Origin of the sequence: Prevotella sp. oral taxon 306 str. F0472 (assembly GCF_000257925.1) — a bacterium.
GTDB classification, from domain to species: domain Bacteria; phylum Bacteroidota; class Bacteroidia; order Bacteroidales; family Bacteroidaceae; genus Prevotella; species Prevotella vespertina.
In genome coordinates, this window is sequence record NZ_AJIN01000061.1 from 1 (window position 1) to 57,671 (window position 57,671).

Here is a 57,671-nt window from a genome sequence, read left to right on the forward strand (position 1 = left end):
GGGGGCAGGGGTGAGGCTGTTTTTCGCTTATGTTACAACTTTACAACGATCTTCTCCGCCTCCCACTCTTCCTCGGTATAGGTTCAAGTGAGCTTTCTGAGATTGTAGGGAACACCAAGTTCGGCTTTCACAAGCTGTTGGCAGGACAATTATTGGCGGCAGAAGGCGACCGATGCACGCAACTCTTCTTTCTCATGGCAGGGTCGTTGAGCGTGGAGAGTCATGCTGATAACCACCGATATAGTATTGTCGAAGAGTTATCAGCACCGGCTGTCATACAACCAGAACACCTCTTCGGACTCATGTCGAGATACTCCCGTACCTTCTCCGCACAGACTGATTGCAGTCTATTGGCACTCAGTAAAGAGGAGATTCTACGCCTCCTTGACTCCTATCTCATCTGTCGTTTGAATTTTCTTAATATCCTTTCCATGCAAGCGCAACGGCAGGGTCGCACTCCATGGAGGCAGAATCCAACGGATATTCGCCAACAGTTCTTTGCTTTCCTGCGCCTTCGTTGCATTACACAAGCTGGTAGGAAGGTATTGAAAATAAAGATGGAAACACTCGGACATGAGCTTCATCAAAGTCGTCTGAACGTCTCTCACATGCTGAATCAGTTGCAGGAAGAAGGACTGATAAGTATTACTCGTGGTTTAATCACTATCCCACAATTAGAATTGTTACGATAGGAAACAAGCCTCTCCAAGCCTTTCTGTAGGAGAAGATGCAGCTTCGTGGGGCATAGAAAACGATTATCTGCTTGCCTTTCGTTAGGCACACTCCCCCTTTCAGAGGGTGCAAGTAAGGTTGTCAAAGAAATCATTTCCAATCAAACAAACGCTTCTCATGAAACAAAGAGAGCCTCCCTTCACCGCAAGGAGAGGCTCTTCTTCATGTAACGAAACGCCTTCTTCAAATGGAAAAGGGCGTTTCGTTCTTTTTTTCTTATTGCTTGCTACAAAAGAATTAACGAGGACTTCATCTGCAAGTAAGCCTTTGGCTCTATGCTTGCGCCTATCATAAGGATGAGAGCGATTTATCTTTTATAAAACTTCTCATACTCTCGTGCTACCTTGATATGGTCATGGTGCTTGCGAACATAGGCGTAACTCTGGTGGCGAAGGGCTGGGATTTGATCGAGATGGGTGACAAGCTGCGTGAGAGCTGACACACAACTCTCATACGAGGGGAGGACATTAATGATTGGGCGAAGCGTTGTCTCATGCAGAAGAGCATAGTGTTCGGGTTCGCCCCCACCAATACATATAATGCCATGTGCCATCGCTTCGAGTGGATTCATTGATGGAGTATAGCTGTAGAGTTGGTCCATGATAGCATCAGAACCACGCATCGTCCGCACATACTCATCGAAGGGTAAGCCCGTAACAACCTTCAGATTCAATCGGTCGGGATAGTCAGCTTTCACCTTCTCAGCCGCTCGCAACATGATATCCGTGCCTTTATACACTGACCGGTTACGGCTGATTCCGATAAAGAGATTTAATTGTTTGGGGGATTCAGGGGCTATCTTCGGTTCGTCCCCCACAACGATTGGAAAGGGAATAAAGGTTGTCTTTGTGGGAAAAAACGGCTGATAGCAACACCAATATTCGTAGAGTCCAGTGATAATACCGTCACATTCCGCTGCCATCAGGCGGTTCAAGCGTTCCTTCTCAGTGCCAATCCAATCCTTCCGCTCGCTTACTGCCTCTTCATTCTGGCGCAGTTTCGTACCGAAATTGAAGTCGCTATACCGCAAGGGCATCGTCGTGGAACAGGTATGCACCCAATAGTAATCCATGCCGAAAGCCCCCAGAAAGAGCTTTTTATTGTGCTTTTTGAGGTAACGAAAGATGTAGAAAAGGCGTTCGGCACGCAGTTCAAAGAAGATAGGGTTGATGAATTGCACCACATCATAGCCTCTCAAACGTGGCAAAAGAGCGTATATCTTTGCCAAGAGGCGCACTCCTCCCAGTCGTCCTGTTGGTCGGCTCACATCAATGTCACGTGGATAATCCTTCCAAAAGTCGCCATTTGAGACCACAGTCACTCGATGTCCAAGTGCGCGCAAACCCATTGCCAGTGTGTTATGAACATTGCTGTATTCGCCTAAGAGGAGGATTTTCATTATTCTATCAGCGCTTTTTTACCAGTAAAAACTATCTCTTCAGCGTCAAAGCCAACAGCAAGATCTTACGTCCCCAAGCGGTGTTGATGAGTCTTCGGAACAGTTTATAGTTACGCGTGTAGTCCTTTTCTGGCAATGGGAAGAGCCCTTGGTCGGTCAGTCGTAACAATACTTTCTCCAAGTGACCAGCGTCATGAGTGAGGCGAATAACATTATATAGATAGTCCATCGTTAGTTGCGCAATGCGTCGCTCCATAGCTATTCGATCCTTAACAGGCAAGTACTCCACCTTATCCTTCAGTCGGTTGATAATCTTCTCGAAGTCTGATAGACGCTTCAACTTGCTCTTCAAGTCCCGAGAATGGGTGATGGAACCCTCGTGTTGACGATAGTAATAAGCCTTGTTGTTGCTTACGTAAAGTTTTTCAATGCGTAACATGAGCTGCGGAGTGAACTCTTCATCCTCATGCACAAAGCCCTTTGGGAATCGTAACTCATGTAGACAGCAACGGCGGAAGAGGTATCCCCAGGCACTGGCGTGTATGTTGTTATGCGTCATATAGTCCGTTCCGCTCACCGGACCAGTCCAGTCTGGACTTGGATTAGCCGTTGGCTTGTCCGAAGGAAAGAACATCACCATGTCTGCATCCTTGTATCTTGCGATGTCAAGGCACTGCTCGTAAGGGCTAATAAGCAGATAGTCGTCAGCATCAACGAACTGAATAAAGTCGCCTTCAGCCAATGTTATGCCTCTATTTCGAGCCTGACTCAACCCTTGATTGTCCTGTCTTAGATAATAGATAGTCGATGACAACTCCATGAGTTCAGCGATGGGTGAGCGGTCAGAACCATCATCTACGACAATAATCTGGCGTTCCGTCTCAGCGAGCGAGAGCGCAAGAATACTGTTGATACACTCTCGAAGCATCTCAAGAGGCTCATTGTGATAGGTCACGATGAAGCTAACTAGCGGTTTCGTAAGCCCATTTTGTGTATAAATTGATTGAGTTGACATAAGCGTTTAAGCCCTATTAAATGAAGAATCAATAGTTTCATTGTACCCTTATAAGGGAGTATTGGGAGCACTGGAGCAGCCTTCGTTGCCTCATAAACATCCATTTGAATGTTCAAAAGTGACTCATAATAAGCTGCTGTCAACGTCCCCCATTGTGCGAGATGACGCAAGTGAGCCTCCAAAAGATGGGTCAGCTCTTGTCCTCCAGCACGTGCAGTAATGCCTTGAGGGTTATCTGTGTAGTAATAAAGACCCCGTCCCGTCGTCCCTATCACACCCGCTTTTGCGAGTAAGAAAGGCAATGTATAAGTATCTTCAAACACCTTTCCAACAGGATAGCGAACGCCCTCGAAGAGCCGTCGACGATAGTATTTATTACAGGCGTAAGTATGCAGGTAGCCCCCACCAAGCCAATAGTCTCGAGCCGAGGTGAATACCTTTTCGGAGAAAGTAAGCAACTTCTCGCATTGCTTATTGCCGTGATGTTGCATCACAGGATACTCCAGTATGTCATATTCCGGGTGCATATCCAGCACTGCAAGTAACGCCTCAATCGTACCTTCTTGGATAAAGTCATCCGAGTCAATGAAGGTCACATACTCCCCTTGCGCATGCTCCAGTCCCGTGTTGCGAGCAGCCGATAAACCTTGATTCGATTGATGAATAAGCGTGCAATTCGCCCGTCCTTGAATCATTCTTGAGGCTATCTTTGCCGAATCATCGGGGCTTCCATCGTCAATGATAATCAGTTCCATCCTATCGTCCAACTGCATGAGCACACTCTCCAAACAGCGTTGGATGGTGTCTTCAACACGATAGATTGGAATGATAATAGACAGTAACATGTAATATTATTTGGTGCAAATATAATAAAAAAGAATGGTTTCCGTTCATATAGAAGATGAAAAAAAGCACTAATACCGATGGTTATCTCCATGTCTTGAAGTATATCAGCTTGTTTGGTGGTGTACAAGGACTTAATGTGCTGATAGGCGTTATTCGCAACAAAATCGTGGCTTTGTTGTTAGGTCCACAAGGTGTTGGTCTCATCTCATTATTCAACTCTTCGATTCGATTAGTTAGTGATTCCACCAACTTCGGCATAGCGATAAGCGCCGTGCGAAACCTCTCCAGCGATTATGACAATGGTGAGGACGAACGTTTACAGGCTGATATTCGCATCGTGCGGTCGTGGAGTTTGCTTACAGCTGTGCTCGGAATGGTGGTCTGCATAGCCTTGAGTCCATTGTTGAGTCACTATTCCTTTTCATGGAATGGTTATACTTTCGATTTCATCCTACTCTCTCCTATCATCGCATTGACGGCTATCACGAATGGTGAAATGGCTATTTTGAAAGCCGTCCGACGCCTCCGACAGCTGGCAGAACTATCCGTTTATAACGTTCTCGGCACTTCCTTGCTCACCATCCCATTATATTACTTCTTTGGAGAACGTGCCATCGTCCCCTCTTTACTGCTTGCTGCTGTGGTGCAAGTGGTGCTCACCCTCAGTGCTTCTTGGCGTCTCTATCCGTTCAAACTATCCTTTTCACGTTCCGATTTGAGTGCTGGCTTGGGAATGATTCGGCTCGGTGTGGCGTTCGTACTGGCTGGTGTATTGGGTTCAGGAGCCGACTTCATCATCCGAAGTTACCTCAACAACGTAGCCAATACAGCGACTGTCGGCTTCTATAATGCCGCTTACATGATGACAATGGTATATGCAGGAATGATCTTCTCTGCCATGGAAACCGATTATTTTCCACGTCTCTCGGGGGTCAATCAGCTGTCGTTTACTTTCCGTCAGACCGTCAATCGCCAGATTGAAGTGACCCTTTTGCTCGTTTCCCCACTGCTTGCTCTCTTCCTTCTGTTGCTTCCGCAGCTCCTTGAAGTGCTCTATTCAGGGCGTTTCCTACCTGCGCTTGGCATGGCACAAGTGCTCGTCTTGGCTATGTATGTGCGTGCCGTGCGCTTGCCGATGGAGTATATTAGTTTGGCAAAGGGCGCTTCTCGTGCCTATCTCATCCTCGAATCGACTTACGATCTATTGTTAGTAGCATTGCTCCTCACGTGTTTCAACAAGTGGGGAATTACTGGTGCGGGTATCGGAATAGCCCTCGCTGGTACGCTCCACCTGCTCATTGTCTATGTTTATATGGCTCGCAAGTATCGTTACCGACTGTCGGCTGATGTAGTGAAACTCGCTGCTTTCCAGTTTACATTGGGTATTCTCACCTTCTTCTGCGTACGTTCTGAACTCTGGCAATGGCGTTGGTGCGTGGCAAGTGGACTTTGCCTCGTGAGTGCGATAGCGTCCGTTCGGGTGTTAAGGAGTAAGACCGACCAGCAGTGGAACAGCCTTCGTAATAAGATAAAAGATAAGTTTATACGCCATGATAAAGGTTAGTGTGATTGTAGCCGTGTATAACACAGCACCTTATTTACGCCAGTGTCTCGACTCATTAATGCGTCAGAGCTTACGAGACATTGAAGTGCTTTGTGTTGACGATGGCTCTTCTGATAGCTCACCCGCCATACTTCGAGCGTATGCCGAGCGTGACGCACGAATCAAACCCACCTTCTTAAAGGAGAATATGGGCTTGGCGCATGCCCGAAATGTGGCTCTTGCACAAGCCACGGGAGAGTATGTTTGCTTTTTGGATAGTGACGATTGGTTTGCTGATGATGCCCTTGAGAAAGTCTATAAAGCGTTCACGGCTGATATAGACACGGTTCTTTTCCATCTAGTGCTGCACTATGAAGATGGGAAAGAGCAAGATTTTCAAATGCAACCTTTCGATACTTTGTCGGGAGAGGAGGCTTTTAAAGAGAGTTTGACATGGCAGATCCATGGCGTATATGCCATTCGCAACACAATCCATCAAGCCTTTCCTTACGATGAAACACAGAAGACTTACACGGATGAGAATGTAACACATATTCATTACCTAAGGTCTCGGAAGGTGGCACTTTGTAGTGGTACTTACTTCTACCGACAGCGTAGTAGTTCCGTTACTCATCAAGTGAGTGGACAGCGATTCGACTTCCTTTTAGCGAATGAACGTCTACATCAACAACTCTTATCGTTGCGTGTTTCCGATGAAATAATCGCCTTTTATGAAACGAAACGATGGTTGAATCTCGTGGGACTCTACTTCTTTTACTATCGTCATCGCCGTTCGCTCTCCCCATCCGACCGCCATCGTGGACTGGACATCATGCGTCATGTGTGGGCAACGATCAACCTTTCTCTTGTCCGCCCCAGCCTTCGTCGCAAGTTTGGCTATTGTCCTCTTCGCCGTTCCTGGCTGCTCTTCCGACTACAAGAAGAGCTGTATTTCTGGTTGAGAGGAATCATTAAAGGCAATGAATAAACCTCCCGAAGAAAGGAATCTACCTACGGGAGTTCGTTAGAAAGAGGTGCGAACGGATTGTAACGAGGTAGTGCCTTATTAGTTGGAACAGCAGGATAAAAAACGAGGAAACGCTCTTCTCCATTTGAGAAGGGCGTTTCCTTGCATGAAGAAGAGCCTCTCCTTGCAGTGAAAGGAGGCTCTCTTTATTTCAAAAAAGGCATTTCCTTGCTTCCACTACTCCTCTATCTCCGACAGACTACGCACGAAGTTGCTGAAGAAATTACTAACCGTCTCCACAGGAGCATAGCCCACATAACGCACACTGCGACGCAGGTTACGACGCAATACAGCCCCATTATTCTGTACGAAACCAGCCGAGTTCTGTTTGAAATGCCACTCTTGAGCCGTGTCTTTAGCCAAGTCGGAAACACTACGAAGCGTCAGTTCATAGGCTTTCTTATCAATTTTATTAACGAAAGGGAGTTCCTCTTCCTCAAAACCAAAGACTGATATAAGGATGTTCCCTTGCAGTTCTGCCATCGACTGAAGCTGTAGGTTAGCCAGCCAAGAGTCTAGTTTCACAAAGTCCACCTTGTCTCCTCGCACCCTCAAGTACTGTCCGATGGTGATAATCCCACCTAGATTCATCCCCCGATTGAGCATTGTTTCAGAGTTAGAGACGATGAGTTTCAGTATATCCAAAGCCTCAACGGAGGTGTCAATACTATGTAATTCGTCATGGATGAGCTTCTTCAATCGCCTATTCAATAGAGAGTTACTAAGGCGAACAGACTTCGGAACTTTTGCTGTTAACGCCTTGTTATCCCCCATCTTGGTCCTCAGTTCGGCAATGATAGCGTCAGGGAGGTTCAGACCCTCATCCATGCTGTGGGCAGCAATACCATTAACAAAGATGGAAGTAACCTTTTGTGCCTCCACCATCTGCATGAGTCTGCGCCATTTGAAAGGCGACATCGGCTCAATACTCGACTGGGTTCCGAAGGCACCAGAGCTTAGAATACGAAAGAAGTTACGCTGTATGACGTCCATAATAAGCGAATAATATTAACATTAAGAATACCTCCTTGGATAACGGAAGAAGATAGATAGCAAAGCAAACACACCTATCAAGAAGGGGTAATAGAGGTAAGGCACAATGCTCACAGGGTTTATCTTTGCCAGTCCAGCAGCCATTAAGAGCTGTGCACCATAGGGTATCAAGCCCTGAACACAGCATGAGAAGGTGTCGAGGATACTTGCTGCTTTGCGCTTATCTACCCCATACTTATCGCCAATCTGCTTCGATATGCCTCCCACAGTGAGGATGGCAACGGTGTTATTTGCCGTACAAATATCAACAAGAGACACCAAGAAGGCTATCGTGAGTTCTGCTCCTCGCTTGCTACTAACGTGCCGTGTGATGATACTAATGATGTAGTCAATGCCACCATTAGCCCTTATCATCTCGAGCAAACCGCCTGCCATCATCGTAATGATGATTAACTCGCCCATACCAGTGATTCCGTTACCCATACTAGAGAACCATCCATAGATGTCGTAGGTGCCATCTGCTATGCCAATAACGCCTGTTAAGATCAAACCAATGGTCAGTACCGCCATCACATTCATACCCAATACGGCACAGATAAGCACTGCCATGTAAGGTATTATTCGATAATAACTAACCGAAGGTGGGGCTGATAGCGTGTGAACATCCCATCCCATAAAGACATAAGCAGCAAGGATAAGGAAGGCGGCAGGGGCTACGATGAAGAAATTAACACGGAACTTATCAGCCATCTTACACTCTTGTGTACGCGTGGCAACGACCGTTGTATCACTGATAAACGACAGGTTATCACCGAAGAAAGAGCCTCCAACGACCACAGCAACGACAAATGGCATCGAAGAACCCGTCGAACTCGCTACGCCAGCAGCAATTGGTGTAAGCGCAACGATGGTTCCCACACTCGTACCAATGCTTATTGAGATGAAGCAAGAGGCAAGGAATAAGCCTGCAAGGAGCATGTTGCTCGGTAGAACTGACAATGTCATGTTCACCGTGGCATCGATACTTCCCATCTGTTTAGCGGCATTTGCGAATGCTCCCGCTAGTACAAATATCCACAACATCATCATCATGTTATCCGTACTTGCGCCTTTGCTGTATATCTCGATACGCTTATTAAGAGGAAAGCCACCCGACATTATGATAGCAAAGATGCTTGCCACCATAAAGGCAACAGTAATTGGTACCTTATAGAAGTCGCCTGATACAATCGAAGTGACTAGATAAAGTAGGATGAAGACAAGTAGTGGACTGAGTGCAAGAAGTCCTTTTTTATGATTAATCATTCTGTTTTTAATTTAACAAAAAGCTCTCCCTTACAGGTCCCAAGAGCGCAAATAGAAGTCGATGTTCTCCTTTGTAAGGAGGTCAATAGGCATGTAGTTCGTTTGTTCAACCTTCTTCTTCAATACGATGGCACGGAAGAGTGTGTCGATACTAAAGAACCCTTGCTGGTAAGCATGCTGTGCGATGAGGAAAGAGATGCTCCCTGCTCTGAGACATTCAGCATTCTTATGCACAATATCATAGCCCATGATCTGTACGTCGTGACGCTTAGTTTTGAGCAAGAACTCGCCTACGATGTGCGCTTTCGAGTTCACTGCAAGGCAATGATGCACCTCTGGATGGGCTGTAAAGAACTTCTCTAAGATACCATCATAGCGTTTCCTCTCTTCGTCAAGTGGTAGATTCACGTCGAGAATATCCACTTCTGGGAAGTGCTTAGCCATGTAGTTGCGGAAACCAACCTCTCTGTTCTCCTGCTGTCTACTTGCCATCTTGCCGTCAATCGTTTGTTTCATCAGCATAATAGAACGCTCATTTCGTGCCAAAAGCATAAGCATTCGAGCTGCAAAATGCCCACTCTGGATAGAGTCCTGACCAAAGAAAGCAAGTGGCTGAAGGCTCGGCATATAGGAATCAAGCAGCACAAAGGGGATGTTACGCTCGTGTAACTCGTCAGTAAACAGGCGTGTTCTCTCAAGCGTGGTAGGTACGAGAATAACTCCATCAGGGTTCTTCTTCAAGCATTTCTGGTAGGTATCGACAAACGACTGAGGGTTCAGTCGACTGTAATACATAATTTCCAGGTCGATATAAAAGTCCCTTCTTCGCTCGACAGCCTTCATTGCGCCCATCTCAATCTCGTCCCAATAAGCCTCGCTGGCATGCTTTGGTATGAGACAATAAAAGGTATAGCTCTTGTTATGAGCCAGTGCGCTAGCATACATATTAGGCTGGTAATCCATCTCTTTCAGGGCTTTCTCAACTCGCTCAAGAGCCGATTTCGACACGTTCGGACGCTTATGAAGAACGCGGTCTACCGTACCCACACTTACACCAGCACGTTTTGCTATATCCTTGATTCTAATTTTCTCCGCCATAGAGGATGCTAAACAATTTCATTATTCAGTGCAAATTTACGAATAATTGTTGGATTGTGTAGCATGGACAGGGTGCTTTCTTACAATTCAATAAAGACTCTCTAAAAAGGAGGAAAGAGCCTCACCCCCATCCTATCTACAGCCTCACCCATCCCAACTACAGCCTAACTCCCATCCCAACTAAAGCCTCACCCCCATCCCCTCTCCGAATGGAGAGGGGAGTGAAGACTGTTAGTTGGAAGAGAGAGGATTGTTAAGAGAAATAGAGATAGTTGTATTTTTGAATAAAAGAAGAGCTTTTAGGAATAACATCCCCTCCATCGGAGGGGCTTGGGGAGGCTTTTAGTTAAATAAAAATGGGCGTCAGCTTCTGTGGATTCCCATGTTCCTTTAGGAACTCTGTGTCCCTTTTAGGCTCTGTGCCATCCGTGTATTCCGTGTTAAAAATGTCCCAGCAAAGAATTTATTAATGCCTTTCAACAACAGAACTAATCACATTTTTGAATTGTGAACTTTGCATTTTGAATTAAAGAAAGGTTTTTAGTAGAATTAAGGAAACGCCCTTCTCGATTTGAAGAGGGCGTTTCCTTGCAATGAAGAGGGCGTCTCTTCACATCGAAGAGACGCCCTCTTTGAATTTAAGTAAGCCTCCCCTAACTGGCTCCCGTTAGGCACTCCTCCCCTTGGGGGAGGCTGGGTGGGGACGGGGGAGAGGCCTCTCCTCCCTATTTAAACGTGCGCTTTCCCTCATGAACAACGGGCTTGACGATAATCTCACGTTGCTTAGCTTGCGTGAGAATCTTCGTTGCGACCTGCGCAATATCTTGTTCCGTGAGAGTCTTGAAGATAGGTTCTGAACTAGAGCTATCCGATGGTGACAACTCTTCACCAGTCTCTGCATAGACATTCAGAAGTCCCATCCACAATGAAGGATCAGCTGTATTCTGTTGTGTATTAGCATCTTCCTCTTGTACAGCTAATGGTACCATCGCTGCCTTGAAATCGTCAGCACTTATGCGACCAGCCTTCACATCCTCAATAAACTGATATACTAACGTGAGGACACGATCGATATGCTCCGCTGCAGTAGAGAGGTGGATACTTAGGTTCTCACTTGCTTCTGGCTGCGAATTATAAGTACTTTGCACACCAATCGTATAAGTGAGATGTTCCTTCTCACGCAACACATCGAAGTAACGACGCTCCAACAACGCACGCAACACCTCTAGTGCTGCCTGCTCACGATCAGTTAGTTTCTGCTTATTGGAGTATGAGATTTCAATCTCAGCCATGCCTCCGTCGGTCTCAGTCTCAAAGGTATGCTTGATGACAGGGGCACTCGCAGCAAAGTCAAGTGGCGTCACTGACGTTACAGCTGGCTTACCCGACCCCTTGAGCGAAGCGATATATCGTGTGATTAACTCCCGTGCTTTCGCCTCTGGAATATCGCCCATCAGACAATAAGTGAAGCCTGATGCATCGCCTAAATGCTTTTGGAACTGCTCTGCGAGTTGGTCATATTGCATTGAATGGAAGAACTTTTCATCCTGACGAGGGTTCAACGCGCTCACTGGATAGAGCAACTGACGGATGGAATCCTGCACTGCCTCCATACCACTCAATGGTCGGTTGTCATAGAGATAAACGCTGCGTTGGATGTACTTATCGAATGCTGCCTTTGAAAAGTTCTGTTTCGACAGAACGAGATGGAGGTATCCAAAGAAGTCATCAGCGTTTGCAACAGCCGCAGAACCGCCTATTCCGTCACTATAATCCTCGAGTGATAGGGATAGATTTAGGTCTTTCCCTTGTAGCCATTGGGCAAGTTGATTGCGGTTGTAATTATATACTCCCGACTGCATCAAGAGCGAGCGCATAGCCGTATAGTTGGCTAACTCTGTTGCAGGAACAACCGATTTACCACCGATGGAAGAGCCTGCAAAGAAGAAACGACCCTTTGCTTCAGGTACATACTTATAGATGACTCGTGCGCCATTACTTAGTTTCCACACCTTCGACTGGAGCTTCTTTAATGTCGTCTCACTGGTTATCTTCCCTGGAACGAGATTATAATCAATGAGGTTCGTGATAGGTTTCACGTTGGCAGCCTGCGCCAAATCGTCGTTGGAAGAGGCATTCTTTAGAGCAGTGTTAAACTCGTCTTCGGTGATATTCATCTCTTCCTTCGACTTTGAATAAGTAACGAAAGCAAGGTTCTTATCATCGAGTAAGGTTTTCAACCACGCATTGATATCGCTCACCTCAAGCTCTACTAAGGTCTCAAGGTTGCGACTAATCTGTGAACGGAAGTCTTTCATAGGAATACCATAGAGGTAGTTTTGGCGGAAGAGCATTAAGGCATTATCAGGAGTTCCTAGTCCCTTTGCCTCCAAGACATCCTTCATTCCGTTGTACATCGCCTCTTTCTCGGCATTAAACTCCGCCTCGGTAAAGCCCTTGTCACGAAGGTTAGCACGCACGGCAAGCAACTGCTGCAAAGCAGCTTGCGCCTCCCCCTGATATGGAACCATGTCCCATGCCATTTGCGAATAGTCTCTCACCAATGGAGAAAGGCTCAAGTCAGCAGCAATAAACTTCTCTTTATCCGCATTCTTCAGCATTGCGAACCGCTTAGGAGCAAGTGTATTGAAGAACTTAGTGAAGATGAATTGACGGATGCGAGCCTCTTCTTGGATATTACCTGGCGTCTCATAGCGTTGGTAAAGACCGAAGGAAGCACTCTTATTCTCGGGGTCGATGAATCGAAGATAGAGTGGCTTGTCATTCACGGGGATGTTCCGAACCTGCGCATCAACGGCTGGTGCGAGCTTATTCGGTAACGTTTTGAAGATCGACTGAATCTTTGCTTCTGTCTTATCAAGGTCGACATCGCCAATAACAGCTATGAATTGGAGGTTAGGACGATACCACTTATCATAGAAAGCCTTTACCTGCTTCTGCTGAAAAGACTGTAAGAAATCAATCGAACCAATAACATTGTGCGTTGCATAACCCGACTGGTTATAAACGACAGGAGCAATGGCATCCGTCAAACGGCGGTTCACTCCAGCACGATGTCGCCACTCTTCAAGGATGATACCACGCTCCTTCTCCACATCTTGTGGCGTGATTTTAATACCATGACACCAGTCACGAAGAATCCACAATACCTTGTCATTGAGTTCGTCGTTAGTGCTTGGTACGTTGTGAATAGCATATCTCGTATCATCAACACCCGTAAAGGCTTCGAAGTCATTGAGGTTATTCTTGCGGAGAAAAGACATCACTCCAGTAGGGAAATGATCGGTTGTGTTGAAGGCTAAATGCTCCAAGACGTGAGCCAACCCCATCTCATCTTTATTCTCCATGATGGCTCCCACGTTTTGATAAAGATAATATTGAGCATCGCCACTTGCCGACCCGTCATTATATATATAATAGGTAAGCCCATTCGGTAAAGAGCCTTTCCTCAAGCCCTTCATCTGCGCATGTGCAGGCGAAGAGAGTAAAAACAGAAAACTCACGAGTAGGCACATTGGCACACTCGTGAGGTTCTTTATGATGTTTCTAAACATATACATTCTTATTTTTCAAGTAGTTCGAGGGTAGAGAGCTTATGCTTAATTGCACTTTGCAACATCGCTTGTGGCATCTCCATATTCTGTAGTGTGAGGGTCTCAGCAAAGGCTTGGTTGTAATACTCGCGAGCCTTCGCATAGTTCTTCAACTCACGATATGAGTCGCCAATCATTACCATGTAATTGACGCGATCCATAACTGCATTCTCCTTTTCGAGGGCTTTCTCTGACCACTGAATAGCTACTTCATGGTGCTTAGGTTTCAACACCTTGCCTGCAGCCATGTATAGATTCTGGGCAGCCTTACCATAGTCAGCAGCTTGAACATTGCCCTTCATCTTGTCAAAGTAAGTCTGCATAGCCTTGATATAACCATCGACATCCTTGTTCTTATATAGGTTGAAGAGGGCATCATTGTAGAGTTTTGTCTTGTCATAAGGTGTGATACCCGTCAAGCCAATTACCTCGTAAGCCTTAGCATACTTGCCTTTTACATTCTCAACATAGTCCTTGTACTTAGCATTACCATCCTTTGCTAAGTCTTCAGCAAAGCCATCATTCGCCTCAACGATATAGTAGGCAGGAGCCTTACCAACCGCTTTTGTCCAATCATCGAGATGGTCATTGATGAGGTCAACTATGTATTGCTTGTGTTCCTTATCATCGTCTCCCTCAAGTGCAAGAATAATCTTGTAATCATTCTCATTGATAAGTTTTAAAGGTGCTTTAGCGGTGATGTAGCTCTTATATAACTTCTGCAAACGGGTAACCCACTTGTCGGCTTCCATTCCTTCTTGCGCTTGTAAGAAGGAAGGAGCTTTGAGAAGGAGTTGCTGCTGGACGTCGAGATCATTGTTATCTGCCTTATATTTCTCATAAAGAGCTTCAAAGCTCATACTCTGACCAGCGGCTATCTTCGCTGCATCCAATAGCTCATCTTTGTTCATTGCACCTGTATTCACTGATATAGCTTTCCCATCAGGTGAGATGAAAGCAACCGTTGGGTAAGCAACGACCTTATAGCTTTTTGCGATGTTAACATTGTCTCCCTTCTCTGCATCCAGCTGTATGCTAACGAAGTGTTCATTGAAGAACTTACCCACTTCCTCTTGTGTGAATACAGTCTTAGCCATCTTCTTACAAGGTACACACCACACTGCATAAAAGTCGACAAAGAGCACTTTATTCTCTTGCTTTGCCTTTACAAGAGCTTCATTGAAGGTTCCTTGAAAGAACTGAATACCCGTTGTACCCTCCTGCGCAAAGCTTTGCAGGGTGAAAGCAATCAGTGCTACTAGCACTAAGAAATATCTTTTTATTCTCATAATCTATGGTATTTTAAAACTATACAATTATATGTCTACGATTAATTGACAGCTAACTCATCATCCGTCACAACGACTGTGAAGATGTTTTCTAACAATGCTTCGTGATCCTCGTTATAGACCTTCAAGGTGAGACGATAATGTCCATTGGTCAACTGTTGAGTTGCTTTTAAAGAGACAATGACCTTTCCGCCCACAACAGAAATCTCTCCTTCTTTATATAACTTCATAAAGAGTTCGCCGGCTGCAGGCGTATCTGCCTTCACACTGGCTAGCTCGAAGTTAACGGGATTGGTACCTGCAACACCCTGAATACTCGTTGATACGAAGGGTTGTTGCTCTATATATCGATCAGAGGTAGGGTCGATATTATGGAAAACATTGATGGAGTCTGGTGCAAAAGAAGCCCCCGCAGTACGGAGATAACCCACTTTCATCTTGCTACATGATGCCATAAAGCCTACAGCAAGTAAGGTTAGACATACTAACGCTATACTATTTTTTATTCTTCTCATACCTTAAAAGTCTGTTAAACTAAAGTTATATTCAAGTGAATGAACCACTCCTGTTTGGGTTTCTATATTACAAGAAGCAACGCGAGTGGTCTTTGTTGTGGTGGGAGAAACCAAATAGATCTGTAATGGACCAGCGTTTGGTACACCATCGTAAGACTCACGGAAGGTATAAATCCATAGTTTCTCACCTGATGCCATAGTGAATGTTTCACCACCTTTACCTATTGGGCTAGAGGGATCAGAAGACTTAGTACCAGTCTTAAAGTCGTCGAGCATTATGCGTTTGTGTGGTAAGACGCAATTCAATATAAACTTCTTACAATCACTAACAGGCATCTCTGAGACGCTTGTCATACCATTCTTATAGAGGTAACGACGAATGCTATGACTCGTTGGACCAAAGAAGGTGAAGTCCTTACCATACTGACTTGTACCCTGGAAGAGCCCTACAAGCTGTGCCCGCTCTGCCATTTCGCATAACAAACTCCAGTTGTAAGTATCGGTTTTGAAGTAGTCCCACATGGTAGTCTCATGCTTACCATTAGCAAGACCAGTGTCATCAAAATTGTAGTCGGTACAGCTTGACATCATTCCTAACGTCAAGCAGAGTACCACAATATAAATTATCTTTTTCATTATTCAACCTTTTTAGAGTTCGTAATAGAACCTATTTACTTATAAGCCTGCCAATAAGGTTTCTGTCTCAACTTGTTGTTTATGATGTGACCATCCTTATCTTGCCATGAATCAGCAGGTAATGGCAAGAAGAGAGCACCACCTTGAATGTCTTGATTGGTCAATAGTTTGAACTTACCATTGAGCTCTTCTTTGACATAACCATTGCGTATGATATCGGCATAACGAGCATCATTCTCACCAATAAACTCTTTTTCTCTCTCAAGGAAGATAGCCTTCTTCAAGCCTTCTGTATCATAGGTTGAAGGATAGAGAAGAGCACCCGCACGAGCACGAATAACATTCAGGTCGGCAATTGCATGTGCCTCATCACCCAACTTCTGATAGCATTCTGCACGCAAGAGATATAAGTCTGCCAAACGCCAATAGACGTAGTCTGCATCAATGGTACGGTAGCTGTAACCACTTGGCGAGAACTGGTCAGGATCCATGATGGCTTTACGGAACTTGTACATAACGGCATATTCTTGTCCATCAACCTCATGGCTTGTATCCCATTCATAGAAGAATGCGTGCAAACGCTTATCTGTTGCATCAGGGAAGAGAGCCTCAATAGTAGACTTATAAAGCTGACATGGCGTCTCTGATGGTAGGTCGGCTAAGGTCTGATCACCCCTCACTGGCCAACTAACAAAGTTACGTGCTATCTCATTAGGAGAGGCTACATTCTCTGAACGAGTCTTATCGAAATAGAGGCTAAAGATGGCTTCTGGGTTCGGACTCTTCTCATTGGAAAGATACTCACAAAGCTCCTCTGGCGTACTACACAAGCGATAAACACCATCCTTCCCAGCTATGACATCGGAAGCATACTTGATAGCATTCTGATAGTCAGCCTGTGCATCGTTATTGAGGTGATAAAGCCCCGTTATACTTCCTCTCCAGGCATAGATCTGTGCTAATAAAGTTGCAGCAGTACCCTTTGAAGCTGTCTGACGCTCGGTGATAGCCACTCCGTTGATATCAGTTAACTTATCCCATGTTGGCAGAAGGTCTAACGCTTTCTTCGCATGATCAATCGCTGTGTTGAGGACTTCAGCCTGCGAAGACAGGCCATAAGCCTTAATAACAGAAGAGTTCTCTGTTATAATGGCATCCCCATAACGCTGTGCAAGAAGAAAATAAGCCAATCCTAATGCAAATTCAGCTTGTCCCTTGTGATAGTTAGCACGCTCTTCTGAGAGGTCCTTTGTGCGATAGATATTATCCAGCAACAGGTTAGACTCAAAGATAAGATCGTACAATCCCTTCCAAGAATAGTCGTTTGAGAGAACCGTACGAGGGTTCCATTCACGCAACTGAGTGTTCGACTGCACATTATCTGCTAGAACTCCAGCCATTGACAAAACGAAGTTGCTGCCAATAGTTGAGTTGATATAATATTGTATGGAGGTCGTTGTTGCATTCAACTCTTTCTCTGTGTTGAAAGAGTTTCGGTATGTCATACTATTCTCTGGCTCGATATCAAGATTACATGATGAGAGCAGCGAACATACAAGAACAGACCCTAATATGATTTTACGCATCGTCTTTAGAATTTTAAATTAACACCCAGAGTAATCTTTCTATTCAATGGATATTCACGTCCATCGTCCTTTCCTGTATAAGGATCTATCACTTCAGGATCTACTCCCGAATAGTTAGTTAGGAGGAAGAGATTCTCTCCGCTAAGGTAGAGATTAGCCTCTTTTATAAAGGTCTTCTTCAACCAGTTCTGTGGGAACTTATACCCCAACACGAGTTGCTTTAGGCGTAAGAAGCTGATTGTCTCTATGTTTGAATCAACGTTACCATCAAATTGTCCGATGTAATCCTTATCTGCGAACTCCAAAGAAGGATATTTCGCATTACGGTTGTTGGTGGTCCAGAAGTCATGAATATTAAACTTATTCATGATAACGCCAAACTCCTTTGTGAAGCTAAAGGCACTGTTCTTGACCATATTCATTACCTTACGACCAAGGGTGTAACTGAAGAGTAAGTCGAGACTAAAGCCGTTCCATTCCAAATGACTATTGAGACCACCATAAGCAGCAGGGAGTGTGCTGCCAGCATAATAGAGGTCTTTATCATCGATAACACCATCATAGTTCTGGTCTTTAATCTTTCTTCCACCTACACGCAAAGGGTTATTTGCTGATTGGAAATACAATGGCATCAACTTACCAGAGGCGTTACGATACATTGGAATATCCTCTTCACGCTGCACTATTCCCTCATCCTTGTAAGTATAAATACCATAGACTGGACGACCAAGCACCTTATCGTTCAAGTCTTCTCCATTATAGGTTTTACGCAACATATTGCGGTTATGTGAGAGATTGAAGCCCACCGTCCAGTTCCACTTCTTATTGCGGATGACATCATAAGAGGCTTCAAACTCAATTCCCTCATTAGAGATTGCAGATGCATTATCCCACATACGTGATGCAAGGAAGACGTTACCAGGGAGGTAAGACTGCATCAAGAGTTTGCTTGAATACTTATAATAATAATCGAGCTTGAGCTTCAAACGATAGTCTAACATCTGAAGATCGAGACCAAGGTCATACTGATCACTCTCCTCCCAAGTCAACTTTGGATTCGCCATGTCTTGTGGTATCAATCCGAGAGAACCATTAAAGACGTTACTTTCTGACATAATACCTAAGGCTAAGTAAGGCTCTTGGAACTTCTGTCCTGACTTACCCCATGAGGCGCGAACCTTACCGAAGCTCAACCACCAAAGCTTCTTCATGAAGGCTTCCTCACTGAATGCCCAGCCTAGACCCACTGATGGGAATGTACCCCAACGAACGTCCTTTCCGAACACACTTGATCCATCAGAACGAATAGACAATTCCGCCATGTAACGTTTCTTATAGCTATAGGCTGCACGCCCCAAGAAGCTGACCATGGATTGTTCCTGCTTATCAGTTCCGAAGCTCTGAGCGGCTCTTATCGTTCCATTATCATTGAAGAGTGAAGGCCAGCCTTCGCCTGCATACTTAATAGAATTGGTTGGACCACCCTTTGCAGTACCATTCAAATTCTGCAAAAGTTCGTGGTTATAGGTCATACCTGCCATCAACTCCAACTTTTGATCATGTGGGAGAAGGAGGTTGTAAGTCAATATATTCTCTGTCTGGATATTGGTCATCGCAATGTTTGCAGCTTGTATCGCAGACTTGAGGTCATAGGTCAGATAATCTGGCGTAAAGCTGTAGACACGTGTGAAATAATGGTCGAGAGAATAAGTTGAAGAGAACTTCAAATTCTTAAGAATATTGTAATTGAAACCTAAGCTCAATCGAATATTATAGTTAGAATTCAACTTGTCAATATCACGTAATTGCCTTAATGCTACACGCTCTGCCGTACTTCCCTTACCTGGCAACAATGTGGAAGTGCGCTTCGGATCGAAAGTCAATCCTTGAGCACGACCTGCATCGGAGCCTGCCTGTTGCGTGGCATAAGAGAGATTAATACGTGTGAAGGCACTCAACTTGGTGGAGAGATTGAAGTCAAGATTACTCAACAAGCTATAACGACGGAAGTTGGAACTAATCATGATACCTGTTTCGTCATAGACACCACCATTCACCATATAACGAAGATTATCGGTTCCACCTGCCAACTGAAGGTCGGCTTTGGTCACACGACCTAAACGGAAGGCATATTTCCACCAGTTTGTTCTATTATTATAAAAGGTGTTCAACGAGTCTTGTGCTATAGCTGGTAAATTGCGATCGCTATTAAGCACCTGACCATTGCGCCATAAGTAGTCATACGAACCATCGTATTCTGCATCCCAACCATAGGAGTCTTTGTAAGATCCTGGATTAATCAGTCGGTCGGTTGTATAGTCATAATGAGACGTACGTTGGTTCTTCGCCAATAGCAAAGCAATATCGCGCTCTCCCTTACCAAGTGTCTGTAATGGTGTGCGTGGCAACCAAGAAAGCGACTGAGAAACATTCACGCTTACCTCTGTACGCCCTGACTTTCCTTTCTTTGTTGTAATCAGAATCACACCATTACCAGCACGCGAACCATAGAGCGAAGCCGAGGCTGCATCCTTCAACACCTGTACAGACTCGATACTTGAGGGGTCGAGAGCGGACAAAGGATTGATACCACCCGTATTCGCATTACCTGTACTATTGACAGGAACACCATCAATAACGAATAACGGACTACCATCATTCACTCCTTGCTGATTCAAAGAACTAAAGCCACGAATAGTGATTCGAGAGCCACCACCGCCTGGCGAACCTGAAAGATTGGTAACATCCACACCCGCCATACGACCTTGCAAGAGATTCTCAAGGCTGGCTGTAGGAGCTTTCTGCAAGTCTTCCACCTTCACAGAGGTTATCGCACCCACTTGCTCACGGGTGTTTCGCTTACCATAAGCAACCACTGTCACCTCGCCCATCGTATAAGCCGAAGAAGGCAAAACAACATTCATTGGTTTTCCAGCGTGATACTTCAAGTTCTTACTCTCATATCCCACACTGGAGAAGCTAATCATGCCCTCTTCCTTCTCTACAGGCATTGTGAAATTGCCATCAATATCGGCAATAACGCCCTGCGACGTTCCTTTAATCTGCACGGTGGCGAATGGAATCCCCGCCCCATCCTTGTCTTTCACCGTACCACTCAACGTGAACTGACCCTGAGTGGCGTTCTTCATCTTAAAGACATTGATGTCCTTCTCACTCACATTATAAGTGAAAGGAGTGTGAGAAAGCAGACTTTGAACGGCTCCCAACTCATCAACCTCATCAAAAGAAATGGTCAATAGCAATGAGTCGTTCCGTACATCATCCGTGTAATTAATCTTATAATCGCCCTTCGTAGCGATAAAGTCTAAGATTTCCGCTACCCCTTTATCCTTGAAAGAAATAGAGAACTTCTTGCCAACCACCTGTGAGAAGGCTGGAGAAGTCCACGAAATCATCAAGAAGAAGGTAGCAAGGAATAGCAAAGAAGGCAATTTCTTCCGTATTCCTGACATGTGTTGGTGATACTTCATTGAATCGTTTTATTGTTTTACTAAGTTTATGATATCAAAATCAGGTAAGGCCGAATACTTTACTTCAATATAAAATAATAACTCCAGTCTGCCTACTTATCATCGTTTGAGAAAACCTTTAGAAAGATTCCAGAACTAATGACTTGCAAATATAAACATATATTTTCACTTAACAAGAAAATCTATGCAGTTTTTTTCCAATTATAACCTTCTAAATCAGAGAAAAGAACTAACTGAAACTAAAATAACAAATTACAAGTGGGCTGTTAGGGACTAATAAAAGGATAATCTTTACCTCATTGAATTGCACAAAGCCCATAGTTTTTTATGCAAAATATACTTTACAATCCGTTTTCTCATTCTAGCTTTACAACGAGAAGAATATAACGAAAAAACAAGAAGATTTCTAGCTTTTTATGAAAAAGTACTATCGTTTTTGTGAAAACGTACCTCCGTTTTGGGTAAAACGTACCTCCGTTTTGGGCAAAACATACCTCCGTTTCAAGTAAAAGGCACCTCCGTTTTGAGCAAAAAGTACCTACTTTTAGACTAAAAATAAGCTCCTTTTTACGGAATTAGTACACAAATCTCTCCTGAAAGATAGCATCCTTACACGCAACTCATTACTTATCAACATCTTACAACAACCCGTCCTTCCTCTCTCATAATTCGCCTATTTACAGAGAAGGGCATTGCTTGCTGAAAAAAACGCAAATACAAGCCCCTCAATTAGCAGTATTTTATTACAAAACATCTCCTCTCATTTCCACATTCTGCAAATAATTTTTAAGTCGTATCAGCCCCTGATGAATCGGAAACAAACCCAAGCTATAATATCATTGCCCGTTGATTCCCCCTCAACCATTATAAACGAATATCCTCCTCAAGCATAAGATTTCCAATAATTTTCCGTATATTTGCAACTAATAGATAACTATTAACAACATAAATGTACTGATAATGAGGAAATCTATTTACTTAGTTTTATTTGTCCTGACATTAGGTTACTGCACTTTCACCTCATGTTCCAAGGATAATAAGCCCATTGAACCCGAGAAACCTACTACTCAAAAGGATATAAATCCACTAAATGTTTTTACAGGAGGAATGCCGCTTAGTTATGGAAAATATAATATTCTCAAGAATAACAAAGGACAGGTTTCCGCCATCCAAGCTAATGATAAAGAACAGAGCATAACCTTTGACTACAAGGAAGAGCTGTCGGATAATAATAACACACCTGATGTTGTTATGATTGTGAAGAGTAAAGAAGAAAAGCTAATACTCAATCTTTTCCTTAACAAGGAAGGCTTTGTAAAACATTGCGACGAAACTGAATATCATCGAGATGATTTATCACAAAAAGAAACATGGGACTTCACCTATAATAACGAGGGGCAACTGCTTTCGATGTTCCGTTCGGAAGGAAACGAACGAACTACTATCGAATATGAGGCAGGGAACATCGTGTCTACAACAGAGAAGTCTGTCAATGGAACCCGAAATAAGACTCACAAGGTTTATTATAATTCGCAGTCAGTCCCATCACCCATCGTAAACAAGGGGTGCATTATGCTATTTGATACTACATTGGGGATCGATATGGACGAGATGCAATATGCTTATTTCGCAGGCTTATTAGGTAAAGCAACAACACATCTACCCGTCCAATTAATTGACAATGAAGGACAAGAAGAGACTTTCACATGGCGTTTGAGCACCTCTGGTTATCCAACTTCCATGATTAGAAGTAATGCTCCTAGCTGGACAAATACATTTGATTGGTAAACGGAGAAAAGCCTTCTGGAGGAATTTATTATAAACATAGAACAAAGAAAAGGTTGCCAGTATGTATAAAGTCATAACCTTCTTTTTATTATTCTTCACTTCTACTCTATATGCGCAAGAGCCCATCTTGGTTAGTGCATATATAGTAGACCGATATCCAGCACAGATACAGAAAGTTGCAGGAGACTATAAAAAGAAGCGTTACTTTTTTATTCGATCTATCAATGGGAACACTTCGCTTGAGAACGACTCTATTATAAGCATACTAAAAGAAGATGCCCGATCTAATAACTACGAAAACGATCTTTATATACAAACTCCACCTTTTACCGATTCAATCTCTAATAAATTAGGACAGATAAGAGTAAGAGTGAAAGGCAAGAAGAGTAAACTTAAATACACATCAATAAATGGGATAAACACTTATATTTATCTTACTTATAGTTTATCTGGACTTGCTAAATATCAAATATACGATTATGATTTCCTTAAATTCCGTAATCATTTAAAGGAGAATCTATCCTTCTGGGGGGATAACATACCATTGATTAATCCAAAGAAGCAATGTCTCGGAGTGTATTTCTTCTATGATTACACGATGAAACAAGTAAGATTAACAATGATGCCATAGAGCGTTTACTGATAAAAGGATGTGCTACAGAGAAGTAATAATCATCCTTATCTGACGAAAGATTCATAATTTCCATCACGAAGTAACATTGGGAAGTGTCGTCGATAAGAGTAAAGAGGATAACTGTCAGCCTCATCCGAAGCTGTAAAATTATACTGATGAGTGACTTGATATTGCGCAGTTGAATTGTGTTGAATTGTGTTCTTCTACATCCAAGTTCATTAAACAGGGCTGACCAAAAGACATTGCGATGAGTATATTGTAATAGTACTTATACCCTTGTCCTGCCATATAGATTAATTCTAATCCTTCTTCTCCTGCTCTTAAATCTTCAAAACCGAACGAGTCTTCTCCCTCAGTGTTACGGATAACATTAGCATATACCCATCTCTTCCCTTTGTATTCAATGATAAGTAGGCGGTCAGTATAGACTGAATCTGTGTTACTATCAGCACCTGCTATCATGGTGACTGGTGACAATATCGCTGCATACATCCCTCGGAATTTAGCTTCCGAACACTTCACATAAAAGTTAGAAATCGTAAAACCTCTCCATTGATAATAGCCCTTGTTGTCTTTGGGGACGGAGATTCTTAGCTGTATGGTATCGTTCTGAAAGCTCATAAGATGTTGAATAGGTTTATTCAAATAATTAGCAACGGTGTCAGCAGTCATATCATAACCATCTTCATCTAATGTATTATGTGACATTCCATTACTAATTGCAATCGTATCGGGCTGGAATACTAATGCCAGGCAGTTATTTGCTAGCATCAAAAGGAATATTAATAGCTTATATTTCATTTCTATTTGATATTTAGTGTACCACTATCTCTGTGCCAAAGATATTAAAAAAACCTGATAAAACAAGCATTCACATCTCTTTTTTCCACCGATGTTCTCCTTTTAAAATATGATGATAAGGATGACTCTCTAAAATCTCAATACACAAAAGTGGGATATTATTGTTATTCAACACAAATATATTATCTTTGCAAATGACATTAGTCGCTCCCTATCAATCTGCCTATAATCAACACACCGCCTTAACGATTCATTCACTGATTTGCAACTTCTTTTATTAAACTAGCATTTACATTTTACTGTCATTCCTGTCACTAATTATCGTCTTATCATCTCCTAAGAACAAAGGATTTATGCGAAGTGTTAAGAATGACTGCAACATAAAACAGAAATAAATCTAGGTTTTTAAGGTACCAAATAACCACGATTCTACTCTTAAAAACTGGAATCCGGCCTTCTCATTGATAGCAATCTTACATCTACAATACCAAAAAAATGATAACAACTTTTTTATTCTATACTTATTAGTTTACATAAAAAACATCAAGACAAAAGTTATCATTAGGACGAAAAAAAATCTTTTGAAGTACTTTTATTCAAGTAAAGCGACCTTATTGGTGGTATCATTGTAAGAAAAGGTTACTTTCTTTTTTTATACAAGCAAGCAGTTATTCGAATATAACTAACAGATAATCAGAAGTTTTAATTTTGTATTAGTTGGATATTGTTTATAATATTATTTTTTAACTCTCACGGCTAATTGGAATGTTCTATATTTGTAAACGAAAAGTTTATACTGAGTATTTATAACTCTCTTGTTAAAGACAAAATTTAGTGAAAGTATGAAAAAGAAATTGTTGTTAGCATTAACACTTTTGCTTACAGGAACCCTCATGATGCATGCAAGCTATGCAGATGAAGTTACTGTACCTGGTGCAAATGCCAATGGACGTGTAGGAGCATTAATGCCTTACACACGTTACGATTCTGAGACGGCAAGGCTTGGAGGCGGAGCTACTCTTGTTAAATCCACAAACTGGAAACGCATGGATATTGCAACGCAGGCTTCTAAGCAGTCATATATAGAATTACCATCAAATGGTTCGTATGCTGAATGGACGATGAAGACTTCTGCCAATGGTGTTACACTGCGTTTCACATTGCCTGATACATCAAATGGTATGGGGCAAAATGGTTCATTAGATGTTTATATCAACGATAAGAAAGTGCAGACGGTTGACCTTACTTCTTATTATATGTGGCAATATTTCTCTGGTGGTCACCCTTCTGATTCAAATGATGGTGGTCCTGGATGTTTCGCCTTTGATGAGACTCACTTCCTTTTGAATAAGCCTTTACACCCTAATGACCGTATTCGCATTCAGAGTTCTGGCGCAAAAGGATTGAAATATGGTGTCGACTTCATCGAAACGGAGATTGTTCCAGAGGAGATCGAACGCCCAGCAGGTGCAATTAGTGTCACCGATTCTAAATATAAACAATATGTTCATGGCAAAGATTATCTGAAGGCTTTCGAGGAAGCTCTAAAGGATGCCGATGCAGGTTCTAAGAAGCTTTACATTCCAGCAGGTACTTATGAGCTTAGTGGTATATGGTATATGTTTGGTTCAGACGTAAAGATTACTGGTGCTGGTATATGGTACACGAACCTTAAGTTTACCAATCCTAACAAATCTGGTGGCGGTATCTCTGGCGGTAATGGCAAACATGGTCCTGATGATTACTGCAAGAACATGGACATTAGCAACTTTTACATCAATTCTAGTCTGAGAAGTCGTTATAACCAAGAAGCTGTCTACAAATGTTTCATGGATGTTTTCAAAGGTGGAAGTGCTATTCATGACATTTGGGAGGATCATTTTGAATGTGGTTTCTGGATTGCTGACTATAATGGAACGATTGATTATAGCAATAATTTGAAGATTTATAATTGTCGAATCCGCAACAACTTTGCGGATGGTGTGAACTTCTGCCAAGGAACATCAAATGCTACTGTATATAATTGTAGTATTCGCAATAATGGCGATGATGGGTTAGCAATGTGGAATGACGATTATCTAGGAGCACATGATGAGAAGAATAACACTTTCGCATATAACACAATTGAATTTATATGGCGTGCGGGTGGTATTGCCATCTATGGTGGTGACGGACATAAGGTTTACAACAACTACCTTGCTGATATGTTTATGGCATCAGGTATCCATTTGAACGACAACTTTAGAGGTCCGAAATTCCAAGCTACACAGAACATCAGCTTTGATAATAACGTGCTTGTACGTTGCGGTACGAATGATGATAGCTGGCATGAGGATCTTGCAGCCGTTGATGTCAGAGGTGGTGTGCGTAACGTAACCTTCAATAATACGAAAATATATGACTCTCCTTTCGATGCGATTCGTATAATTAAAGGTCCAACTGATATCGTATTTAAGAATACTGAGATTCTAGGGGCTTCTCTTGCGGGTCAAACAACGAAGTACTCTACATGGGAACACTCAACAGGTGCTATCCGTTTAGAGAACGATAACGTTAAGTTTATCGATGGACTTAAGATTGCAAACGTAAGTTCTGATAAGGTTGGCAACAATCAAACATGGCCTTTATGGACTGACAATAATAAGGATCGTGCAAAGGCTGTTAACTATGATTATCTAACAGATGTAAGTTACAAAGTTCCAGAGGCACCAGAAGCTGATAAGAATCAAGGTGGTGGTTTGATTGATCCAATGGAAGGCATTACCAACTATGACATTATGCTTAAAGGCTTACGTTGGGAGAATGCAAATGGTAATACGAATCTTAAAGAAGGTGACCAAGTAACATTCAAGACGGCAGTTGTTTCTAACAAGAATATCCCTGCTGGAGTTAGTATTGGCGTAAGAGTTACGGTGGATGGCAAAGATAGTTACATCTCAACGAACTATAAGAATGGTCTGAAAGCTAATCAGCCTATCATTATAACAACAAACACTACTTGGACAGCGCAAGCTGGCGGTCATACGATTGTGGCAGAAGTTGATTACCGCAACTATTTGTCCGATGACATAAATAAGGACAATAATCTCCGAACAAAGAGATTTAATGTACTCGAATCTGCTGATGATAAGGGATCATTCACCCCTGTTACAGGTGGTTACGACCTTGTCGTTACCAAGATTCTCATGAACAAAAAGAGTATCAAGCCAGGTGATAGAGTAAATTTCTCTGCTTATGTTGCCAATGCTGGTGATCAAGATGCACCTGCCGGTCAGCAATTAGGAGTTGAATTTATCATTGATAACAATACAAACGTTATTACGTGGTCGGATAATTACACCCAGGGTGTGAGGTCGCACGCCTTTGCGAAAGTGACGGCAAATGGTGGTCAGCAAGGAAATGAATGGGTTGCGACACCTGGTAAGCACACTGTTACGGCATGGATTGATAACTATAATGGTCGTTACGCTGGTGAGATAAATCACGACAATAACAAGTTTACCATTGAGTTGAATATTCCGCTTGAGGAGATTAGATTCATCGCAAATCCTGATCAGCCAGATGATTTGGGCGATGGAAAGAATACTAACACAGCAATAGAATATATCAGTGTTAGACCTCAGACTAAGGATGAGCACTATTATGACCTACAAGGTCATCGTTATGGTACAACAACTGAGGGCTTAAAGAAGGGTGTTTATATCCATAATGGTAAGAAGATTGTTGTCATGTAATATGACAAATAAGTAGAATTACTCTTCGATAAAAACAAATCATAAGGTCGGTTGGAACTTCTTCCAACCGACCTTTTTTATGCGTTCATCATATTTGACAAATCAAATAATATCTTCACGAAAGAAACCTGTAATAGAAAAGAAATTAACAATGGCAGGTTTTAAAAAAACGATACTACCTTTTCATGAAAACGATAGTACTTTTTGAGCAAAACGATAGTACTTTTTCTTTGAAACGATAGTACCTTTTTTAGAAACGATATTCGCCTAATTTTACGGGGCTTGACCATCCCTAAAAAACAGACTATCAACATCAACAATTATATGGGAATATCATTCCAAAAGGAATTAAGAAGAATCGCATTCAAGCAAGGCGATTAAGCTTTATGGTAGGACTAGATAAACAAAATCCCTTTAGATTCTTCCAGAAACATTAGGACAAAACTGATAGAATTATACTACTTTATGTAAAGAAAAGAGTCGTATCATTACACATTATTGGGTTGATACGACTCTTTTTGATTAAGTAAAAGTATTATATCTTAGGGACAGTCTCAAGGTTCTTTTTAATTTCTTCGTCTGAAAGCGTATAGTTCCTCAGATCACCATTAATATAATTATCGTAAGCAGTCATATCAATAAGCCCATGACCTGATAGATTGAAGAGAATAACCTGCTGCTTGTCCTCTTCTTTTGCCTTATTTGCTTCACGTATTGCTACTGCGATTGCATGACAACTCTCAGGTGCAGGAATGATTCCTTCAGTGCGCGAAAAGAGGATACCTGCCTCAAATGTCTCTAATTGTGGGATGTCGACCCCATGCATATAGCCATCTTTTATCAGCTGACTGACGATGACACCAGCACCATGATAGCGCAAACCTCCTGCATGGATATTGGCGGGTTTGAAATCATGACCTAATGTGAACATTGGCAATAAGGGAGTATAGCCAGCTTCATCACCAAAATCATATTCAAACTTACCCCTTGTCAGCTTGGGACAACTATTAGGTTCTGCTGCAATGAACTCCGTTTTCTTACCATCGAAGATGTTATGACGCATAAAGGGGAAAGCAATTCCTCCAAAGTTACTACCTCCACCGAAACAAGCAATTACCTTATCGGGATATTCTCCCGCCATTTCCATTTGTTTCTCAGCTTCAAGCCCAATAATCGTCTGATGTAATGTTACATGATTCATCACAGAACCTAAAGTATATTTACAATTTGGAGTTGTTGTTGCTAGTTCAATAGCCTCAGAGATAGCTGTTCCCAACGAACCAGGATGAGTGGGATCACGTGTAACAATATCTTTTCCAGCACGCGTTGACATGGAGGGCGACCCTTCGACCATAGCTCCAAAGGTACGCATGATGAGCGAACGATAAGGTTTCTGTTGCATTGATATCTTCACTTGATAGACTGCTGCCTCTAATCCAAAGACTTTCGCAGCATAAGACAAGGCTGCACCCCATTGCCCAGCGCCAGTTTCCGTCGTAACATTGGTAACTCCTTCCTTCTTACAATAGTAGCATTGTGGAATAGCGGAGTTTACTTTGTGCGAACCTAAAGGATTTACACTTTCATTCTTAAAATAAATGTGGGCAGGCGTATCCAATGCTTTTTCTAAAGCGTAGGCACGTACAAGCGGAGTGGAACGATAATACTTATACATATCCAGTACCTCTTCTGGAATATCTATCCATGCGTGTTCTGTATCTAACTCCTGTTTAGAACATTCTTTACTGAATATCTTTGCAAGATCATCTACTCGCATAGGCTCATGAGTAGCAGGATTTAGCGGTGCAAGTGGCTTGTTCGGCATATCTGCCTGGATGTTATACCACTGCGTAGGGATATCTTTTTCATCAAGGAGAAATCTTTTTTGGTGTGCCATAACAATATCTTTTTAATATTTGACAATACTTGTTGTTATCAGACTATATCAATCGCAAAGATACAAAAATGAAATATTAAAAGACAAATATGATGATATTTTTCACAATTACACCCTTAATTTGAAAACAATAGTAACTATTCCTGCATATTATTGCATATATTAAAAGCGATTGATGAGCTGTCTTCATTCTACTATCTGCAGGCTTTATAAAATTGCCCGACCCATTCTATAAAACTATCAAGTATTTCTTATAATCAGTTGCGAGAGCTTCTTTGTTAGGTCAAGTAGTTCTCAACGAGCTGTCCTAAAGACCTTATTAAAACGATGGAACTATTCCTATAAAATAGTCGTCAGAATCTTTCTATCGTTTAAAGCAATCATCGCATCGATTACTATATTCTTCATACTTTGGAAATAGAAAAGGTACAGACTATGAAGAAGTCTGTACCTTTTTTATAAGATAATATCCCATCACAAATACTATGCAATGGCAAAATCAATTATTCACCGTACCTCCGACAATATCCAATAACTCGGATGTAATAGCTGCTTGACGCGACTTATTATATTGCAAGTTGAGCGAACGAAGTAATTCATCAGCATTATCCGTTGCTGTTTGCATAGCCACCATACGGGCAGCGTGCTCTGACGCATTACTATCCAAAAGGGCTGTATAAACCATGAGATGGAGTAACTTTGGTACCAAAGCCTGCAATACAGTAGGCAAATCAGGCTCCACAATAAAGTCATCATTCAATGGAACAACCACTTCACTATCAGTTTTATGCTGATTGGACTGACCTTTCTTCTTCAGATAGTCTTGCGCTGCTTTGGTTGAAATATCCGATGATAGGTCACGCTCATTATCACGATTTAACTCCTCACTGAGATCTATTGGCAAGAAAGGTTTAGACTGTAGAATCTGACTACCAGCACTCTTAAAGTGGTGATAAATCATCTCTACCCTATCAAACTCACCTTTTAACCACTTCTGACCAAGCTCCTTCGCAATATTACGACACTCTTCCGAATTAGGCTTATCAGCAAGGTGTGGATACGGACAAACACAGGTGTAACCACGCTTCTTTGCCGCTTCTGCAACCTTTCTTCCAACTGGATAGATAACAATATCATCGTTAGTTAAACCTTGAGCATGATAATCATCGATTGTATGCTGCATGAGTTTGATGACATTCGCATTAAATCCACCACAAAGCGAACTATCAGAAGAGAACACAAGTAAAGCTACACGCTTCACAGGTCTCTGTACATCAAAAGGAGTCTCAGTATTCGGTGTCGAGACAAGGAAAGCCTTGAGAATATGCTCGAGCATCGCTTCATAAGGGAGCATATTCTCGATTGCATTCTGTGCATGATGCAACTTACTCGATGCAACCATCTTCATTGCACTCGTAATCTTACGCGTGCTTTGGACACTGGCTATGCGAGTCTTTATTTCCTTTAACGATGCCATTATGTATTGTCTTATTTATATTGTCCGGCAATATTGCCCATCACTTCTTCTATTACCTTTATAGAAGAATCCTCTAACTGACCTGCAGCAAGGGAACTGATAACATCGGCATAAGAAGAACGCATACTATCAAGGAATTGCTCCTGACAATGGCGAACCTGATCAACTGGTACATCGCGCATCAAACCATGTACACCGCAATAAAGGATGGCAATCTGCTCTCCTACTGGCATTGGGCTGTACTGAGGTTGTATCAAAAGCTGGTTATTCTTACGACCACGGTCGAGTGTCATTGCTGTCACCTGATCCATATCAGAAGAGAACTTAGAGAATGCCTCAAGCTCACGATACTGTGCCATATCTATCTTCAGTGTTCCCGCCACCTTCTTCATACTCTTCACCTGTGCAGAACCACCTACACGAGATACGGAGATACCAACGTTAATAGCTGGTCGGAAGCCCTGATTGAAAAGGTTTGTCTCAAGATAAATCTGACCATCGGTAATGGAAATCACATTCGTTGGAATGTAGGCTGATACGTCACCAGCTTGCGTCTCAATGATTGGCAAGGCTGTTAAAGAACCGCCACCCTTAACATGTCCCTTCATACTCTCTGGTAGATCGTTCATCTTCTCGGCAATTTCTTGCTGATCGTTGATACGTGCTGCACGTTCCAAAAGACGTGAGTGTAGATAGAATACATCACCTGGATAAGCCTCACGACCTGATGGACGACGAAGAATCAAAGATACCTCACGATAAGCAACAGCTTGTTTTGACAAGTCGTCATAAACGACAAGGGCAGAGTAACCACGATCACGGAAATACTCGCCAATAGCAGCTCCTGCAAATGGAGCATAGTATTGCATAGCAGCAGGATCAGCCGCCGTTGCACTCACGATAATCGTATATGGCAATGCACCACGTTCCTTTAGATTCTGCACTAATGTTGCGACTGTAGATGCTTTCTGACCAATGGCAACATAAATACAATATACTGGCTTACCTTGCTCATAGAAACTCTTTTGGTTGAGAATGGTGTCAACAGCAATAGCAGTCTTACCAGTCTGACGGTCACCAATGATGAGCTCACGCTGACCACGACCAATAGGAATCATTGAATCGACAGCCTTCAAACCTGTTTGGAGAGGTTCTTTCACTGGCTGACGATAAATCACACCAGGAGCTTTGCGGTCCAATGGCATCTCGAAAGAGTCGGTCAAGTCTATATCACCGTTACCATCAATAGCTTCTCCCAGAGGATTTACCACACGTCCCAAGAAGTTGTCATTCACACGGATTGAGGCAATACGATGTGTACGCTTTACGCTTTGTCCCTCCTTGATACCCGTTGGAGGACCAAGAAGAATACATCCGACATTGTCTTCCTCCAAGTTCATGACAATAGCCATAGTGCCATTCTCAAATTCAAGCAACTCATTGGCTTCAGCGTTACGAAGACCATACACACGTGCTACACCATCACCAACGGTCAACACGGTGCCGACTTCATCAAACTTCTCCTCTGAGTTAATGCCTTGCAATTCCTTTACAAGAATCTCAGACACCTCACTTGGTTTAATTTTATCTGACATGTTATTAATTTATTACTTTGTTAATTGTGTGAGGATAGCATTCAGTTTGTTCTTCACACTCGCATCCATCCTGTAAGTATCATACTCTAGTATGAATCCTCCAATAAGCGATGGATCAACTTCTGTGTTGAACTCAACAGTTCCCTGACTACGGGCTTCCACCAATGCTTTCATCTTATTCTCTGTTTCTTCAGAGACGGGTGATGCAGTGATGACCTTACCCTGGATAATATGTTTATGCTTTCTGTACAGAGAAACATAATCATTTGCCATTAACTGTAATAGGTCTTCTCTATCCTCCTTCAGTACAAGGGAAAGGAAGTTACTAACCAACTCGGGACAGTTGTCACCACAGGCTACTTCCAATAGCTTGCGCTTTTTTTCCTTAGGAAGCATCGGACTTTCGATGGTCACACGTAAATCCTTTACTTGCAAGTAAGCCTGAGCAAGGGTCTGCATAATTGCATATATCTTGTCTTCAAGCCCTTGTTCACAAGCAGCCTTGAATAACGCACGAGCATAACGAACCGATATTACACCTGTATCCATAAGCGTTTATTTACTTTCTGTTCCGTTAGAAGAAGCAACTTCATCCAATAAGCTATCGATGAGTTGAGCCTGTTCTGCAGATGTTGTCAACTGCTTGCGAAGAATCTTCTCAGCAATTTGTACAGACAACTCAGCTACCTGTGTACGAATATCACGTATAGCCGCCTGCTTCTGACTCTCAATCTCAGCCTTGGCTTCTGATAGGATTCGAGCACTCTCTTCGTGCGCCTTCTCCTGAGCCTGTTCGACTATGGTATCACGCGTTTGAGACGCTTCACGAAGTATCTGCGCCTGTTTCTCGCGTGCTTCCATAAGCAGCTCCTCACCTTGTTTCTGAATATTAGCAAGCCTCAAGTTAGCTTCCTCTGCTTTTGCTAGACTCTCATCTATATAGTTCTTGCGCTCATTCACCATCTTTATAATGGAAGGGAAGCCCCATCTCCATAGGATGAAGAAGACCACCAGAAAGACAATTGTCATCCAAAAGAGCAAACCACTATCTGGCAATAATAATGACATAAGCTGCTAAATTACTTTTCTTATTACTCTTATTAACTAACTCCTCATGCGTTGTTTAGAATACGCAGAGAAGGGCGATGATACCAGCAAAGAAGGCAACACCCTCTACCAATGCGGCTGCAATAATCATTAATGAACGAAGGTCACCGATCTTCTCTGGCTGACGAGCCATAGCATCCATAGCCTGACCACCGATACGACCAATACCAAGACCTGCACCTACAGCTGCGATACCTGCACCGATTGCGGCGCCTAACTTTGCAGTCTCTGCTGCTAATAACAATGATGTCAACATAGTTTTTTACTTTTAATATTAATTATTTCTTATTATTTATTCCGTTACTCATGATAGATTAGGGAGGTCTTACTACTATTCCAAAGGATTAACTCCCTACTCTATCCTTATTTCCCTAGGCTTTCACCTTCTCTTCTGCAGGCTCATGAACACGTGCCAAAGAGATAAATACAGCACTCAACATCGTGAATACCAATGCTTGAATGAAGCTAACAAGGATCTCCAAAAGCATCATAAAGATACTCATTCCCACACTCACAATGGTCATGGAAGAACTAAGTACAATACCCATAGTCGCCATGATGAAGATAATACAGGTCAAAGCCAATGCAATAGCATGTCCTGCCATCATATTAGCAAAGAGACGCACCATCAATGCAAAGGGTTTTGTAAAGATACCAAAAATCTCAATCACTGGCATCAAAGGTACTGGCACCTTCAACCATGCGGGTACATCTGGCCAAAAGATATCCTTCCAATAATGCTTCGTACCCGAGAAGTTGGTTACTAAGAAGGTACAGATAGCCAAAAAGAAGGTAATTGTAATATTACCCGTGAGGTTTCCTCCACCCGGTGGAAATGGTACAATACCCATGACATTAGCCACAAAGATGAAGAAGAAACAGGTCAATAAGTAAGGTGCATATTTATCTGCTTCCTTACCCAATGTCGGTTTTATCACCTCATCATAGACATACATCACGAACATGTGCATCAATCCAGTGAATCCCTTTGGAGCCTTATCTGTAACCTTGTGACGGCGACACCAGCGTGCTGGTATCAATATACAAAGTAACAGAAGAATAGCATCTATAAAGAGTACACACACCGACTTCGTAATTGATATATCAAATGGGCGCACTTCTGTTCCATCTGGTTTCAATTCAACAATACGTCGTTCATAATCCCCCTTTGTCGCTATAAACAAGTTAGGGTTATTCTTACAAGGACGATAACCAGCGTGTGGACCATGCTCTAAAGGCTCTTCTTCAAAGTCTTCTGCCCAACCTGTATACCAACCATCTGATGTCTTCACGATAACTGGAAGATTGATGATGACAGGTTTATCTCCTATATTCGTAATATGCCACTCATAGGAGTCTTTGATGTGTCCCCACAATATACCTTGCAAGTCCACACCGCCTCCCTTACTCTCAGATGCAGCTGCACCAGGTAAGAGAAAGAACAGCATTACAGCCATGCAAAGCAAATGCTTGAGATATTTCATTCGTCAATTATTAGTTTTATTGTTCTTTTCTACTTTAGAAAAATAGATGGTATCAAATGCTAATAGCACCAGATAGAAAATCATAAAGATGACCGCAAAGCTCAGAATCATTACACGTTCCTTTACAATGATGGCATAAACCAAAATCGTAAGGAAGGCTAGTAACATACGCAAAGCCGAACCTGCAAGGTAAAACTTACCCAATACTGCTGGTGAACTAGTCGCTATTGCTTTCCAAGCTCCTCCATAAATTGAGGCTGTGATAAGGGAGAATAATGCACTTATTATTAGCATATTAAGATAGTAGGAATGTGCTGTCACCTGCGCAACAAGTAAACCCACAAGATATAACGCAAAGATAATCCACACGTTAATCTTGTAATATCTCTTATACACCTTATTATACTCCACCATTCTAAAAGCCCGTCTCTAAGGAACAATCCTCTTTATATCTCCACACAAAGACTCACCTCATTCTTCTTCACCTCGACGAAACCGCCAACGATTTGAAGCTCGTTCTTCGTGCCCTTCGTACTATAGACAACCTTGCCTTCTACCAATGTTGAGATAATAGGAGCATGATCGTTGAGAATCTCAAACTGCCCCACTGTACCCGGAACGAGCACACTATCGACTTCACCAGTATAAACAATTCTTTCGGGAGATACTATTTTAAGTGTCAGCATAGACAATCCTATTATTATTCTATTTCGGTATGGAAGCCCATTACTTCGTAGCTGCAAGGAGTTGCTTAGCCTTCTCCTTCACATCTTCTATCGTACCAACGTTCAAGAAAGCCTGCTCTGGAAGATCATCAACTTCACCATTCAAGATGGCATTGAAGCCCTTGATGGTTTCCTCAATAGGAACCATTACACCCTTGATACCCGTAAACTGCTCTGCAACAGTAAATGGTTGAGAGAGGAAACGCTGTACTCGACGAGCACGATTAACGACTAACTTATCGTCATCTGACAACTCATCCATACCAAGAATAGCAATGATATCCTGCAACTCATTGTACTTCTGTAGTAATTGCTTTACTCTCTGAGCACACTCATAATGCTCTTTTCCCACGATCAATGGGTCAAGAATACGAGAGGTACTGCCTAGTGGGTCTACAGCAGGGTATATACCCAACTCCGTAATCTTACGACTTAACTCTGTCGTAGCATCCAAGTGGGTAAAAGTTGTAGCTGGAGCAGGGTCCGTCAAGTCGTCTGCTGGCACATAAACAGCCTGTACAGAAGTAATAGAACCATGCTTTGTTGATGTAATACGCTCCTGCATTGCACCCATCTCACTCGCCAATGTAGGTTGATAACCCACTGCTGATGGCATACGACCGAGCAACGCTGAAACCTCAGAACCAGCCTGCGTGAAACGGAAGATATTATCAATAAAGAACATGATATCGGCTGCTTCGCCATTCTTACCACCATGATCGCGGAACTCCTCAGCAACTGTTAAACCAGAGAGTGCCACTGATGCACGTGCCCCAGGAGGCTCATTCATCTGACCATAGACAAGTGTTGCTTGTGACTTCTGCAACTCTTCGGGGTCAACTAACGATAGATCCCATTTGCCTTCCTCCATTGCTTTACGGAACTTATCGCCATATCGAATAACACCTGACTCCAACATATCACGAATCAAGTCGTTTCCTTCACGCGTACGCTCACCTACACCAGCAAAAACAGAGTATCCGTTATGCCCCTTAGCGATGTTATTAATCAGCTCCATGATAAGCACCGTCTTACCTACACCAGCACCACCAAAGAGTCCAATCTTACCACCTTTCATATAAGGCTCAAGTAGATCGATGACCTTAATACCTGTTTGAAGCATCTCCTTGTGCGTAGAGAGGTCCTCAAACTTTGGTGCTTCACGATGGATAGGATATGCACCTTCCATCTTCAAAGGCTCCATACCATCGATAGGCTGACCTATCACGTTCATCATTCTACCCTTAATCTGTTCTCCAGCAGGCATTACTATCGGACTACCAGTGGGTACAACCTCTAGTCCGCGTTGCAGTCCATCGGTATTATCCATGGCTACGCAACGTACAGTATCCTCTCCTATATGCTGCTGAACCTCGATAATCAAGTCCTGTCCAGTAGCTCTTTTAACACGGAGAGCATCGTAAATCTTAGGTAAAACCTGCTCTGGATTCTCTCCCTTAGTATCAAAGAATACATCGATAACAGGGCCGATGATCTGGGAGATACGCCCATTAATCTGTGACATAAAATATGTTTGTTTTTTATTATTATTTCTTCTCTCTATATATAATAAGGTGTAACACTCCTGCAGATGACCATTCGGAGCAATGGACTAAATACTTAGTTCGTCCAATACCTTAATGAGTTTGCGATCGAAAGGCTTATCCGAACGGATGGCTTCAGACAATGGAACATAAACAACCTCATTGTTTCTCACACCAACCATGATGTTTCGCTGACCTTGCATAATAGCCTCAACGGCACCAACTCCCGTACAGCTTGCCAAGATACGGTCACGTGCTGAAGGGCGACCACCGCGTTGCAAGTGTCCAAGGATGGACACTCTCACATCGTAATCAGGGAATTCTTTACGCACACGGTCGGCATAATACATGGCACCACACTTCGGGCTCTCTGATACAATGACGATACAACTTCTCTTAGACTTGCGTATTCCACGCTCCATAAAGCGTGCTAACTGGTCAACATCAGTTGAGTCTTCAGGAATGATAGCGGCCTCTGCCCCACTTGCAATAGCCGAGTTCTGTGCCAAGAAGCCTGCGTCACGCCCCATCACCTCCACGAAGAAGATTCGTTCATGGCTCTGCGCAGTATCACGAATGCGGTCTACACACTCCATGATTGTATTCATTGTCGTATCGTAACCAATGGTACTATCTGTTCCATAAAGGTCGTTGTCAATCGTTCCAGGCAATCCAATGCAACAGAAGTCATGCTCTTGTGCGAACTTCATAGCGCCTGTCAACGAACCATTACCACCTATTACAACAAGAGCATCAATGCCTTCAGCCACGAGATTGTCGTAAGCTGTCTGCCGACCTTCCACTGTTGCGAAGCCTTTTGAGCGTGCTGTCTTGAGAATCGTACCACCTTGTCCGATGATACCACTCACATTCTCTGTTGTAAAAGACCTTATATCGTTTGTTATCAAACCATCATATCCACGATAGACAGCCTTGATATTGAATCCATTATATATACCAGCTCTTGTCACCGCACGTATTGCAGCGTTCATTCCTGGCGCATCGCCTCCTGAAGTCAGAATACCTATTGTCTTTATTTTAGCCATCTCTTTGTGCTATAAACCATTTATTAAATCACGCACAAAGATAAGAAATAAATAAGAGAAACGCAACACTGATCACAAAAAGTTGTGGTTAAGTCTAAAAAAAATATTGCTTATGTCGATTATCAGACAGCCTTAACAGGTATCAACAAGAGGCTCTCTTGCTATGGAAGAGAGCCTTTCTTGCCATTGAAGGGAGGCTCTCTTCGATAGGAAGAAACGCCCTCTTACTACATCAGACGTTATCCCTTACTTGGCAACTCATCCACTCGTCAACTCGAAATAATCATAATTTTAAACGCTGGATGATGATTTTTGAATTAAATAAGAGCATTTGTAAGCTGTTTAAGAAAAGTTTCGTAAATTTGTCTCACAAATCATTTCGATTGATGGCGAATACTTTTTACAACAGATGAAGACGAAAAGAACAAAAGAGATCATCATGTCCTTGGCAGCAATCTGCCTACTTCTGTTCTTCTCGGCATGCGATGCTCCACATAGACAACAGGTGGATGACTATAATGACAAGGCTTATGCTGCACATTACAGGAATCTTGACTCGGTTAAAATCTATGCGAAGCAAGCCCTCGCCTTGTCGAATGGTTACAACACTGGTAAGGCTGAAGCGCTGAATAATCTTGCGTTTGTCTACCTCATGCAAATGCACTTTGATAAGGCATACGCTACCCTCAATGAGGTGATGGGCAGCACGGATGACCAGGTGGAACTGCTTGTTGCCGACATACAAATGATGCGTCTTTGCCAAAGGGAGTCGAACAATAAGGAGTATTATGACTATAACGAGGAAGCCAACAAACGCTTTTTACGTATCAATGAGGATAAGCGTCTCTTAACCGATAGACAGCGACGTCGGATGGTATATGCCCGTTCGGAATATGCCATAGTAAGCTCTACTTATTATTATTATGTCGGCTTGGAGCAACCCTCCGTGCGTGCTCTTTCTGCCATCAACCCCGATGGTGAGATTCAAACGGATATGCCTCAACTGCTCGCATACTTATATAATGTGGGCGCAGGAGGTATCTTTACAAAGGGTAAACAAGAGGAGATTAATCAAAAGGAGTTCGATTATCTCATTCGCTGTTACATGCTGGCTATCCATCATAACTACCCTTATTGGGAGGCAAACTCATTGCAGGCTCTAAGCGAACATTTGGTGAACGACAAGAGTAGAGAGGCGCTCATTCGTGATAATCTGCCCTCTTTTAAATACCTGAAAGTGGGTAACTTGCCCGATAGTCTTATCGCTGGTAACCTCGCCGAACGCTCTTTAAGTATCTTCCAAAAGTATGGTGACGTCTATCAAACAGCTGGTTCTTACCGTACACTGGCGTCTTGTTACTGGCAGATAAAGGACTATCGCTCTGCACTTATCTGCTTGCAGAATGCTTTGAAACAAAACCCTGCTATCAATCAAGCCCCTGACTTGGTGGCTTCTATTCGTGAACAACTAAGCGTGGTGTACTCTGCTATGGACAATAAACAGGCGAGTGACTACAACAGAAACATATATCTTGACTTGCAGGAACAGACCCGTCAGGACCGATACTACGAAGCACGTGCTGATCAACTGGACTCTACTTCACAGCAGTTGAACATCATGATCATTGCAATCGGTCTTATCATCATTGTCATCCTGTCGCTGTTAATCATCTTCCACTACCTCCGTAGGCGTGCTGATAACCAATCGGAGCTCAACAAACTGCTCTTGCCTTTGGAAGAGTGGAAGCACCATAACGTCGCTTATATGGCTCAGCTCGATGACGAATACACGGAGATTTCGGAGCAACTCACCATTAGTAACATTCATCTTATCGACAATAAGCGTCGCTACCTAGAGCAACGTGCGAAGGTATCATTGGTTAACAGCATCATGCCACTCATCAATCGAATGCTACATGAGATTAACAAGCTAAAGAGAGGAGGCGAGTCTGAGGCGGTGAGAAGCGAACGTTACACCTATATCAGGGAACTCACGGATATGATCAACGACCTTAATTCGACGCTGACAGAGTGGATTCAACTCCGACAAGGGCGACTATCGTTACACATTGAGAGCTTCCCTGTACAGCAGGTGTTCGACATTGTGAAGAAAGGACGTATGGCTTTCCAATTAAAGGGGGTACAGCTAAAGGTGGAGGATACAACTGCCATTGTTAAAGCCGATCGTATCTTAACGCTCTTCATGGTAAATACTCTTGCCGACAATGCCCGTAAGTTCACGCCTGCTGGGGGCAAGGTATGTATCAAAGCAGTAGAAGAAGCCGACTATGTGGAGCTTTCTGTGGAGGATACAGGATGTGGCATCAATGAGGAAACACAGCAACATCTATTCGACCGAAAGCCTATCCACGATCAAAAAGACAGCACTTCACATGGTTTCGGACTAATGAATTGCAATGGAATCATCAATAAATACCGCAAGATAAGTCAGATATTTACAGTCTGCCAGATAGGTGTTAAGAGCGAAGAAAACAAGGGTTCACGCTTCTTCTTCCGCTTACCTAAGGGTGTGAGTCGCGTTCTTTTGTTCCTACTCATCGCCTTTTCATCATTATGCACGGCACAGGCTCGCCCTCAAAGGGACAATGACAAGGCTGCAGCCATAGCCCGAAAAGACTACATGACACTAGCTGGTATCTATGCAGACTCGGCTTACTTCAGTAATATCAATGGTCAGTACGAGCAGACTCTACGCTTTGCTGACACCTGCCGATACTATATTAACCAGCAATATCATAAGTTGTATCCGCATGGAAAGCTCTTCATGCAACGCATAGGAAGCCTTTCAAATGTGGCAGCAGAGATTAAGTGGTTCCATGCTGACGTCCCCGTCGACTACAGGGTGATACTCGATATACGTAACGAGAGTGCTGTTGCTGCCCTAGCTCTGCATGAATGGGACCTATACAAATACAATAATAACGTTTACACACACCTCTTCAAGGAGCGATCAGCCGATAGTTCGCTGGGCGAGTATTGCCGAATGATGATGAAGTCAGAGACCAATAAGAACGTAGCTATCGCTCTCTTGGTGCTCTTACTATTGTCTATTCTCCCCGTATATTACGTGATGTATTATCGTCATAGGCTTACTTTCCAATTCTGCATAGAGCAAATTAAGCACATCAATGCCGTTCTCTTGAGTGATGTAAGCGTGGAGAAGAAGCTCAAAGAGGTTGATCGTGTCAATAGCGACCGCCTCCCAGAACGCCTACGAAACATTGTTCAGCAAATCAGGGAAGCCCTGGTAGCATCACAGGAAGCAAGCCAAAAGAGTAAAGCCGACATCGAGGCACTGGAAGACGAGGTGCATTGTGTGGAATACGAGAACGAGCGTTTGCATATTAGTAATAGTATTCTCGACAACTGCCTGTCTACTCTCAAGCACGAGACAATGTATTATCCCTCACGCATCCGACAGCTAGTTGAAACCGACACCGATAGTCAGTTAGAGGCTATTGATGAGTTAGCTGTGTATTACAAAGAGCTTTACAGTCTGTTAAGTCAGCAAGCCATGCACCAGGTGAGGGCTATCAAACTTATGGCAAAGAGCGTTGACATCGCCACACTCGTGCCTGAAAACAAGTTCAAACAGCCCTTGGCTCCTATCCCACCAGTGGCTGGTGACCCTGTAATGATAGCTTATCTATTCGATATACTCTACTCCGAAAATCAGAACCAGCCCCTCCGCATCACCGCAGAAGAGCACCAGAAGCAGTATGTCATACTGCATGTTCTACTCTCATCCATGCACCTCTCGGCAGAAGAATGCCGTGAGCTATTCTCGCCACAAGCACAGGGAATGATGTTCTTCAGCTGTCGGCAGATTGTAAGAGACAATGGTGAAGCAACCAACAGGCGTGGCTGTGGTATCATAGCAAAGCCTACGGAGGAAGGAACAGAGATACAGATTACATTAGCGAAAGCCTAAGAAATAAAATAAGAAACACCTAATTAAAAGATAAAAGGACATAAGATGGAGAATTTCAAAGTAATAATTGTGGAGGATGTACCACTCGAATTGAAAGGTACGGAAGGTATCTTCCGCAATGAAATACCCGAGGCTGAAATCATCGGAACGGCTGAAAACGAGGTAGCATACTGGAAGTTACTAAAGCAACAACTACCCGATCTAGTGCTACTAGACCTTGGCTTGGGTGGATCAACTACTGTTGGCGTAGAGATCTGTAGGCAGACTAAGGAGGTATATCCCAACGTTAAGGTGCTAATCTTTACTGGTGAGATACTCAATGAGAAGCTTTGGGTGGACGTGTTAGACGCTGGCACCGATGGTATCTGTCTAAAGAGTGGGGAGTTACTTACCCGTGGTGACGTATCGAGTGTGATGTCTGGTAAACGCTTAGTATTCAATCAGCCCATCCTAGAAAAGATTGTTTCGCGCTTCAAACAGAGCGTGAATAGCATGCTAATGCACCAAGAAGCGATGGTAGGATACGAGATTGACGAGTATGACGAACGCTTCCTTCGACACCTTGCACTCGGTTACACGAAGGAGCAAATAACCAATCTTCGAGGTATGCCATTCGGTGTGAAGAGTCTTGAGAAACGCCAAAACGAACTCGTACAGAAGCTCTTTCCTGAAGGAAATAAGGGTATGAGCGTCAATGCCACACGCCTTGTTGTGCGCGCATTAGAGCTTCGCATCATCGATATTGATAATCTCCGTGCTGATGAGGAATAAGTTAGGTTATGTTGTCATAGTGCTTTTCTTGGCACAGATAGCAGTCATCCTACTGTCATGGTTAATAACTGCTGCCAATCCAGACTGGGCTCTTCACTCTCTCTTGAGTAGTGAGGGTATACGCTGGTTCTTCGGTTCATTCGTTAATAACCAACTAACTCCTTGGCTCATTTACTTCATTGTGATGAGTATTGCTGGGGGTGCTTTCTTGCGCACAAAGTTCCTGAAAGCCTTACGACAAAGGTTCTCCAGAACGCCACAACAGCGTTCCTCCTTGGCTTATCGAGAGCGAATGGGACTGCGCATAGCCCTTGCAGAGTTCATAGTCTTTATAGTGGTAATGGTCTTACTGACGCTTGTTCCACACGCAATCTTACTGAGTGTGACAGGTCAACTCTACCCCAGTAGCTTCTCCGTGAGCCTCATCCCCGCTCTATCCTTCATCCTTCTTATCATGTCCATATCCTATGGTATAACGAGCGGAACCATCAACAGCGTTACTAGTATGCACGATATGCTCGTCTATGGACTCCTCCGTTCAGCCCGTTATGTCCCTATCTACATCTTTGCCATTCAGCTGTATATGTCCATCCGATACGTGTTTCAATAGGTGAGGAGGCGCAGAGATAGTGCCGATTCAATCTTTGAAAGAGTCTCAATAGATAAGTTCTCCTTCCCACGCAATATCTTTGAGACATATTGCTGAGTGCACCCCATGCGCTCAGCAAGGGCTTTTTGCGTAAGACTCAATTCATCCATTTTCTCTAACATCAGCATAGCTATATACTGAGAATGTCGTAGCCATGCCCTGTTCTCTACCCTATATTCAGCCTCTTCCCGCCATCTTGAAGGGGTGGAAGATTGGTATTTCTCTAATCTATTTGTAATCCTGCTCATATCTACCTCCTATATTACAACGTGTTGACATAATCGTCAAATGAATCATTATCAATAATCTTTTCTTCGAGAAGAAAGCGTCTTACCCGTTCTAACTTATGCAGTTCCAACTTCGTATGAGTCCTTTCCTCCATTGTGAAAGTTAGTTTTATTGCCCCACCCGTTATAACATATACCCCTTCGGAAAGCCTTATCGCATAAATACGTAACCATGAAGAATGGCGCTCCTTGCGTTTCGGTTTAGCCTTCTCTTTGCCTAATAGCATTTCTGAAGTGCGATAATTCTCCAATGGATGGAATATTCCTTCCAAGTTGGTATCATCCTTTAGCTCCAACATAAGGCATTGCAACTGCTCGTTATCATCGATGGTGTCTGTTATTGCTTGTCGAATATCAGTAACCTTAAAGTAGGCTATAAGGTCATTCCAATTAGCCTTAAAGAACTGATGAAGATACTCTACATCACTCCATTGAGCAAACAACTTGAATAGTTCATTATCGGTTTCCTCCTCATAACGAACTGCCCATAACTTACCATTATCTATAATCTTATCGAATGTCATACTCAGTAGTTTGTGCTACAAAGGTAAGTATTATCCTTCAGAAATACAACTTTTGAGTTGTATTTTTATTGCTTATCTCACATATAAGGAAAGCCTCTCCCCTAAACATCTACAGCCTCACCCCCTATCATCTACAGCCTCTCCCCCAGCCCCTCTCCGAATGGAGAGGGGAGTGAAGACCATTGTTTGCAAACAAAGGGGGCGTTTCTTCACATTGAAGAAAGGCTCTCTTGGATAGGAAGAAAGGCTCTTCTCCATTTGAGAAGGGCGTTTCCTTCTTTTTGTCCCTTCGTTATTACGATTCGTGATACTATGTTCCTATGTCTAAAGAATATGTCTTTAAAACAATATGTCGTTGTGTCATTATGTCTTAAACATCCGTTACCAAGCACATTGATACTATGTTGCTATGCTTAAGAAATATGTCATTAAAACAATATGTCGTTGTGTCATTATGTCTTAAACATCTGGTACTAAGCACATTGATACTATGTTACTATGTCTTTAAAAGTATGGCATTAAAACAATATGTCACTATGGCATTATGTCTAAAAAACCTGTTGCTCTGTCTTAATAATATGTCATTAAAATAACATGTCGTTGTGGCATTCTGTCTAACTCATTATGCCCTCGAACCCTGAACATTGTATTTTGAATCCCCTCTAAGCCTCTCCACCATAGCAACCTGTCAGTAAAATTTGGTAGTATCAGTTGTTATTTGTATCTTTGCACGTATTTAGAATATAAGCAAAATAACATCGATAATATGGCAAAGAGATTCGCCGAACACAAGGGACTTGACCTTGTTCAGACAAACCAAGACATGTTGAAGGAGTGGGAGAAGCATGACATCTTCCACAAGAGTATTGACGAACGAGAGGGAGAACCGCAGTTTATCTTCTTTGAAGGGCCTCCTTCGGCTAACGGACATCCGGGTATTCACCATGTTCTAGCACGTTCCATCAAGGATACCTTCAACCGATATAAGACGATGCAAGGCTATCAGGTGCACCGTAAAGCAGGCTGGGATACGCATGGACTACCCGTCGAATTGGGTGTTGAAAAGGAGCTTGGTATCACCAAAAAGGACATCGATAACCATAACTCGGAACGATATATTTCCACTGAAGACTATAATCATAAGTGTCGTGAGAACGTAATGAAGTTCACTGCAGAGTGGCAACAAGTTACGGAAGAGATGGGCTACTTTGTTGACATGGAACACCCTTACATCACTTATGACAACAAATATATTGAAACCTTATGGTGGCTCTTGAAGCAGCTTTATAATAAAGGGTTACTCTATAAGGGTTATACTATCCAACCTTATTCTCCAGGTGCTGGTACGGGCTTATCAAGCCATGAGTTGAATCAACCAGGATGTTATCGTGATGTCAAGGACACAACGGTTACAGCGCAATTCGCTATCCCTGAAGAGGATTGGAAGGCATTGGCTGAGAAGGCAAAATTGCCTCAGTCGACTTGGGGTAAGCCTTGTTTTGTTGCATGGACAACCACTCCTTGGACCTTACCATCTAATGTTGCGCTGTGCGTCGGACCGAAGATTGAATATGTTATCATCGAGACTTACAACCCTTACGATGCGCAGAAAGTAACCTTGGTAATGGCTGCCAGCCGTGTAGCTGCCTATCTGAAACCAGAAGGCGAGGTAACTGATGGAGGCGAATTACCTGCTTTCGAGCGTGGCGACAAGTATGTTCCTTATCGTGTCATAGGGCGTGTGATGGGTACAGAATTGGAGGGTTTGCATTACAAACAGCTCATGCCTTGGGTGAAACCAGTGGAGAAGACAGGCGAATTTGCACCTCAATTCGTGAACGACTATGCGACGGCTCACCCAGAGAAGGTATTTATGGGCGAGGAAGGACGCGACGAGTTCGTTGAGATGGAGAGCGAGGCTTTCCGCATTATCCTCGGTGATTACGTTACGACGGAGGATGGTACTGGTATCGTGCATATCGCTCCTACCTTCGGTGCTGACGATGCTAAGGTGGCAAAGGATGCGAATATTCCTGCGCTATATCTTATCTCGAAGAAGGGCGAAACACGCCCTATGGTCGACCTCCAAGGTAAGTATTATACCCTTGATGAGCTTGATCAGAACTTCGTAAAAGCGTGTATCAATAAGGAAGCATACGCCCATCATGCAGGCGATTACGTAAAGAATTCATACGACCCACGCTTTAATCCAAATGGAGTATGGGACAAGAAAGCTTCTGAAAAGGCTGAAGATCTGAACATCATCATCTGTATGGAGATGAAGCAGGAAGGCTCTGCTTTCAATATCCAAAAGCATGTTCACAACTATCCACACTGCTGGCGTACAGACAAGCCAATCCTTTATTACCCACTAGATAGCTGGTTTATTAAGGATACGGCACGCAAGGCTCGCATGGTGGAACTCAATAAGACGATACACTGGCAACCGGCATCTACGGGTACAGGAAGGTTCGGTAACTGGCTTGAGAACTTGAATGACTGGAACCTAAGTAGGTCTCGTTTCTGGGGTACACCATTACCTATCTGGCGTGATGACAACCGTGGTGAGAAGTGCATTGGGTCGGTAGAAGAACTCTACAATGAGATAGAGAAGGCAGTTGCAGCAGGTGTCATGGAGAAGAATCCACTGAAGGAAGCAGGCTTCGTAGTGGGTGATTATAGCAAAGAGAACTATGATAAGATCGATCTCCATCGCCCTTATGTGGATGACATCGTACTTGTTAACGACGAGGGTAAGCCTATGCACCGTGAGAGCGACTTGATTGATGTATGGTTTGATAGCGGTTCTATGCCATACGCGCAGCTGCATTATCCATTCGAAGGAGAGATTAATTCCGATGGTCTCAAGGCTACGGGTATGAGCGAGGAGGCTTATCGTGATGCCTTGGTACACTCTACCTACGAGGGAATAGCTGTACCTCCTGCATTCTTCCCAGCCGACTTCATCAATGAAGGAGTTGACCAAACGCGTGGTTGGTTCTTCACTCTTCATGCCATAGCAACCATGGTCTTCGACTCAGTTGCATTTAAGAATGTAATCTCAACAGGGCTTGTCTTGGATGCAAAGGGTAATAAGATGAGTAAGCATGTAGGCAATGTTACCGACCCATTTGAGATGCTTCATAAGTACGGAGCAGACCCTGTTCGCTTCTACATGATGACCAATAGCGAGCCTTGGGATAACCTGAAATTCGATCCAGAGGGCGTTGATGAATGTAGACGCAAGTTCTTCGGCACCTTATATAATACGTATAGCTTCTTCGCTCTATACGCTAACGTCGATGGTTACGAGCCAACAAGCTGCAAGGCAATTAAGGCTGACGCACCAGAGATTGACCGCTGGATTATCTCTAAGCTGAACTCTTTGATTAAAGGTGTTACAGCCGAGTTAGAGGGCTTCGACCCAACACGTGCAGGTCGACTCATCGACTCCTTCGTTAATAACGACCTCAGTAACTGGTACGTCCGACTGAATCGTAAACGCTTCTGGGGCAAAGAGATGAGTGCAGACAAGCAGAGTGCGTATGACACCTTATATACTTGCTTGATGACAGTAGCACGTCTCTTGGCTCCGTTCGCACCATTCTATGCAGATCAACTGTATAGAGATTTAGGTGGAGCCTGCGAGAGTATTCACTTGGATCGTTGGCCTGTTGCAAACGAGGCAGTCATTGATACTGACCTAGAAGCACGTATGGACATGGCGCAACGCATTACTTCTATGGTCTTGGCATTGCGTCGTAAGGTCAATATAAAGGTTCGCCAACCATTAGCACAGATAATGGTTCCAGCCATAGACAGCACTCAGAAGAAGCATATAGAGGCTGTTGCCGACCTTATTAAGCATGAGGTGAATGTGAAGGAACTCTCTTTTGTTGAGGGACAAGGCATCTTGGTAAAGAAAGTAAAGTGCAACTTCCGTGTCATGGGCAAGAAGTTTGGTAAGCTGATGAAGCTCGTTGCAGCACGTATGGATGCACTCTCTCAAGATGAGATAGCTGCTTTGGAGACTACTGGTGAGTTCAACTTCGAGTTGGAGGGACAGCCTATTAAGGTCGAAGCAGCCGATGTTGACATCATATCAGAGGACATCCCGGGCTGGTTAGTGAGCAATGAAGGCAACCTAACAGTGGCACTTGAGGTGGAACTAACCGATGAGTTGCGCCGCGAGGGAATGGCTCGTGAGTTGATCAACCGCATCCAGAACCTCCGTAAAGAGACTGGTCTCGAGATCACCGACCGCATATCTGTTATCATCGAACCTAATGAGGAAGCTGCGAAAGCAGTAGAGTCTTTTGGTGAGTTGATAAAGACACAGGTATTAGCGAACGCCATCTCACTGGCTGAAAACGCTGGTACTGAGGTTGAATTCGACGACTTTAAACTTCATATAGACATCCAAAAAGACTAAAGAACATAGTGGGGCGTATCCTTGTGAACGCTCGAAAGCCTGACAGGATGGGTGTATCAACCATGCACCCATCCTCCATCAGGAGTCCAAAACCCACTTTGCTATATCTCAGATAATGTTTAATAACCTAATTCACTTTATTCCTTATGGAAACTAAAAAGCGTTATACCGATGAGGAACTCGAGGAGTTTCGCACGATAGTAAACAACAAATTAGCCATAGCTAAGTCTGATTACGAAGAGACCATGAAGATTCTTACAAACAAGAACACCAATGATGTCAATGACACATCACCCACCTATAAGGCATTAGAGGAGGGTAGTTCGAGTCAAACAAAGGAGGAACTCGTACAGATGGCACAGCGTCAACAGAAGTTCATAAAGGGTCTTCAAGCTGCACTCATGCGTATTGACAATAAGACCTATGGCATAGATCGTATCACTGGAGAGCTTATTCCGAAGGAACGTCTGCGTGTCGTCCCTCATGCAACACTAAGTGTAGCATCAAAGGAAGCTAATAAACAACATTAATGAATAGTAATAAGAAAAAGGGCTTGACGGCTGCTTCTTTGATCGTGTTATTGCTTATCATCGATCAAGCCATTAAGTTAGCTGTCAAGCTAAACATGACCTTGGGGGAGTCAATTCATATATTTGATTGGTTCCAGATAGAGTTTGTTGAGAACAATGGTATGGCATGGGGAATGGAGCTCGGAAGCAAGTTGTTCCTCAGTTTCTTCCGTATCTTCGCAGTCGCCGGATTGATATGGTACGTTCGAGGTCGTATCAAGAAGGGTGCGAGAATGGCGTATATTGTCGTGTTATCGATGATATGCGCAGGTGCAGCTGGTAATATCTTCGACTCGTTGATATATGGTCAGATATTCACAGCCTCTACACCTTATTATATAGAGGGAGCCGTTCCTTCGACCCTTACCACATGGGGAGAAGGCTACGCACCAATGCTTATGGGCAAGGTAGTTGATATGTTTTATTTCCCCCTCTTTACCGGTACCTTCCCTGATTGGATGCCCTTATGTGGTGGACAATCATTCGTCTTCTTCTCCCCTGTCTTCAACTTTGCTGATGCCTGCATAAGCGTGGGTGTCATCACCATTCTATTGTTTTTTAGAAAGGACTTCAACGGTTGGGTACCAGAGAAGAGATAGGAGTTAGGAATGTTGAATGAGGAGTTTTGAGAGGATCAAAAGCCTAATGAGAATGAGAGATAGATATATAACTCACTTGCTTACAGCCCTTTGTGGATTACTACTCACAACCTTTTTTGTGGGTTGTAAACCATCTATTCCATCCGAATACATACAGCCGTCGAAAATGGAAGATATACTATATGACTATCACCTAGCGATGGCAATGGCAAATAATAGTAATACTTCTGCAACACAGCAAAAGGCTTATAAGCTGGCAGTTATGAAGAAGTACGATGTGACGGAGGCGCAGTTTGATAACTCCCTAAAGTACTATATACGTCACACCGAGGAACTTCATGACATGTATGTAGACATCTCCAAGCGCCTTGAAGACCAAGCTCGTGCAGAGGGCGCATCGGAGTCTGAGCTATCACAATACGGCACTATCACCTCCAAAGGTGACACTACTGATATATGGAAAGGCGCTCGCTCGCTCATTCTCTCCCCTTACGCACCTGTTAACAAAGAAACTTTTGAGATCAAAGCAGATACCGCCTTCCACAAAGGCGACCGCTTAATGCTCAATTTCGATTCGCAGTTTATCATACAAGATGGTATGCGCGACGCTGTAGTTGTTATGGCGGTCACCTTCACCAACGATAGTATTACAACGCAATACACGCACATCTCCTCTGATTCTCATCAAACGCTTATGGTGGATGGAGGCGACTCTTTACGGATAAAAAACATCCGTGGCTACTTCATGATGCTAAAGGGTCAAGAGCCAACTACCACCTTTAAGATGTTAATTCTTAATAACATTCAACTCGTCCGAATGCACGTTCGCAAGCAAGAGAACGTCAATCCTGGTGATTCAACGAATACTTCTGACCCGATAAGAACGATCGGTGGAACACCAGTAAACCCCAGTTCGGCACCTGCACAGGGTGACCGTCCCCCTCGAACACCCACTGATGCTATGCGTGAAAGGGGCTTACCCGTAAAGAGGACACGATAAACTTGAACAGATGCGACGCATAGCAGCGAACTTCATCCACACTCCCAACGAGACAATAGAGCAAGCTATCGTTGTCATCGAGGCTGGAGTTGTCACGGAGATATACCCCTTCACACACGAAGAGGCTATGACTGAATGGATGAGCGGAACGATTGATGTGCGCAAAGACAGCGATGGGATTCTCCGTGCCTATCGACAGAACAGCCCTATAGAATAACCTTTGAACAGATTAAAAACATAAAAACTACAGCTTATGAAGAAGTCATTTGCAACGCTCGCAATGCTTTTTATGATGTCATACACCTATGCGTGTACGAACTTCATAGCCACTAAGGGCGCAACAAAGGACGGTTCCGTCCTCGTTACTTACAATGCTGATGATTACGGCTTGTTTACTAACTTATGCCATTATCCGGCTGGTTCTCATGCTAAAGATGCGCGTCGTGAGATCATTGATTACGACACACACGAGAGCCACGGGTACATTCCTGAGGCGCAAGTAACCTACAATGTCATCGGAAACATCAATGAGTACCAGGTCAGCATAGGTGAGACTACCTACGGCGGACGCGAAGAGATGGTGGATAAAAACGGCATTATCGATTACGGGTCACTGATGTATCTGGGCTTACAACGCAGTAAGACGGCAAGAGAAGCTATCAAGGTGATGACGACACTGGCTGAGACTTACGGCTATAACTCCGAGGGTGAGACCTTCACAATAGCTGATCCTAACGAAGTGTGGTTGCTTGAGATGCAAGGATGTGGCGGTGATAAGAAGCAGAAAGTGGTATGGGTTGCAGTGCGCATACCTGATGGCATGATTTCAGCTCACGCCAACCAGAGTCGCATTGGGCAATTTTCTACTTATCCAACAGAGGTCATCACGTCTAAAAACTGCATTAGTTTCGCACGTTCAAAAGGCTGGTTCACTGGCAAAGATAAGGACTTTAACTGGAAAATGGTGTATGCAAAGCCTAACTTCGGAGGGCGTCGTTGGTGCGATGCACGCGTTTGGAGCTACTTTAATCACTTCAAAGATATGTCGCACTGGTTGCCTTGGGCACTCGGAAAAGACGCCAATGCTGAAGATATGCCACTATGGATTGCACCCGACAAGAAGCTCGATGTAGCAATGATGGAGGCTTGTATGCGTGACCACTATGAGGGTACTCCACTCGCATTAGACAATGACGTCGCTCAAGGGAATTGGGATTGTCCTTATCGCCCTACCCCACTTCAATACGAAGTTGATGGTAAGAAGTATTTCAACGAGCGTCCAACTTCTACCCAGCAGACGGGTTTCTCTTACGTAGCACAGCTCCGTTCATGGTTGCCAAGAGAGCTTGGTGGAATCCTATGGTTCGGTAACGACGATGGCAATATGATAGCTTATGTACCTATCTATTGTAGTAATACAGAGCGTGCAGAGTGCTTCAATACACCTGGCGCAGACGCTGTTACCTTCTCAGATAAGAATGCTTTCTGGGTTTGCAACTGGGTAAGTAACATGGTTTACCCACGTTATTCGCAGCTCTTCCCATCGTTGAAAGCAGTGCGCGATTCGCTTGAGAACGCTTATTTCGCAGCCCAACCAGAGGTGGAAGCAAAGGCTCTTAGCCTGTACAAGACGGATAAGTCGGCCGCAGTGAAGTATCTTAACGACTACTCCATACAGAAGAGTAACGAGATGCTTGCACGTTGGAAGCAGCTTGCCATCTACCTGATTGTGAAGTACAACGATATGGCTGTGAAGCCAGAAAAGGATGGTAAGTTCCTCAAAACACCAACGGGTCTTGGTGAGCGTGTGGCTCGTCCAGGTTATAGTGACTATATGAAGCATGAGATCGTCAAGCAGACTGGCGATAAATATGCTGTACCAACAAAGTAAGGAAACAGCCCCTGAGACCCCACCCAACCTCCCCCAAGGGGAAAGAAGAAGCCTCTCCCCCGCCCCCTCTCCGAATGGAGAGGGGAGTGAAAACCATTGTTTGCAAATAAAGGGGGCGTTTCTTTGATGCAAGGAAAGGCTCTCTTGAATAGGACGAAACGCCCTTCTCAAATGGAGAAGGGCGTTTCCTTCTTTTTACTCTTTCGTTATTACGATTCGTGTTACTATGTTACTATGTCTTAAGAATATGTCATTCAAAAGTATGTCACTATGTTCTTCTGTCTTAAACATCCGTTACCAAGCACATTGATACTATGTTTCTATGTCTAAGAAATATGTCATTCAAAAAATATGTCACTATGTCATTTTGTCTTAAAAATCCGTTACCAAGCACTTTGATACTATGTTCCTCTGTCTAAGAAATATGTCATTCAAAAATATGTCACTATGTCATTCTGTCTTAAACACCTGTTACCAAGCACATTGATACTATGTTCCTCTGTCTAAGAAATATGTCATTCAAAAAATATGTCACTATGTCATTCTGTCTTAAAAATCCGTTACCAAGCACTTTGATACTATGTTTCTATGTCTAAGAAATATGTCATTCAAACAATATGTACTTATGTCATTTTGTCTAAAAAACTATGTTCCTCTGTCTTTCCCCCACGTTAATAATCATTAAAGATACCATCACAAAGGCAATAATCCAAGCCAATGTAAGCTGAAAATTACTATCTTTGTAGCTAATAACAAAAGCAATCGTCTATGGTAAAAAAGATATTTACTCCTTTTATTCTCACCTTAATACTCCTCATGGGTGCTGTTACTTCGGCACGTGCCGAGGCTCCAGTGGAGTTAATCGAACAGGAACTTCCATCCATTACCATCACCGTTACAAATAATGTCTTACGTGTTGTTGGTGCCGAAGATGAGGTACTCTCGATTTATAACGTTACAGGGGTAAAGGTGATGAATGTGCGTGTTGACGGTAGTGACAAGCACTATACTTTGAGCTTCCCAAGGGGTTGTTACATTGTGAAAGTGGGTAAAGTTGTCCGGAAAATATCTATCCGTTAAGGGCTAGACATCCCCCAATTCTGGTACAGCAAAAGCTTTTTGAGTAACGTGTCTCCCCTTGATAATTCGGAAGAAGTTCGCCAGTTAGCGAGCTCGGAAGAGCGACAGAAAGCATTCCTAGATATTGTAAACCAATATAGTGAACCGCTATATTGGAAGATTCGAAGTATTGTTATCACGCATGATGATGCCGATGACGTGCTACAAAACACGTTTCTAAAGGCATGGAAAGGACTTGACAAATTTCAAGGCAAGTCCCAGTTGTCTACATGGCTATATCGTATTGCTATCAATGAAGCTCTTGAGAGTCTACGTCGGAAACGCTCGACAGTTGTCACGGGAGGCGAAGACACCCTACACCTAGCCGACAGCTTGCTGGCAGATGAGTATTTCGATGGTGACAGAGGGCAAGCCCTTTTGCAAGAAGCCATTGCCACCTTGCCCGATGTACAGCGCTTGGTGTTCACCTTACGCTACTTTGATGAGATGAAATATAGCGATATGAGCGAACTTCTTGGTACGAGTGTCGGAGCGTTGAAAGCCTCTTATCACATTGCAGTAGAGAAGGTTACGACGTATATGAAGCAACACGAATAATGTTGCAAAGTCTTCTGAACAAAAAAGGAGAGCCTTATGTTTAAACCAATCTACCTATTTGAAGTCTAAGAGAGTAGTAACAATAACTCTCTATGGAACAAGAAATTCATATCAATTCAAGCAATGGGAAGGCACGTCCCTTCCGTGTTCCCGACAATTATTTCACCTCTTTTCCGCATCGACTAGTGGATAGGCTGTTAGCAGAGGAGGCTGTAGCTAGCTGGGACGAGTATTACAGAACAATGGTAGAAAAGGCTCAGCTGTGATACGCATGATAGATTAATTATAAAAGAAAAGACCAATCAAAACAAATAAAAAAGCATAACAAAGAGAAAGATAAACACATGAGACAAATTCGTGAAGGCATGAAGATTCTGTCATTGATAGTACTATTCTTGACCATTACTATGACCAGTTTTGCTAAGAGTCAACCAGCAAAGCGCGAGTTTCGTGGGGCTTGGATCCAGTGTGTCAATGGGCAGTTTCAGGGTATCGGGACGCAACAGATGCAGCAAACCCTGCGTTATCAGTTGGACGAACTACAAAAGGATGGGGTTAACGCCATCATCTTTCAGGTGCGAGCAGAGTGCGACGCCCTCTATCCAAGCAAGTTAGAACCATGGAGCAAGTTCCTCACTGGACAGCAAGGACAGGCTCCTTCACCTTATTGGGATCCGTTGCAATGGATGATAGATGAGTGCCATAAGCGAGGAATGGAGCTGCACGCATGGATCAATCCCTATCGTGCTAAGACAAAGAACACCAACCAGTTGGCTAATAGTCACATCGCTGTGCAACATCCCGAACGTGTTTTCTCATACGATGGGTTGTACATCTTGAACCCAGCCTTGCGTGAGAATCGTGAGTATATATGCCAGGTTGTTGACGACATCGTGTCTCGTTACGATGTAGATGGGCTTCATATCGATGACTACTTCTATCCTTATCCTGTTGCAGGACAGCCTATCCCTGATCAAAGGAACTTCCAACAGGACCCGAGAGGATTCTCAAATATCAACGACTGGAGGCGTGATAACGTTGATGTCTTCATCAAGGAACTAGGCGAAAGGATACATGCTGTTAAGCCATGGGTGAAGTTTGGCGTGTCACCCTTTGGTATTTACCGCAATCAAAAGGCTGACCCTCGTAACGGAAGTAGGACAAATGGACTTCAAAACTACGATGACCTCTATGCCGATGTACTAAAGTGGGTGAACAACGGATGGGTTGATTATTGTGTACCACAGCTCTATTGGGAGATTGGCAATCGTGCTGCTGACTACAAGGAATTGATTGGTTGGTGGAATCGCAACGCTGGGAAACGCCCATTATACATAGGTGAAGATGTGCTGCGAACCGTCAAATTCGCAGATCCACAGAACCCTTCTATCCATCAGTTAGCGGCTAAACGCCGCTTACACCAGCAGTCGGCAAATGTCAACGGAACAGTACTCTGGTATGCAAAGGCAGCTGTTGACAACCCTGGGAACTATGGAACTCTCTTGCGAACAGACTACTGGCGCTATCCAGCCTTGCAACCCTTAATGCCTTTCATAGACTCTGATGCACCGAAACATCCCAAGCGGTTGAAGGCACAATGGGAACGCGATGGCTATTACCTCACGTGGAAAGCACCGAAGGGAAAGGGCTGGAAGGATGAAGCACATCAATATGTTGTTTACCAGTTCACGCCTGATGAGCCTATAAACACCAATGACCCATCGAAGATTATAGCCATGCCTTATGAGAACAAGGTGCGTTTGAATTATAAAGATGGCAATCAGAAATATGTCTATGTGGTCACTGCTCTAGACAGAATGAGCAATGAGAGCACAGGAAAAAAGAAGAAGGTGAAGTTGTAAGAACTTCACCTTCTTTATTATATCATCGTCAGTTCTGACAAAGGAACAGGTTTTAAAAGACGGAGTAAGATAGGAATAACACGTGTCGTAACAGCTATTTAGCCAGAACAATGCCATGCTCTCTTGCCTTTATGACCTATTCGCTCCTTCTTTATCCAGTATTCCCTGCAACAGAAACGTTGCGTTCTGATTGCGTGCCACACCCTTGCTTATCTTATAAGAATAGGTGATTTGCTCCCCTAACTCAATCTCGAAGCAATAGTTATGGAAGCGTTTTGGCTCCTCATCTTCCATCTTTGACAACTCTAAGTCATGTGTGGCAATCACGCCCGTGACGTTTCGTGAGGCGATGTGTTGTAGGAATAGACGTGAACCATTTAGCTTATCCAAGGAGTTAGTGCCCTTTAGTATCTCGTCAAGTATGATGAGGTTCGGTGTAGACTCACGTAGAGAGCCTAACAGCTGATCGAGTCGTAAGAGCTCAGCATTGAAGTAGGAGATGCCATGAGTGAGGTCATCTGTGGTGCGCATACTCGT

Annotated in this window: 46 protein-coding genes (1 of these 46 running past the window's edge); 19 read left to right on the forward strand and 27 right to left on the reverse strand. The window is 43.4% G+C overall.

Going from position 1 to position 57,671, the window contains the following annotated elements; genetic code table 11:
• Positions 1-29 precede the first annotated feature (29 nt).
• Complete coding sequence (locus HMPREF9969_RS09295) at positions 30-692, forward strand: Crp/Fnr family transcriptional regulator (RefSeq protein ID WP_009435629.1); 663 nt, start codon at positions 30-32, stop codon at positions 690-692.
• Positions 693-1,039: 347 nt separating this feature from the next.
• Here HMPREF9969_RS09295 and HMPREF9969_RS09300 read toward each other — a convergent pair whose 3' ends face one another.
• From HMPREF9969_RS09300 to HMPREF9969_RS09310, 3 genes are read right to left on the reverse strand one after another with little or no spacing between them, the layout of a single operon-like run.
• Positions 1,040-2,131 (reverse strand): glycosyl transferase, encoded by a 1,092-nt coding sequence (locus HMPREF9969_RS09300; RefSeq protein ID WP_036895617.1) that lies wholly within the window; start codon positions 2,129-2,131, stop codon positions 1,040-1,042.
• Between the two features lie 31 nt (positions 2,132-2,162).
• Positions 2,163-3,146 (reverse strand): glycosyltransferase family 2 protein, encoded by a 984-nt coding sequence (locus HMPREF9969_RS09305; RefSeq protein WP_083835318.1) that lies wholly within the window; start codon positions 3,144-3,146, stop codon positions 2,163-2,165.
• Positions 3,098-3,991, reverse strand: coding sequence for a glycosyltransferase family 2 protein (locus HMPREF9969_RS09310; RefSeq protein WP_009435617.1), 894 nt, complete (start codon positions 3,989-3,991; stop codon positions 3,098-3,100). Before HMPREF9969_RS09310 ends, HMPREF9969_RS09305 begins: the two co-directional genes overlap by 49 nt.
• A 56-nt stretch (positions 3,992-4,047) precedes the next feature.
• Between HMPREF9969_RS09310 and HMPREF9969_RS09315 the strand changes: the two genes are divergently transcribed.
• On the forward strand, positions 4,048-5,556 hold the full coding sequence (locus tag HMPREF9969_RS09315) for an oligosaccharide flippase family protein (RefSeq protein WP_009435651.1): 1,509 nt from the start codon (positions 4,048-4,050) through the stop codon (positions 5,554-5,556).
• Positions 5,543-6,523 carry a glycosyltransferase family 2 protein gene (locus tag HMPREF9969_RS09320; protein ID WP_009435600.1) on the forward strand — a complete coding sequence of 327 codons (981 nt, stop codon included), beginning with the start codon at positions 5,543-5,545 and terminating at the stop codon, positions 6,521-6,523. Before HMPREF9969_RS09315 ends, HMPREF9969_RS09320 begins: the two co-directional genes overlap by 14 nt.
• A 216-nt stretch (positions 6,524-6,739) precedes the next feature.
• Here the strand turns inward: HMPREF9969_RS09320 and HMPREF9969_RS09325 are convergent, their stop codons facing one another.
• The 9 genes from HMPREF9969_RS09325 to HMPREF9969_RS09365 all read right to left on the reverse strand — a co-directional run bounded on the left by HMPREF9969_RS09325 (position 6,740) and on the right by HMPREF9969_RS09365 (position 21,089).
• Complete coding sequence (locus HMPREF9969_RS09325) at positions 6,740-7,555, reverse strand: hypothetical protein (RefSeq protein WP_009435647.1); 816 nt, start codon at positions 7,553-7,555, stop codon at positions 6,740-6,742.
• A gap of 21 nt (positions 7,556-7,576) precedes the next feature.
• Entirely contained in the window at positions 7,577-8,860 is a 1,284-nt protein-coding gene (locus HMPREF9969_RS09330) for a Na+/H+ antiporter NhaC family protein (protein WP_009435584.1), read from the reverse strand.
• 30 nt (positions 8,861-8,890) lie between these two features.
• A complete protein-coding gene (locus HMPREF9969_RS09335) occupies positions 8,891-9,958 on the reverse strand; it encodes a substrate-binding domain-containing protein (protein WP_009435627.1) in 1,068 nt (355 codons plus the stop codon).
• A 725-nt stretch (positions 9,959-10,683) separates the two neighbouring features.
• On the reverse strand, positions 10,684-13,533 hold the full coding sequence (locus HMPREF9969_RS09340; protein WP_009435611.1) for a M16 family metallopeptidase: 2,850 nt from the start codon (positions 13,531-13,533) through the stop codon (positions 10,684-10,686).
• 8 nt (positions 13,534-13,541) lie between these two features.
• Positions 13,542-14,861, reverse strand: a complete 1,320-nt coding sequence (locus HMPREF9969_RS09345) for a thioredoxin family protein (protein WP_036895619.1) — start codon at positions 14,859-14,861, stop codon at positions 13,542-13,544.
• A 41-nt stretch (positions 14,862-14,902) separates the two neighbouring features.
• Positions 14,903-15,376, reverse strand: a complete 474-nt coding sequence (locus HMPREF9969_RS09350) for a hypothetical protein (RefSeq protein WP_009435628.1) — start codon at positions 15,374-15,376, stop codon at positions 14,903-14,905.
• A gap of 3 nt (positions 15,377-15,379) precedes the next feature.
• The gene (locus tag HMPREF9969_RS09355; RefSeq protein ID WP_009435618.1) at positions 15,380-16,012 is read right to left on the reverse strand and encodes a hypothetical protein; all 633 of its coding nucleotides are present in this window, start codon (positions 16,010-16,012) and stop codon (positions 15,380-15,382) included.
• Positions 16,013-16,047: 35 nt separating this feature from the next.
• Positions 16,048-17,598, reverse strand: coding sequence for a RagB/SusD family nutrient uptake outer membrane protein (locus tag HMPREF9969_RS09360; protein WP_009435622.1), 1,551 nt, complete (start codon positions 17,596-17,598; stop codon positions 16,048-16,050).
• Positions 17,599-17,603: 5 nt separating this feature from the next.
• Positions 17,604-21,089 carry a SusC/RagA family TonB-linked outer membrane protein gene (locus HMPREF9969_RS09365; RefSeq protein ID WP_009435638.1) on the reverse strand — a complete coding sequence of 1,162 codons (3,486 nt, stop codon included), beginning with the start codon at positions 21,087-21,089 and terminating at the stop codon, positions 17,604-17,606.
• 960 nt (positions 21,090-22,049) lie between these two features.
• On the opposite strand from HMPREF9969_RS09365, the gene HMPREF9969_RS09370 reads away from it, so the two are divergent.
• Together HMPREF9969_RS09370 and HMPREF9969_RS13230 are read left to right on the forward strand one after the other, a co-directional pair.
• Positions 22,050-22,877, forward strand: a complete 828-nt coding sequence (locus HMPREF9969_RS09370) for a DUF4595 domain-containing protein (protein WP_036895620.1) — start codon at positions 22,050-22,052, stop codon at positions 22,875-22,877.
• 61 nt (positions 22,878-22,938) lie between these two features.
• Complete coding sequence (locus HMPREF9969_RS13230; protein ID WP_009435610.1) at positions 22,939-23,508, forward strand: hypothetical protein; 570 nt, start codon at positions 22,939-22,941, stop codon at positions 23,506-23,508.
• A gap of 150 nt (positions 23,509-23,658) precedes the next feature.
• On the opposite strand, the gene HMPREF9969_RS09380 is transcribed toward HMPREF9969_RS13230, so the two are convergent.
• On the reverse strand, positions 23,659-24,312 hold the full coding sequence (locus HMPREF9969_RS09380; protein WP_009435614.1) for a hypothetical protein: 654 nt from the start codon (positions 24,310-24,312) through the stop codon (positions 23,659-23,661).
• Between the two features lie 842 nt (positions 24,313-25,154).
• On the opposite strand from HMPREF9969_RS09380, the gene HMPREF9969_RS09385 reads away from it, so the two are divergent.
• Entirely contained in the window at positions 25,155-28,046 is a 2,892-nt protein-coding gene (locus HMPREF9969_RS09385; RefSeq protein WP_036895621.1) for a right-handed parallel beta-helix repeat-containing protein, read from the forward strand.
• A gap of 535 nt (positions 28,047-28,581) precedes the next feature.
• On the opposite strand, the gene HMPREF9969_RS09390 is transcribed toward HMPREF9969_RS09385, so the two are convergent.
• The 11 genes from HMPREF9969_RS09390 to pfkA form a co-directional block, all read right to left on the reverse strand.
• On the reverse strand, positions 28,582-29,943 hold the full coding sequence (locus HMPREF9969_RS09390; protein ID WP_009435577.1) for a TrpB-like pyridoxal phosphate-dependent enzyme: 1,362 nt from the start codon (positions 29,941-29,943) through the stop codon (positions 28,582-28,584).
• Positions 29,944-30,442: 499 nt separating this feature from the next.
• Complete coding sequence (locus HMPREF9969_RS09395; RefSeq protein WP_009435587.1) at positions 30,443-31,420, reverse strand: F0F1 ATP synthase subunit gamma; 978 nt, start codon at positions 31,418-31,420, stop codon at positions 30,443-30,445.
• Between the two features lie 11 nt (positions 31,421-31,431).
• Positions 31,432-33,015, reverse strand: coding sequence for a F0F1 ATP synthase subunit alpha (atpA, locus tag HMPREF9969_RS09400; protein WP_009435595.1), 1,584 nt, complete (start codon positions 33,013-33,015; stop codon positions 31,432-31,434).
• Positions 33,016-33,027: 12 nt separating this feature from the next.
• On the reverse strand, positions 33,028-33,564 hold the full coding sequence (locus HMPREF9969_RS09405; protein WP_009435612.1) for a F0F1 ATP synthase subunit delta: 537 nt from the start codon (positions 33,562-33,564) through the stop codon (positions 33,028-33,030).
• A gap of 6 nt (positions 33,565-33,570) precedes the next feature.
• Positions 33,571-34,083 carry a F0F1 ATP synthase subunit B gene (gene atpF / locus HMPREF9969_RS09410; RefSeq protein ID WP_009435626.1) on the reverse strand — a complete coding sequence of 171 codons (513 nt, stop codon included), beginning with the start codon at positions 34,081-34,083 and terminating at the stop codon, positions 33,571-33,573.
• A 55-nt stretch (positions 34,084-34,138) separates the two neighbouring features.
• A complete protein-coding gene (gene atpE / locus HMPREF9969_RS09415) occupies positions 34,139-34,378 on the reverse strand; it encodes an ATP synthase F0 subunit C (RefSeq protein WP_009435615.1) in 240 nt (79 codons plus the stop codon).
• Positions 34,379-34,493: 115 nt separating this feature from the next.
• Positions 34,494-35,606: a F0F1 ATP synthase subunit A gene (atpB, locus tag HMPREF9969_RS09420; RefSeq protein ID WP_036895622.1), complete on the reverse strand. Its 1,113-nt coding sequence runs from the start codon at positions 35,604-35,606 to the stop codon at positions 34,494-34,496.
• 3 nt (positions 35,607-35,609) lie between these two features.
• Entirely contained in the window at positions 35,610-36,020 is a 411-nt protein-coding gene (locus HMPREF9969_RS09425) for a hypothetical protein (protein ID WP_009435625.1), read from the reverse strand.
• Positions 36,021-36,052: 32 nt separating this feature from the next.
• Positions 36,053-36,292, reverse strand: a complete 240-nt coding sequence (gene atpC / locus HMPREF9969_RS09430) for an ATP synthase F1 subunit epsilon (protein ID WP_004381651.1) — start codon at positions 36,290-36,292, stop codon at positions 36,053-36,055.
• A gap of 40 nt (positions 36,293-36,332) precedes the next feature.
• Positions 36,333-37,856 (reverse strand): F0F1 ATP synthase subunit beta, encoded by a 1,524-nt coding sequence (gene atpD, locus HMPREF9969_RS09435; protein WP_009435631.1) that lies wholly within the window; start codon positions 37,854-37,856, stop codon positions 36,333-36,335.
• A gap of 87 nt (positions 37,857-37,943) precedes the next feature.
• Positions 37,944-38,921, reverse strand: coding sequence for a 6-phosphofructokinase (pfkA, locus tag HMPREF9969_RS09440; RefSeq protein WP_009435575.1), 978 nt, complete (start codon positions 38,919-38,921; stop codon positions 37,944-37,946).
• 409 nt (positions 38,922-39,330) lie between these two features.
• On the opposite strand from pfkA, the gene HMPREF9969_RS09445 reads away from it, so the two are divergent.
• Genes HMPREF9969_RS09445 through HMPREF9969_RS09455 form a run of 3 tightly spaced genes read left to right on the forward strand, consistent with a single transcriptional unit; the run spans position 39,331 to position 44,254 of the window.
• Entirely contained in the window at positions 39,331-42,873 is a 3,543-nt protein-coding gene (locus HMPREF9969_RS09445; protein WP_036895623.1) for a DUF5112 domain-containing protein, read from the forward strand.
• Positions 42,874-42,918: 45 nt separating this feature from the next.
• Positions 42,919-43,644, forward strand: a complete 726-nt coding sequence (locus tag HMPREF9969_RS09450) for a DUF5932 domain-containing protein (protein ID WP_009435573.1) — start codon at positions 42,919-42,921, stop codon at positions 43,642-43,644.
• Positions 43,634-44,254 carry an AbgT family transporter gene (locus tag HMPREF9969_RS09455; protein WP_009435574.1) on the forward strand — a complete coding sequence of 207 codons (621 nt, stop codon included), beginning with the start codon at positions 43,634-43,636 and terminating at the stop codon, positions 44,252-44,254. Before HMPREF9969_RS09450 ends, HMPREF9969_RS09455 begins: the two co-directional genes overlap by 11 nt.
• Here the strand turns inward: HMPREF9969_RS09455 and HMPREF9969_RS09460 are convergent.
• On the reverse strand, positions 44,248-44,541 hold the full coding sequence (locus tag HMPREF9969_RS09460) for a transcriptional regulator (protein WP_036895624.1): 294 nt from the start codon (positions 44,539-44,541) through the stop codon (positions 44,248-44,250). The two genes, HMPREF9969_RS09455 and HMPREF9969_RS09460, sit on opposite strands and share 7 nt — an antisense overlap.
• A gap of 14 nt (positions 44,542-44,555) precedes the next feature.
• On the reverse strand, positions 44,556-45,104 hold the full coding sequence (locus tag HMPREF9969_RS09465; protein WP_009435586.1) for a hypothetical protein: 549 nt from the start codon (positions 45,102-45,104) through the stop codon (positions 44,556-44,558).
• 766 nt (positions 45,105-45,870) lie between these two features.
• Between HMPREF9969_RS09465 and ileS the strand changes: the two genes are divergently transcribed.
• The 10 genes from ileS (at position 45,871) to HMPREF9969_RS09510 (ending at position 57,134) form a co-directional block, all read left to right on the forward strand.
• Entirely contained in the window at positions 45,871-49,536 is a 3,666-nt protein-coding gene (ileS, locus tag HMPREF9969_RS09470; RefSeq protein ID WP_009435633.1) for an isoleucine--tRNA ligase, read from the forward strand.
• Positions 49,537-49,682: 146 nt separating this feature from the next.
• Positions 49,683-50,066, forward strand: coding sequence for a TraR/DksA family transcriptional regulator (locus HMPREF9969_RS09475; protein WP_009435621.1), 384 nt, complete (start codon positions 49,683-49,685; stop codon positions 50,064-50,066).
• A complete protein-coding gene (locus HMPREF9969_RS09480) occupies positions 50,066-50,704 on the forward strand; it encodes a lipoprotein signal peptidase (RefSeq protein WP_009435630.1) in 639 nt (212 codons plus the stop codon). The genes HMPREF9969_RS09475 and HMPREF9969_RS09480 overlap by 1 nt, the downstream gene beginning before the upstream one ends.
• Before the next feature lie 52 nt (positions 50,705-50,756).
• Positions 50,757-51,704 (forward strand): DUF4296 domain-containing protein, encoded by a 948-nt coding sequence (locus tag HMPREF9969_RS09485; RefSeq protein WP_009435606.1) that lies wholly within the window; start codon positions 50,757-50,759, stop codon positions 51,702-51,704.
• 10 nt (positions 51,705-51,714) lie between these two features.
• Positions 51,715-51,921, forward strand: coding sequence for a hypothetical protein (locus HMPREF9969_RS09490; RefSeq protein WP_009435583.1), 207 nt, complete (start codon positions 51,715-51,717; stop codon positions 51,919-51,921).
• A 36-nt stretch (positions 51,922-51,957) separates the two neighbouring features.
• On the forward strand, positions 51,958-53,595 hold the full coding sequence (locus HMPREF9969_RS09495) for a dipeptidase (RefSeq protein WP_009435637.1): 1,638 nt from the start codon (positions 51,958-51,960) through the stop codon (positions 53,593-53,595).
• Positions 53,596-54,363: 768 nt separating this feature from the next.
• On the forward strand, positions 54,364-54,675 hold the full coding sequence (locus tag HMPREF9969_RS09500; protein WP_009435572.1) for a T9SS type A sorting domain-containing protein: 312 nt from the start codon (positions 54,364-54,366) through the stop codon (positions 54,673-54,675).
• A gap of 48 nt (positions 54,676-54,723) precedes the next feature.
• Positions 54,724-55,272 carry an RNA polymerase sigma factor gene (locus HMPREF9969_RS09505; RefSeq protein WP_009435634.1) on the forward strand — a complete coding sequence of 183 codons (549 nt, stop codon included), beginning with the start codon at positions 54,724-54,726 and terminating at the stop codon, positions 55,270-55,272.
• Positions 55,273-55,364: 92 nt separating this feature from the next.
• Positions 55,365-55,538: a hypothetical protein gene (locus HMPREF9969_RS13055; protein WP_009435602.1), complete on the forward strand. Its 174-nt coding sequence runs from the start codon at positions 55,365-55,367 to the stop codon at positions 55,536-55,538.
• 78 nt (positions 55,539-55,616) lie between these two features.
• Entirely contained in the window at positions 55,617-57,134 is a 1,518-nt protein-coding gene (locus tag HMPREF9969_RS09510) for a glycoside hydrolase family 10 protein (RefSeq protein WP_009435594.1), read from the forward strand.
• 129 nt (positions 57,135-57,263) lie between these two features.
• On the opposite strand, the gene HMPREF9969_RS09515 is transcribed toward HMPREF9969_RS09510, so the two are convergent.
• A protein-coding gene (locus HMPREF9969_RS09515; RefSeq protein ID WP_009435605.1) for a MutS-related protein crosses the window boundary here: on the reverse strand, positions 57,264-57,671 show its final stretch. The gene runs 1,419 nt beyond the window's last position; the window shows 408 of its 1,827 coding nt (coding positions 1,420-1,827); the start codon falls outside the window, past its right edge; the stop codon is at positions 57,264-57,266.

Excerpts from the sequence above, each read along its gene's own strand:
- HMPREF9969_RS09295 (WP_009435629.1), top strand. The coding sequence starts at position 30 with ATGTTACAACTTTACAACGATCTTCTCCGCCTCCCACTCTTCCTCGGT.
- HMPREF9969_RS09300 (WP_036895617.1), bottom strand. The coding sequence starts at position 2,131 with ATGAAAATCCTCCTCTTAGGCGAATACAGCAATGTTCATAACACACTG.
- HMPREF9969_RS09305 (WP_083835318.1), bottom strand. The coding sequence starts at position 3,146 with ATGTCAACTCAATCAATTTATACACAAAATGGGCTTACGAAACCGCTA.
- HMPREF9969_RS09310 (WP_009435617.1), bottom strand. The coding sequence starts at position 3,991 with ATGTTACTGTCTATTATCATTCCAATCTATCGTGTTGAAGACACCATC.
- HMPREF9969_RS09315 (WP_009435651.1), top strand. The coding sequence starts at position 4,048 with ATGAAAAAAAGCACTAATACCGATGGTTATCTCCATGTCTTGAAGTAT.
- HMPREF9969_RS09320 (WP_009435600.1), top strand. The coding sequence starts at position 5,543 with ATGATAAAGGTTAGTGTGATTGTAGCCGTGTATAACACAGCACCTTAT.
- HMPREF9969_RS09325 (WP_009435647.1), bottom strand. The coding sequence starts at position 7,555 with ATGGACGTCATACAGCGTAACTTCTTTCGTATTCTAAGCTCTGGTGCC.
- HMPREF9969_RS09330 (WP_009435584.1), bottom strand. The coding sequence starts at position 8,860 with ATGATTAATCATAAAAAAGGACTTCTTGCACTCAGTCCACTACTTGTC.
- HMPREF9969_RS09335 (WP_009435627.1), bottom strand. The coding sequence starts at position 9,958 with ATGGCGGAGAAAATTAGAATCAAGGATATAGCAAAACGTGCTGGTGTA.
- HMPREF9969_RS09340 (WP_009435611.1), bottom strand. The coding sequence starts at position 13,533 with ATGTTTAGAAACATCATAAAGAACCTCACGAGTGTGCCAATGTGCCTA.
- HMPREF9969_RS09345 (WP_036895619.1), bottom strand. The coding sequence starts at position 14,861 with ATGAGAATAAAAAGATATTTCTTAGTGCTAGTAGCACTGATTGCTTTC.
- HMPREF9969_RS09350 (WP_009435628.1), bottom strand. The coding sequence starts at position 15,376 with ATGAGAAGAATAAAAAATAGTATAGCGTTAGTATGTCTAACCTTACTT.
- HMPREF9969_RS09355 (WP_009435618.1), bottom strand. The coding sequence starts at position 16,012 with ATGAAAAAGATAATTTATATTGTGGTACTCTGCTTGACGTTAGGAATG.
- HMPREF9969_RS09360 (WP_009435622.1), bottom strand. The coding sequence starts at position 17,598 with ATGCGTAAAATCATATTAGGGTCTGTTCTTGTATGTTCGCTGCTCTCA.
- HMPREF9969_RS09365 (WP_009435638.1), bottom strand. The coding sequence starts at position 21,089 with ATGAAGTATCACCAACACATGTCAGGAATACGGAAGAAATTGCCTTCT.
- HMPREF9969_RS09370 (WP_036895620.1), top strand. The coding sequence starts at position 22,050 with ATGAGGAAATCTATTTACTTAGTTTTATTTGTCCTGACATTAGGTTAC.
- HMPREF9969_RS13230 (WP_009435610.1), top strand. The coding sequence starts at position 22,939 with ATGTATAAAGTCATAACCTTCTTTTTATTATTCTTCACTTCTACTCTA.
- HMPREF9969_RS09380 (WP_009435614.1), bottom strand. The coding sequence starts at position 24,312 with ATGAAATATAAGCTATTAATATTCCTTTTGATGCTAGCAAATAACTGC.
- HMPREF9969_RS09385 (WP_036895621.1), top strand. The coding sequence starts at position 25,155 with ATGAAAAAGAAATTGTTGTTAGCATTAACACTTTTGCTTACAGGAACC.
- HMPREF9969_RS09390 (WP_009435577.1), bottom strand. The coding sequence starts at position 29,943 with ATGGCACACCAAAAAAGATTTCTCCTTGATGAAAAAGATATCCCTACG.
- HMPREF9969_RS09395 (WP_009435587.1), bottom strand. The coding sequence starts at position 31,420 with ATGGCATCGTTAAAGGAAATAAAGACTCGCATAGCCAGTGTCCAAAGC.
- atpA (WP_009435595.1), bottom strand. The coding sequence starts at position 33,015 with ATGTCAGATAAAATTAAACCAAGTGAGGTGTCTGAGATTCTTGTAAAG.
- HMPREF9969_RS09405 (WP_009435612.1), bottom strand. The coding sequence starts at position 33,564 with ATGGATACAGGTGTAATATCGGTTCGTTATGCTCGTGCGTTATTCAAG.
- atpF (WP_009435626.1), bottom strand. The coding sequence starts at position 34,083 with ATGTCATTATTATTGCCAGATAGTGGTTTGCTCTTTTGGATGACAATT.
- atpE (WP_009435615.1), bottom strand. The coding sequence starts at position 34,378 with ATGTTGACATCATTGTTATTAGCAGCAGAGACTGCAAAGTTAGGCGCC.
- atpB (WP_036895622.1), bottom strand. The coding sequence starts at position 35,606 with ATGAAATATCTCAAGCATTTGCTTTGCATGGCTGTAATGCTGTTCTTT.
- HMPREF9969_RS09425 (WP_009435625.1), bottom strand. The coding sequence starts at position 36,020 with ATGGTGGAGTATAATAAGGTGTATAAGAGATATTACAAGATTAACGTG.
- atpC (WP_004381651.1), bottom strand. The coding sequence starts at position 36,292 with ATGCTGACACTTAAAATAGTATCTCCCGAAAGAATTGTTTATACTGGT.
- atpD (WP_009435631.1), bottom strand. The coding sequence starts at position 37,856 with ATGTCACAGATTAATGGGCGTATCTCCCAGATCATCGGCCCTGTTATC.
- pfkA (WP_009435575.1), bottom strand. The coding sequence starts at position 38,921 with ATGGCTAAAATAAAGACAATAGGTATTCTGACTTCAGGAGGCGATGCG.
- HMPREF9969_RS09445 (WP_036895623.1), top strand. The coding sequence starts at position 39,331 with ATGAAGACGAAAAGAACAAAAGAGATCATCATGTCCTTGGCAGCAATC.
- HMPREF9969_RS09450 (WP_009435573.1), top strand. The coding sequence starts at position 42,919 with ATGGAGAATTTCAAAGTAATAATTGTGGAGGATGTACCACTCGAATTG.
- HMPREF9969_RS09455 (WP_009435574.1), top strand. The coding sequence starts at position 43,634 with ATGAGGAATAAGTTAGGTTATGTTGTCATAGTGCTTTTCTTGGCACAG.
- HMPREF9969_RS09460 (WP_036895624.1), bottom strand. The coding sequence starts at position 44,541 with ATGAGCAGGATTACAAATAGATTAGAGAAATACCAATCTTCCACCCCT.
- HMPREF9969_RS09465 (WP_009435586.1), bottom strand. The coding sequence starts at position 45,104 with ATGACATTCGATAAGATTATAGATAATGGTAAGTTATGGGCAGTTCGT.
- ileS (WP_009435633.1), top strand. The coding sequence starts at position 45,871 with ATGGCAAAGAGATTCGCCGAACACAAGGGACTTGACCTTGTTCAGACA.
- HMPREF9969_RS09475 (WP_009435621.1), top strand. The coding sequence starts at position 49,683 with ATGGAAACTAAAAAGCGTTATACCGATGAGGAACTCGAGGAGTTTCGC.
- HMPREF9969_RS09480 (WP_009435630.1), top strand. The coding sequence starts at position 50,066 with ATGAATAGTAATAAGAAAAAGGGCTTGACGGCTGCTTCTTTGATCGTG.
- HMPREF9969_RS09485 (WP_009435606.1), top strand. The coding sequence starts at position 50,757 with ATGAGAGATAGATATATAACTCACTTGCTTACAGCCCTTTGTGGATTA.
- HMPREF9969_RS09490 (WP_009435583.1), top strand. The coding sequence starts at position 51,715 with ATGCGACGCATAGCAGCGAACTTCATCCACACTCCCAACGAGACAATA.
- HMPREF9969_RS09495 (WP_009435637.1), top strand. The coding sequence starts at position 51,958 with ATGAAGAAGTCATTTGCAACGCTCGCAATGCTTTTTATGATGTCATAC.
- HMPREF9969_RS09500 (WP_009435572.1), top strand. The coding sequence starts at position 54,364 with ATGGTAAAAAAGATATTTACTCCTTTTATTCTCACCTTAATACTCCTC.
- HMPREF9969_RS13055 (WP_009435602.1), top strand. The coding sequence starts at position 55,365 with ATGGAACAAGAAATTCATATCAATTCAAGCAATGGGAAGGCACGTCCC.
- HMPREF9969_RS09510 (WP_009435594.1), top strand. The coding sequence starts at position 55,617 with ATGAGACAAATTCGTGAAGGCATGAAGATTCTGTCATTGATAGTACTA.